Source organism: Martinezella dioscoreae, assembly GCF_009176305.1.
Lineage (GTDB): Bacteria > Pseudomonadota > Alphaproteobacteria > Rhizobiales > Rhizobiaceae > Rhizobium > Rhizobium dioscoreae.
In genome coordinates, this window is record NZ_BLAJ01000002.1 from 795,048 (window position 1) to 852,718 (window position 57,671).

Sequence of the window (57,671 nt, forward strand, 5' to 3'; positions counted from 1 at the left end):
TCAACGAGTAAATGTTCAATATAGGTCGATCAAATGTTATTACGTTATTGAACATTAAAAATGGTGCGAAAAATGAGCGAAGCTCGGGATGCGAATTGGCTTGCCTCGAAATTGAGCGATCGGACCATTCGCGGTATCGCGCTCGAGACGAGTGCGCTCATTCGAGCCGGCGCCTTGCCGGTTGGTACCAAGCTGCCGCCGATCCGTGACCTTGCCTTTGCTCTTGGGGTGAGCCCGGCGACCCTATCGGAAGCCTGGAGTGAGCTCAGGCGTCAGAAGATCATCAGCGGACGCGGCAGGAATGGCACATGGGTCAGCGGCGACCGCTTCGTCGCCCAGCCGGCTCGCCTTGCAAGCGTTGGCGATTATGGCTCCGGCGCTCTCAATCTGACTGCTGCCGTTCCCGATGTGCAACTGCTGCCGAAGCTCGAGGCGGCAATGGCCTATGGTGCCTCGGCCGAAAATCTCAACAGCTACGAGCGAAGCCGGATCCTGCCGGAGCTTGAACGCGAGGTCAGGAAGACCTGGCCCTATGAGCCGGAGGCGTTCCTGGCGACCAATGGTGGCTACAATGCCGTCTACACCTTGATCAATGCCTTGGTCATGCCGGGTGCCGCCGTTGCGATCGAGGACCCGACGGGAATGCGGCTTCTCGATATTCTTGAGGATCGGGGTGCGCGCATCATTCCGGTGAAATGCGACCAGGATGGTCCGTTGCCGGCCTCGCTGGAGGAGGCGCTGAAATATCGTCCCGTCGCGTTCATCTTTCAGCCGCGCATCCATTCCGTCACGGGCCAGAGCGTGAGCCCTGCACGCATGGCAACGATCGCGGAGATCCTTCGCGACAAGGATACGTTGATCGTCGAAGACGATGGTGTCGCCGACATCTCGATCTCGCCTCGCCATTCCATGGGGCATCTCTTTCCCGATCGGGTCATCCATATCCTGTCATTTTCGAAAACGCATGGGCCGGATCTGCGCCTCGCGGTCTTGTCGAGCTCGCGCGCGATTATCGACCAGATCCAATCCTATCGCAGCTTCAGCTCCGGCTGGACCAGCCGTATTCTGCAGGCGGCGGCTGCTTGGCTGCTGCGCGATCCAGCGACGGCATCGTGCCTGAATCATGCCCGCAGGACCTATCGGGAACGCCGCGCAGGCCTCATCGATGCGCTTCGCGAGCGCGGCGTCGATGCGTGGCATGGAGAAGGACTATGTGCCTGGGTGCCGGTCTCGTCGGAGCCCTTCGCAATGGTGACGCTTGCCGCCCGGGGCATTGCAGTGCATCCCGGTGCCAAGTTTTCGATCCTGCCCAGCAGCCATTTGCGTGTCGCGACGGCCAAACTCTTGGAACGGCGCGAATATGTTGCGGATGCCATCGCACTTGCCGCCGTTCACACGTGAAGGGTGGAGCTAATGGCTTGAAGTTGCGCCCAGGCTTTTAGGCGTCTCCCTCCAAGAGGAAGCGTACTTGACGAGGATAGTCGCAAGCCTGGCCGAGATGAGCGAAATGACGGAAATTGCGACGAGATAGATCGCGATGTAGACGGGCTGCGGCAAGTGGATATTGCGCATCAGATGCCCGTAGATCTCGGTAAAGCCGCGATGGCACATGTAGATCGGGTAGGAGAGATAGCCGAGAAAGATTCCGAGCCGCTGCAGCCTCTCCGGCAGTTCGAGCATGGTGCCGGCAAGGACGATGAGCGGCGAGATCAGGATGCAGAAGATAAGCGCATATTTCAGCGAATAGGTGGGGAGAAACAGCAAGATTAAGATCACGGCAATGGGCAGCAGGGCGGCATAGCTGTTCATGGTCCAGCCAATCGCGGTGCTGCTTCGAAGCCGGTAGATGATCATCCCGAGCGTGAAGGAAAAGAAGACGCGGGCAAGGCCGCCATCCACAGAGTGCCATTCCCAGCCGAGATCGAGCGATTTGTGGAAAAAAACCGAGACGATCAGCATCGCCAGAGATGCGGCGGCAATGAGGATGAGGCTCCGCGTTTTCAGCCTGAACAGCACCAGTGCGAATACCAGATTGGCCAACAGCTCCCAGAACAGCGACCAGGCGGGACCATTCAGCGGGTAGAGCGCCAAGATGTATCCGGCCGACCGCGTCAGAAAGCTTGGAGAAGGCAGCATGAAGACGGTGGTCAGGATGCTTGCGGCAAGATCGGCCCGCCCAACACCGGATGCCTGCCAGTGCAGCAGCAATTGCACGAGCCCGTAGACGCTGCCGATGAGGAAGAGCGGATAGAGACGCGCGTATCGTGCCTTCATGAAGGCCAGCACCGTCATGCCGCCGGCGAGCTTTTCACCATAGGCTCTGGCGATGACGAAGCCGCTGAGCACGAAGAAGAAATCGACGGCGATGTAGGCCGAAGGCGCATAGGGCCTGTCGAGGTGATAGACGACAACGGCGAAGGCAGCCAGGCCGCGCATCGCATCCAAGGCGGCATATCTGTGTCTCGTTGCATCAGCCGGCATTGATCGGAACCTCATTGGGGGAAAAGGTTACGCCTAAGCTATCCGGCGGCGCGCACGCCGAAGAATTCGTTTCTCAAATTTCGATCAAGGGGGCGCACCCGCGAAAGATTGCCCAGGAACTGGCGGGGGCTTGTCAGCACCGACCGGTTCAGGAAATGGGTCCTGATGAGATTGGAGGATTTGCTGTGGGCGCCGGCATGGCCGACCCGATAGATCGCGCCGCGGAAAGGCAGCGAGCCGAGCGGCGCGCCGGCGTCTGCAAGCAGCTTGCCGATGCGCACATGGCTGCCGAGCATGGATTTGATATAATCGACCTCGGCATCCTCGAAGGTCGCCGGCAGGCGATAGAGATCGGAGCGGATGATCAGTGATGTCCCGCAAAAATTGGCGAAATCGTTGTGATGCATAAGCAGCCGGCCGCCTTCGTTCCAGAGATAGCCGCGGTCGATCTTCCAGCCGTTGGCATCGGGATTTCTAGCGGCGAAATCGACGATATTGGCGCTGACGAAATCATCGTCGTCGACGATCATGAAGAAGCGGGTATCGCGCGCGGACAGCATGCCGCTCAAGACGCGGCGGCCCTTGTCCAGCCGGAACGCATCGTAGACCTTTTCGCGATCGGCACCATCGATGTCGTGGAGCTGGTTCGGCGGGAAGGTCACGCGTTCCGCCGTAAAATTCGGCGGCAGATCCGGCAGATCTGCGCCTTCATTGGCGACGACTACGCCGCGCCAGTTTTTGTTGGACTGCCCGGCGATCGATGCGATCGTTTGCGACAGGCGTCGTTTGAGCGCCGGCCAATCATTGGAATTGGCCTGATGGCGAACGGGAATGATGAACGTGACCAGTGTCATGAGGCGCCTTTCCGACTTGGTATTCTATCGCGGGATCGAATGAGCGTTGTTTCCGTCCTTATTCGGGATGGCGGCTACTATGCCTTCGCGCGACGGCCTTGCAGCGTCGTCCGCACGAGGAAGAGGACCCTTTCCTTGCATAAGAGAAGGATGAGGGCCGAATAGGCGAGGCCACCGACCAGGACTTCGCAGACGAGGCGTTCCGCAAGGGGCCGGTCGATCAGCGCCGACGAGATTGCCAAGACGGCGACAAGCATGCCGAGATAAGCAGCGATAGGTCTTAGGAACTGGCCGAAATATTCCAGAATGCTGAGGCCGATCAATCGCGACACCATCCACAGCGTCACCGGCCAGAGCATCACCACTCCGAGCATGAGTCCGAAGACGACGGTTGTCACCCCATATTGGTGAAGAACGAGCACGGTGAGGATCGAGACGATGTTGCGCACCAGCTGATAGTAGAACCACCAGTCGGATCTGCCCTGGCTGGTAATCAAGGAAGCCTGGATGATGCCGATGCCGGCCATCAGGCCGATGACGCAGAAGAAGCGAACCGGCCAAACGGCGGCAGCCCAGTGCGGCCCGAAGATCAGCGGAATGGCATCGTCGGCGACCGCTGCAAGCCCCATGAAGGCCGGAAAGGACACTAGCGAGCACCCGAAGGTCGCCATGAGGAAGGCTTCACGCACTTTGTCCTTATCATGCTGCAGTGAGGAGAGCAGCACGTGGCTGACCGAATTCAGCCCGCCCGCCACGACATTGTTGAGCATCTCGTAGAGCCGCCGGGCGAAATTATAGATACCGAGAGCAGCCGGGCTTACCAGCGTGCCGATGATCAGCTGGTCGAGATTCATGGTCTGGAGGAAGCGGTTGCCTGAGGCGAAGATGCCGTAATGCAGCAGTTCGCGCAGGCTCGAGAGCTTTACCCTGAAGCCAGGCAGCCATTTCGCCCCCCAGAAAGCGGCGATGCAGGCGGCCGCCGGTGCTGCGATTTGAGCAATCGCAAGCGCCCACAGGCCGAAACCGGCGAAAACCAGCGAAAGACAGATGATCGCCGAAACAGAGGTGGCGATCGCGGTGCGGGCCGCAGCAAGATGGAAGGACATCGTGCGGCCGATCAGGGCATTGGGCACGATGATCATCATGTCGAAGAAGATTTTCAGGCCGATGATCAGCAGCAGTTTGACGATATCGTCATGTCCTAGCCAATGGGCGAGAAACGGCGAAAGCAGAAACAGCGCGGCATAGAGGATGGCTGCGGAGACGAAGGATAGCCAGAAGACCGTATCGAGATGGCTGCGCCGAATGGATTTCTGCTGGATCAGTGCCTCGCCGAAGGCCGTCGGGCCGAAGCCGGAGGCGAAACTGACGATGGCGAAGGCGAGCGCGACCAGGCCGAAATCCTGCGGCAGAAGGAAACGGGAGGTGACGACGAAGACAAGGCTGTTGAGTGCCGTCGGGATAAGCGTATCCAGCGCCGACCAGAAAGCGCCCCTCAATGCGGCCCGCGACCGGTTTTCGCTTAAGTGTTCAAAGACGATTTCATCCGCTTCGGACGCTAGCAATCGCATACCTCGCCGTTTTAGATCTGCAGCGGATGCCGGAGATCCGGCGCCCGCCATTGCCGCTTCGCCATCATTCGATGGAGCAGGACGGCGTGTTGGATGCTTGATCTAGGCCAGCCCCTCGATTTGTCTAGAGAGAATTGTTGCATTGCAACATTGCGTTGCTGAAAGTGATCTCGCGATCAAGGCAAACGCGAATTTTATCACTTCAGAGCGGCGAAAAGCGCCGCCTTCACTGCGCGGCCGAGCGGACTCTTGGCTCGTCCCATTCGATTTCGGGAGCAGCATCGGCTTCATCCAGAGGCTCGTTCATCTCGTAAAGATAGCCTTCGAGCATGTCGCAGGCGCGTTCGTTGGCGCCGATCTTGGCTTCCGTTTCGCTGATGGCGGTGGCGATCGCCTTGATGCGGGCGCGCAGCATGTGTCCGACCACGTCCTTGCCGGGGCGCTTACCGAGCCGGTCGAGATGAAGGCCGATGCGATTGGAGTGTCGCTCGAGCTCGCTCTTGCTGAAATTCGCCTTGCGAATTTCTTCCAGAAGGCTCGCTCGCATCTTGGCGACCGGATCGAATGTGCCGGGTTCCCGCTCGTCCAGCACTATCTCGGTAATCAGCTTTTCGATGGCGACCAGCGCCTGCAAGTCGACGGCATCGGTCAGTTCGACGTCATAGCCGGTATCGTCGAACACCTTGCGGCGAACGGGGTCGAGAAGAAGCTCGTAGGCCTTCTGCAGCTGCGCGAAAGCGTCGGTATCGCCGCCGGAATCCGGATGGGCTGCCTTCGCGCGCTTGCGATAAGCCGCCTTGATCTGCTCTTCGCCCGCATCGCGCGCAACGCCGAGAATATCGTATGGATCAGTCACTCCAACTCCTGCCGCCGCTTGTTCCTGTTTTAAGGCCTGGCCGCTGATATCGCCCGCGCGGTTTAAATGTCCCGCCCGGCCGTTTCAATCGGCTCCGGCGCTATTTGTACCATCACAAAGGCAGAGTTTGGACAAAAAGAGTCCTATGTCAAAGGCGAGCAGCCTCTTCTGTGGAAATTCAGCATCTCAAATCGTTCGGTCGAGCGCGACTGCTTGAGCCGGCAGAGTTGACAATGGTCAGCCTTGTGGAACGTCGGCGTCTTTTGGTGACATAACGGCAATCGGCCCGCTTCGTCGACGGAAGCGGGCCGATCATTCACTGCCTCAGATGCTTAAGCCGCCGAGAACGGCACGGCGACGAAGGTCTTGTTGCCGTCGCGCTCGATCAGAAGCAGCACGGATTTGCGACCATCCTTGCCGGCCTTGGCGACGGCCGTCTGCACCTCATGGGCGTTATGCACCGGCTGGTCGTTGACCGAGACGATGATGTCGCCGGTCTGGATGCCGGCCGCAGCGGCGGGCTTGTCCGGATTGACACTGGCAACGACGGCGCCTTCGACACCATGCGGCAGATTCAGCTGCTCACGCACATCCGGTGTGAGGTTGGCGAGGCCGACACCGATGCTTGGCTGGTTGGACGGCTGCACCTTGCCGTCGCCAGCGTCGTTGGCAGCCTGCTTGCTGTCGTCATTGCCGCCGATGGTGACATTGACGTCCATGCTCTTGCCGTCGCGCCACAGTGTGACCGAACGCTTTTCGCCGGGGGAGAGATCGGCGACCAGCCGCGACAGATCCTTCGGCGTCTTGACGGCCTCGTTGCCGACGGCGGTAACGATGTCGCCGCTCTTGATGCCGGCGCGTGCGGCTGGCGTATCGTCATTGACGCTGGCAACGAGCGCACCCTGGGTCTGCGAGAGGCCCATGGCATTGGCGATATCCGAGGTCACCGGCTGGATGGCGACGCCTAGATAGCCGTGATCGATCGAGCCGTTCTTCTCGAGCTTGGCGACGATCGCCTTGGCCTCGTCGGAGGGAATGGCAAAGCCGACGCCGACGCTGCCGCCATTCGGCGAGTAAATAGCGGTGTTGATACCGACCACATTGCCTTCGCGGTCAACCAGCGGCCCGCCGGAGTTGCCGTGGTTGATGGGCGCATCGATCTGGATGAAATCGTCATAGGGGCCGCTGTGCAGGTCGCGACCGCGGGCCGAGACGATGCCGGCGGTAACGGTCGTGCCGATGCCGAAGGGGTTGCCAATCGCCAGAATCTGGTCGCCAAGCTTCAGCTTGTCGGAATCACCCCAGGCGATTGTGGCGAGCGGCTTCGGCGCGTTGATCTTCAGGACGGCAAGATCGGATTTAGCATCGGCACCCAAAAGCTTGGCGGGCAGCTCGGTGCCGTCATCGAGCGTCACCTTGATGTCGACGGCGTTCTGAATGACGTGGTTGTTGGTGACGATGACGCCGTCCGGGCTGATGATAAAGCCGGAACCGAGCGCCATGGCGCGCTGGTTCTGTTGCTGGTGCGGCATCTGCTTCGGGAACGGGATGCCCTGATTTTCGAAGAATTGCCGGAACTGCTCGTCCATCGGCGAATTGCTTTCGGCACTGGTGTCGGTCGCCTTCATGGTGGTGGTGACGGTGACGACGGCCGGTTTATCGGCGTCGACGATCGGAGCGAAGGAGCCGCCGGGCGCGATGATGCCGGCCGGCTCTGCCGCCGAGGCGAGGGTTGCGGATGTGCTGAAGGCAAAAGGCAATGCGCCGGCGCCGACGATGATAGCGGCACCGACGATGGCGGCTGTGCGATGTTTGCGGAGAAGAGAAGGCATGGCAAAAGTCCCTTGCGAGATCGTTGGCGGTTTGGCAGCCCGTCCATATCGGGGATGGGCTGCGATTGGTCCGCGTCAATTTTGCGAGCGACTTCGTTTCCCATTTTTTACTACGGGAAGCAAAGTATAGATTTGAATTGGCGCTTGGTGTTAATATGATCCGCAAATTAACTTTTACAAATTAAATATTGATCATGTTTTTATTGCAAAATTTTAAGATATTACATGAATTTAATGTTGGACGGCCGGAAATTTTCCATATTCAAAGCTGCGCTGCCGGCCAACGCTTGAGGGCCTCTGTTCCAAGCTCCGTCAGCGCGTAGATGCCGCGGTCGATGCGCTCGAACCAGCCATAGACATTATCCCTTAGAATTTGTGGGGCCTTCGGTGCCGCTTCGCGCATATCCTTAGGGCGCTGCACGCCGTTTTCGATAGCGGCGGCGCAGGCAAGGGCCTGTTGGCGGTAGGCGGTCATGATCGGCTTGCGGGTGCTGCCGCCGAGTGCCGGGTCACCCTTGCGCCGGCGATGTTCCTCGACAAGGCGCGATCTGCGCCGTGTGTTCTTGCGCGGCATTGGCGCGATGGGGCTGACGACGATATCCACGACGTCGTTGTCCGATACGGCGAGCATGCCAAAGCCCAGCCGGCGGCACAAGTCGCGGAACCGGCGATCGCCTTCCCGGCCCTTTCCCTTCTTCGAGACGCGGGCGGCGATCCAAACTTCATCGCTGGCAGCTGCGCGATCCACCGCCTGCAGGATGAGTTCGAGATTAAAGGTCATCTTCAGTTCGCAGATGACCACGACCGGCGGCTCGCCATCAGTCACTCCAACGAGGTCGCAGCCGCCGATTTCGCCTTTCACCGCATAGCCGGCGGCTTCGAGAAATGACTTGATGGGGAGATAGAGCGCCGTTTCCAAATCCGCCTCCGGGCTTTGCATGTCCGGACAAGGTTAGCCGATTCGGTTAACCAGACGGTCGATAAAGGTGCGAAGCGGGTCTTGCTGCAAAGGCGAATATTGCAGGCGTGTGAAAAAAAGGGCCGATGGCGAGGCCCCTCTCACGGGTAGCTTACGCCTTGAAATCCAGCTTGACGTCGCAGGCGCCGATCGAAGCCGGCAACAACGGCTTGCGGATGCGCTGCCCGAATTGCCGCTTGAAACCGAAGATATTGCCGATGAGGCTCTTGGTATAGAGGCCGGGGCCGCTCGAATAGATGCGCCAGCCGCCATCGACGGCGATATCGCCTGCCTTGACGCGCGCCCATTCCGCGGAAGCCTGATAGCGGTCGTCGAAGGCCGCATCGCTGCTGCTGAAATAGGTATTGCGCTGGCGCAGCGACGCATGTTCCACCCGGCCGCTGACTGCGATCGGGTTGGCAAGTGCCAGTGCTGCCCATACGGCCTCTGCATCGTCTTCAAGCGCCAGGGCTTCGCAGTATCGCAGATGCGCATGCACATACATGAGTCCGATCTCGCGGCCGAAGAACGACGAGGATTCGGCACGCCGGAAGAGCTTTTCTGGGCCGCCGGAATAGGTCGCCGGCTTTTCCATCAATCGGACGCCATCCGGGAACAGCAGGTTCTCGCGGATGATCTTCATATGGACATGGCGCTGATCGGGCGTGAACAGGCCGCCGATCATCGGCTGCGTCATCGCGATCAGCGAATAATGCAGGCCCGTGCGCGTATCCTCTGGATGCAGAAGCAATTCGACGCCGTCATGGCTCGGATCGAAGACGCCATAACCGGCAACGATGCCGTCACGCATCAGGAGCCGGTTGAAATCGGCGCGCATGGCGACCGCGGTCGCTTGCAGCGACTGCGCTTCCTCGTTGCGGCTGGCGAGCGTCAGGATATTGGCGTAGCGCACCAGCTGTTCGTACAGGAGTGAAACGGTCCAGCTGCTGACCATCCAATCGCGCAGATGCGGGTCGGCCGGCTGCAGGCTGTCGTTCCAGTCGCCCTCGCCGTAGCGGATGAGGCTCGTGCCCGGCACGAAGCGGCTGCGTACGGTGCCTAGCAGTTTTTCGATGTGATCGGAGATCGTCGCGCGTTCCAAAGTCAGCTGCATGGTGTCGTCGGCACGCCACGGCACGGTTTCTGCAAGGAAAGCGATGTCCCCGGTCGCCTCGATATAGTCGCAGAGCGCCTTCAGCGGCCAGACGACGATATCGCCGTGAGCCTCGCCGGCGCGGATGTTGGCATAGGGCTCCAACATGAACCATTGCGGCCAGTCGCCGCGATCGCGATACTGCTCGGAAAAGAGCGTTGAAAGGATCTGCCGGACTTCTTCGTCATGCTCGTAGGAAAGCAGGAACTCGATCGGCCCCTGGCAGACGTCCCGCGTGCCCCAGGCAGCACCCGTATATTGTTCGAGCCCGTGCGGCACGCTCAAATGCACGATGGCATCATGCGCGATCCAGGGCAGCATGACCGCCTGTGCCGCCACATCGCGGCCATCGCCCTCGATGCGCGCGCTTCGCGTTACATGGCTCCAGAAACGTTGCGCGGGTGCGAGCATCTCTTCGCTCTCGACACCAGCGCTGTAGCGCGCGGCAAGCGCTTCCGCCGCATCCGGATCGGTCATCGAGCCCGTGACGGCAAAGCGTAGTGCCTTCGTCGGGCGCGATTTCAGGGCGATGAACGGGCCGTTGCGGGTGGTGCCATCGGTATAAAGCAGCTCATCGCCGCCAACGGTTTCGAAGGCATCCGGGGTCGACGTGACGAGGTGATAGCCGGCCTTCGGGTAGCGATCCCAGAGCCAGGACGGTTGAGGCCGGAAGGAGATGCGCTTGCCTACCGTATCGATTGCGATGTTTGCCACGGCTTCATAGTCGCGCTCGCCAAGAACGATATGGCCGAAGACGAGGAAACGGCAGGGTTCGCCCTCCACCGAAACGCTCCATTGCATGGCCGGATCGTCGCCGGAGGCGATTGCCGATACGGTGATGGTGCGACCGGGGAGCTTGTAGATCCACTTGGTATCGCTGAGCCCCATTTCGAAGGCGGCGGGCACGCCGAGTAGGCGCCAGCCGTCGCCAAGGTCGACGAGAATGCGCAGGCCGCTCGATCGCGTCAGATTGTAAGGGTCGCGGGAAACGGAGAACAGCTTGTGGAAGGAGGTGTTGCCGATGGTCAGCTGCGCGGCGAAGATGCCCTGCATCCAGCAGGTGGCAGCCAACGTCTGGTCATCGAGCAGCATGTTCTGGCCGCTGCGAACGATGGCGCCGTGGCGGCGAGCCACTAGGCGCTCTTTTTCCTGGAGCACGATGTGCCTGTTGTGCGCCCCATCCGGTACGAAGAAGGAGATCAGCTTTCCATCGGCGTGCTCCTCCAACATCCGCTTCGGATAAAGCGCGTCGATGGCGGCCTGATCCAGGCTGCCGCTCTCAGCAAGGGGGGCATCCTGAACGAGACTGCGTGCCGATTGAGCGGCAGCAATCGTGTCGATCGCCAATTCGCCCTGAAGTTTCGGCAGGCCATCGAGGTGGGCAAGATCGGCATCGCTGGAAGCAGCCGGATGATCGGCGATGAAGAGGCCGAAGAAGGTCGTTGTGGCGGCGCCACCTACTGCGAGCGAAAGCGGCTTCGACTGGATTGTCGGGCAGGCGACCTCATGCTGGCGGCGGGCGCTCGGCAGGCTGGCGCCGAAATCCGGCACCATGACGCCATCATTGCTCTTGGAGGGCACGAGGAGCTGGATGGCATCGGTCGCGTAAGCCGCGGCACCCTCAAGGCAGCCTTGCGCGAGCCACGGATTTCGCCCGCCGCCCTGCTTGAGATTCTGCCTGACCATAATGACAGGGCCGAAGGCGGCATGGGTGGCGATGTGATGGTCGATATATTGTGAGGCATAGGCCTCGCTGTTCATCAGGAAGCCGCGATCGCCGAGGCCGACATCCTGAACGAGGATGAGATCAGCCGAAAGCATCGCGTTGGTGCTGTTTTCCAGCGAAATTTGCCAGAACCATGCGGTCTGGCTCGGATGCAGCCGGAGGCTGACGGTGTGTCGTACGCCTTCCGTTTCGCCGCTCCAGGAAAAGCCGCTCTTGCCATGGCCGAACTCTACCGTGGCTTTCGGGCCGACGATTTCGGCCGTCGCCGGCTTAGGCCCGCCGATGCGCAGATAGAGCCGGCCAATACCGCCATACACAGGCGATCCGAGCACCTGATTGATCATGACGCCGCCCTGCTGGTCGGCAAAGTCGATCGAAAACAGTGTGCCGTTCGGCAGCGCCGAAGCCGAAAGACCGGCGGTATTGGCGAGCGTGATAAGGCCAAGTTCTTCGCGGCGGGGCGTTTGAAAGCTGCGATTGGTGTCCGAGGACATAAGCGTGATCTCGCTGATTCATGGATCGGATGAGGGGCACTAGATCACAAGGCGGCGCCCGATCATAGGAGGCAATTCGCCATTCACCAGCGCAATCTTTTGTGACGGCTTACGGAAAATACAGGCGCCGATCCGGCGCAATGCGCCGGATCTTTTCTGTGGGAGAGCACCCGGTGTCAGTGGTGCGGGTGCTCCGCAACCTGGTTGGCCGTGCGTATAACAGCCGAAAGATCGGCATCGTCGAAGGCTTCCTTGGAAATGCCTTTGACCTTGAACGTTCTGCTTTCGCCAGGCGCGAGATTGACCAGCATGTCGTCGACTTCGGCATTCGGACTGATGCGATCGACGAACAGGCAGACATCACGCAGGAAGGACTGCGCCGTGATGGTGATAGCAATCTCGTCCGGCGTCTGGACGCTTTCGATATCGAAGCGGGGCTGCGGATATTGCAGCTGCATGTCCTTCTCGAAGAACCACCAGGCTTCCGCATCGCCGAGGCGAGCGCGCAGATATTCGCGGCGCGGATCGCCCGGGGTCGCGACCTCGGTCGGGATGTCGATATCGGTGTTCTCGAAGCGGTCGCACAGGATGCGCCAGACGTGGTGGCGGGCGAGCAGCTTGCCGGTGAAATCGAAGCGCTCGACCGTGAAGGGCACGCGCCAGAAAAGGGTCGCGTCGTTGACGGCAACGGCGGCCAGCCCATCGCCGCGCGGCTGGATGGTGAGGAGATGCGGCGCATAGCTATGCTTCAAGGCATACCAGAGCGGCTTCTTCCTGCCAGCGCCATCGACGGCCGCCCAGGAGGTGACCGGCCAGCAATCGTTGAGCTGCCAGACGATGGTGCCCATGCAGGTCGGCCGATGCGAGCGCATATGGTCGATGCCGTAGCTGATTGCGCGCGCCTGGTTCAGCTGCGTGACGAAGAGCCAGTCGTCGAAATTTTGCGGGTGGGGAAACCAGCCTTCCAGCCCCTGTAGAAGCTTGTCATTGCCGCCGGTTGCCTTCTGGTGATGCAGGACCGCGGGGGAGGCCGGGGCGCGATCCTTCTCGCGAACGGATTGGGCAAGTGTTGCGAAAGTCGGCGGTGCCTGCCAGCCGAATTCGGAGCAGAAGCGCGGGATATAGTTGCGGTAGGTCTCGTAGCCCACCTCGTTCCACACATCCCAGATATGCCTGCAGCCGTGCTCATCGGCATTCGGCGCTATATCCATCGAGCCGGAATAGGGGCTGCCCGGCCAGTAGGGCCGGGTCGGATCGATCTCGGCCACCAGCTTCGGCAGGAGGTCGAGGTAGTAGCCGGCGCCCCAGGGGCGATTGCCCAGCACGTCCTGCCAGCCCCAGTCGAAATAGCCCCAGATATTCTCGTTATTGCCGTTCCAGATGACCAGCGAAGCGTAAGGCATGAGCCGCGCGATCGCCTCGCGCGCTTCCGCCTCGATCTCGCTGTAGACCGGCTCTTCCTCGGGATAGGTGGCGCAGGCAAACATGAAATCCTGCCAGACCATGATGCCGGCGGCATCGCATTCCTCGTAGAACGTATCGGTTTCATAGATGCCGCCGCCCCAGACGCGCAGCATGTTCATATTGGCGTCGCGAGCCTGGGCGATCCGCTCGCGATAGCGGTCGCGCGTCACGCGCGGCAGGAAGCAATCGTCGGGAATCCAGTTGGCGCCGCGGGCAAAGACCGGCACATCGTTGACGACGAGGGTGAAGGCGGAGCCGACTTCGTCGGGCGTCGTATCCAACCGCACGGAGCGGAAGCCGACGCGCCGCTTCCAGCCGTCAAGCGCCGCACCATCCGAGCCGAGCAGCTGCAGGTCGAGATCGTAAAGCGGCTGACCGCCCATGCCGTGCGGCCACCAGACCTGCGGATTGTCGATGCGGCATTCGATCAGCGCGTGGGTCTCCCCCTGCGCGACGCGCACTTCCGCGCGCTTGCCGCCGACGGAGAGCACGAGCGCCACGCTATCCGTGCCCTTGTCAGCCCATTCGATTTCGACATGCAGGCGCGCGACGCCCTGGCTGCCTTGCAGGGTGATTTCCGGGCGGATGCTGCCGAGACGGGCCTTCGACCAGCTCTCGATGACGACAGGTTTCCAGATGCCAGAGGTGACGACGGTCGGGCCCCAGTCCCAGCCGAAGTTGCAGGCCATCTTGCGGATGAGATTGCTTGGGCCGGGATAGTTCTGAGGAATATCGGCGGCGCTGCCCAGCTGCTTGCGGACTTCCTCGCCATGTTCATAGGCGGATTGGAAATCGACGATCAGCTCGTTGCGGCCGCTTTTCAGATGATCGCTGATGCCAAAGCGGTAGCTGCGATGCATGTTGCGGGTTTCGCCAAGCAAACTGCCGTTCAGTTCCAGGCGCGCGGCAGTGTCGAGGCCGAGGCAGGAAAGATCGATGCGCTCGGCGTCCTCGCCGTCCCAGTCGAAGGCCAGACGATAGCGCCAGGCGGAACGCCCAATCCAGTCCTGCGAGATTTCGTTGACGTCGAGATAGGGATCGGTGATCAGCTGCGCGGCCATCAGGTCGAGATGAACGTTGCCCGGCACGGTCGCGGGGATCGAATTGGGCAGGGCCGGTGCGCTGGAGGGCGCGCGAAGGCGCGAGATGATCCAGCCGGTGTCGAGCGTCTGTCTTTTCATGTCATGTATCCGTGATGAAATGGATGTCTCAAACAGCCTTTGGCGCGATGAACTGCAGGCCCGCCTGCAGGTGGCGGTTCATGTGATAGGCGTAAGCGATTCGATCCCGTTGTTCCAACGCTTCGATGATGGCGCGATGATCATGGTAGGCACTGTCGACGGCCTCGCGGGAGCGCTTGCCCGCCTCCATCAGCCGCTGCAACAATGGCTGCATAATGCCATAGACTTGTGACAGGGTCTGATTGCCGGCGAAGCCGACAAGGGTGGCATGAAACCTGAAATCAAGTTCCGCAGCCTCGGCCAATGTCGATGCGGCCTTCATCGCGTCGTTGATGGAGCGCAGCCTGTCGATGGCGACTTCATCAAGCGTTTCGAACAGAAGATCGCTGAGATTGACCTCGATGAGGCGACGAAATCCCTGGATATCGAGAAAGCTCTCCGCCGAGATGTCGATAGCGAAGGAGAAGAGGTCCATCAGTGCCTGCTGGCGGCGGTCCGTAATCACCGCGCCGACCTTCTGGCGGCTTTCGACAATGCCATAGGCCTTCAGGATGCGGATCGCTTCGCGCACCGTATTGCGGCTGGTATTGAACATGGAAGCGAGCTCGGCTTCCGAGGGCAGGGCATCTCCGAGACCGAGATTGCGCTCGCGCATCAGTCGCCGCAGCGCGTCGACCACCTGATCGACCGCGGAACCTCTATCCTCGATATCAGCGGTATCCACCACCGTCTCTCCTCCGTTGTTGAAAGCATATTGTTGGTCAATAGTGGCGTCAAGCGACCAAAGATGATGGACATTTCGCTTTTCAGCGGTATTTTGACCGACAAATGGAGGGGGCATCATATGGAAAGCTGCTGGCGGTGGTTCGGCCCGAAGGATCTCGTTCCGCTCTTGCATGCGCGCCAGGCCGGCGCGACAGGCATCGTCACGGCATTGCATGAAGTCTCGCATTCGCGCGTCTGGACGCCGGCCGAAATCGAAGCGCGAAAGGCGCTGGTGGAAGCGGCGGGGTTGCGCTGGAGCGTCTGTGAATCGATCCCGGTGCCAAGCGCGATCAAGCTCGGCGGGGCAGGGGCAAAGGCTGCGATTGGTGTCTGGAAGGACAGTCTCGTCCATCTCGCCCGCGCTGGCATCAAAACCGTCTGCTATAATTTCATGCCGGTCGTCGACTGGACGCGTACGGATCTGCGCTTCGAAATGCCGACCACCGCGCTCGCATTGCGTTTCGACATGGCGCAGTTCGTTGCCTATGACGTCTTCGTCCTGCGCAGGAAGGGTGCGGAAGAAAATTATGCGCCGGACCTGCTGCGGCGTGCCGAGGAGCGGCTGAAAGGGCTCTCGCCGGAGGCCGTGCAACGGCTGGAGAATAACATCATCGCCGGTCTTCCTGGCGGCGAAGACAGCTATGGCCGCGATGCCATACGCTCGGCCATCGCACTCTTCGACGGTATGACGGCTGGGGATCTCCAGGCCAATCTCGAAGCCTTTCTGCACGAGATCGTGCCGGTTGCAGCAGAGCTTGGCGCGAGGCTTGCGATTCACCCCGACGATCCGCCCATCTCGCTTTTCGGCTTGCCCCGCGTCGTCTCGACGGCGTCGGATCTGCGGCGCATCCTCGGCAATGTCGACGATCCGGCCAACGGTTTGACGCTCTGTGTCGGATCTCTCGGTTCTCGCGCCGACAATGATGTGTTTGCTATCACAAGCGAATTCGCCTCGCGCATCAATTTCGCACATCTGCGCGACGTTGCGCTCGAAGCCGATGGTTCATTCGTGGAGGCCTCCCATTTGGAGGGGCGCAGCGATATGTATGCCATCCTGCGCACATTGCTCACGGAGGAGGCACGGCGTCGCGAGGAAGGCAGGGAAGACCATATGATCCCGATGCGGCCGGACCACGGACATCTGATCGGCGACGATATCGATAAGCCGACCAATCCCGGCTATTCCCTCATCGGCCGCTTGAAAGGTCTTGGCGAACTTCACGGCGTCATCCATGCGATCGGCAAAGCAGGGCTTTGAACCTCACGGCATTTGCCGTCCCATGTCGGTGAAAAGGGGCGGAGGAATAAAGCCTGCTGTTGCATATTCGATAGGCTTTTGCCTAAAGTTTAACCTTGTTACAATTTTGATTTTATTTAGTTTTCTCGTCTATCAATGTCCAATTCGCTGATCTTCAAACTCGAATTGGCAAGGTCGACCTTCCTATGAATTCCGTTTGGCCCGACGCCCCGAACGACGATTTTCGGTCACTTTTCAAGACGCATCCGTCTCCGATGTGGGTCTATGATCCCGAGACGCTGAAATTCCTGATCGTCAACGATGCTGCCCGCGATCTCTATGGCTATAGCCTCGCTGCTTTTGCGGTCATGACCGTCCTTGATATCCGGCCTCCGGAAGAGCGCGAACGCATGCTCGATGCGGTGTACCACCGCACCGACATCGAGACGGCGCAACGCTGGACGCATCTGAAGGCGGATGGCGAGACATTCGAGGTTCTGACCTATGGGCGGGAAATCCGCTTCGACGGCAAGATGGCGATTCTGGCGATCGTGCAGGACCGCACCGAGGTCAATGCGGCACGGCGGCAGGTCGATGCCACCCAGTCGCTGCTGGACAGCATCGTCGACAATCTCCCCGTCGGCGTTTTCGTCAAGGACATGGAGCGGGATGGTCGTTATATCCTGTTCAATGAGGCGTGCGGCGCCATCGTCGGGCAGGCAGCACCAGATGTGATCGGCAAGTCGGATCGTGCGATATTTTCCGATGAGCAGACGGCGCTTTTCCGGGAGCAGGACAAGCTTGCCTTCGAAACCGCCGAAACCGTCTACTTCGAGGAAACCATTCACACGGTGGATGGCGTATTGCGTATCCTGAAGACAGCGAAACGGGCGCTTCCCGCCCCGTCAGGGCAAGCGCCGCGCTATGTTCTCGGCATTTCCCAGGATGTGACCGAGGAGCGCAGCGTCGAGGCAAGACTTGCGCATCTTGCCATGCATGATTCCTTGACCGGGCTTCCGAACAGAGCTTTCTTTTCCGAGAACATCGTGCGGCAGGTGGCTGCTGCGAGGCCGGAAAAGCCAATCGCGCTGCTCTATATCGATGTCGATCATTTCAAGCATATCAATGACAGCAAGGGCCATGCCGCCGGCGACATGCTCCTGCGCCAGGTTGCCGAGCGCCTCCAGCAGCTTGCCGAGAGGAACGATCTGGTCGCGCGCCTGGGCGGCGACGAGTTCGCGCTGGTTTTACGGATGACGGATGCCGGGCGAGCCCGGCGCTTCGCCGACCTGTTGTTGCAATCGCTGTCGGCACCCTTCGATCTCGATGGCGTCCGGGAACATGTGACCTGCAGCATCGGCATTGCCATTGCGCCCGAGCACGGCAACGATGCTGACGTGCTGATGCGGGACGCGGATCTGGCGCTCTATGCCGCCAAGACGAGCGGCCGTTCGACCTATCGGTTCTACCAGACGGAGATGCGGCTCGAAGCTGAACGGCGCCATCAGCTCACGCTGGAGCTTCGTGAGGCGTTGCAGAACGACGAATTCGAACTTCATTACCAGCCGATCATTCGTCTGGACGAAGATACTCTCTCCGGCTTCGAAGCTCTGATCCGCTGGCGCCATCCGAAGCGCGGACTCATCTCGCCGGCAGAATTCATCCCCATCGCCGAAGAAACGGGGATGATCGTTCCGATCGGCGACTGGGTGCTGAGGGAAGCTTGCCGGACCGCCATGGAGTGGCCCGGCAACCTGAAAGTGGCAATCAATCTCTCCGTCTATCAATTCCGTCATTCGAGCCTGCTGGCCACCGTCGTTTCAGCACTGAGCGAGACAGGTCTTTGTCCCGGACGCCTGGAGATCGAGGTCACGGAATCCATCCTGCTTTCCGAGGTCGAGCAAAGCTTATCGCTGCTGCGTGCCCTCAAGGAGCTCGGTATTCGCATCGCGATCGATGATTTCGGCACGGGCTATTCCTCGCTCAGCTATCTGCGCTCCTTCTCTTTCGACAAGATCAAGCTCGACCGCAGTTTCGTCGCCGGCATGGATGCCGATCCCGGTAATCTTGCCATCGTGCGGGCCGTAGTTGGCATCGCCTCCGGCTTCAATGCGGTCACATTGGCTGAAGGCATCGAGACGGAGGCTCAATTGGCAAAATTGCGAGCCGAGGGCTATCACGAGGTGCAGGGTTTCCTGCTCGGCCGGCCAATGTCACGCGAGGATGCCCTGGCGCGAATTCTCCGTGAGGCCTATCCCGCCCCGACGTTACGTGCCCGAAAACCAGCGCATGCATGACCGCCGAAACCTTCGGGCGGCCGTCGCAATTAATAACCAAAAAAAATTTGGTAACTTGTTGTCGGGAAGGGTGGTTGACCAACGTCCTTGGATCAGCCCCGACAAGGGCGCGACACAAAGAACCGTTCCAAGGAGACCAACATGAGTGATGCAACAGAACAGTCCCAGCAGCCGCGCGTGCCGGTTCGCGGCGGCGTCGTAGCCTATCTGACGGTAGATGGCGCTGTGAAGGCAGCCGAATTCTACAAGCGCGCCTTCGGCGCCGAGCAGGCCTTCATGTATCCGGTCGATGAAAAAGGCCGGACCATGCATATTCATCTCTACATCAACGGCAACTCGGTCATGCTCGGCGACGCTTTTCCGGAATACGGCCATGCGCTGGAAAAGCCGCAGTCCTTCACGATGCAGCTTGTCGTCGATGACCTCGATTTCTGGTGGAAGCGTGCCGTCGATGCGGGAGCGGAAGTGGTCGTCGAGCCGCAGGTTATGTTCTGGGGCGATCGCTGGGGCCAGCTGCGCGATCCATTCGGCGTCGCCTGGGCGATGAATGCGCCGGTCAACGGCTGACGATATAATGCCCTCAGTGTTTGTGGCGCCGAGGGCATTTCTTTTGGTCCGGCTGCGAAGACGCTATTCTGCAAGCAGGGTCCGCGAGAGAGGATGCTCAGCGTCCGTAAGGCCGTCCAGAACCGAATAGTGATGCTTGTCGGGCTCCACCACGACCTCGGTCGCCGCGCCGAGCCCGGTCCAGATATTGGCGAGCAGCGCATTCTGGCGGACGAATTCGGCGCGCTCGGCACCGCCAGCCCAACAGGTTAGGCGAATGTTGTCGACCGGCTCGAGGAGAGCCGGGCTTTCGGTCCTTGCTTCGGCGTCGTCGATCTGAAGCTGCGCGTTCATGCTGCGCTTCATGATCGGGCGCAGATCATGAAGGCCGGAAATGGCAAGCACATGGCGAATGCGTTTGCGGATTGTCTCGTTCAGCGGCGATGTCGTTGTCATCATGCGGGCGACAAGCTGACCGCCCGCCGAATGGCCGGTCAATACGATGGGTCCGCTGACGAGTTCAGCCGCTTTCGTGATCGCGGAGGCGATTTCCTTGCCGATCCCGGCGATGCGATTTTCCGGGCAAAGCGTATAGGACGGGATCGCGACCGCGTATCCTCTGATAATTGAGCCTGCTGCAAAGTGCGACCAGTAGCTTTTGTCCAGTTGCAGCCAGTAACCGCCATGGACGAAAACCACCAATCCCTGCGGCTGGCTTTCGGGCAGAAAGAGATCGAAGCGATTGCGCTCCGCAGGACCATAGGCCAGATCGAGTTTCGCGCGTCCCGCGGTCGTCAGCCTGTCACGGAAGGATTTTGCCGGCTCGACCCAGGCGGCTGGCCAGTGATCGCCGTCGACGATATAGGCGCCATTGGTATAGGCTGCGTCCCAATCGGTGACCCTGAAATAGCTCATGTTCAGCTTCCTCTCTCCAGCTGCCGACGCCTGTAGATCAGGTCACGGCCGCGCGCACCGCAAAGCGTGCGTCCTTCCATGATCCGCTGCTCAGGATTTCCTCAAGCACCGTCACGGCGCGCCATACGTCATGATAACCGACATAGAGCGGCGTAAAGCCGAAGCGCAATGTCGACGGGGCGCGGAAATCGCCGATGACGCCGCGTTCGATCAGCGCCTGCATGACCTCATAAGCATTGCTGTGGATGAAGGACACCTGGCTGCCGCGCTTTTCGCTGTCGCGCGTCGTCTCGAGTTCCACACCATATTGGCCGCATTTGGCTTCGACCAAACGGATGAAGAGATCGGTCAGCGCTATGCTTTTCCGGCGCAGCGCGTTCATGTCCACCTCATCCCAGATGGAGAGCGCTCCTTTCAGAGCCCGCAAGGAGAGGATCGGCTGCGTGCCGCAGAGAAAACGCTTGATGCCGGCATCGCCGTCGAAGCTTTGTTCGAAGGCGAAGGGACGGGCGTGGCTCCACCAGCCACTGAGCGGCTGGACGATCGATGCGTGATGACGCTTCGCCGCGTAGATGAAGGCCGGTGCGCCCGGGCCGCCATTCAGATATTTGTAGGTGCAGCCGACGGCGAAATCGGCGTCCGCACCGTCGAGATCGACAGGCAGGGCGCCGGCGCTGTGACACAGATCCCAGATGACGAGTGCGCCCGCTGCCTGGATGCGCTTCGTCAGTGCCGCCATGTCGCGCAGTTCGCCGCTCTTGTAGTTGACATGATTGACGAGAACGACGGCGACGGTCTCATCGATCAATTCCTCGATGGTGTCGGCATCGCGGCCTTCGAGGCGCAGCGTGACACCTGGGCGCGTCGAAACGACGCCTTCGGCCATGTAGAGATCGGTCGGGAAACTGTCGCCCTCCGCCACGATCACGTTGCGATCCGGTCGCATCGCGAGCGCCGCATGAAGTGTCTTGTAGATGTTGATCGAGGTGGAGTCGGTCACGACAGACTGCCCTTCGGCAGCGCCGATCAGTCTGCCGATACGATCACCGAGTTCCAGTGACAGATGAAACCACCCGGCGCTGTTCCAGCTGCGGATCAGGCCATTGCCCCATTCTTCCATGGCGGCCTGGCGCACTTCGGCAAAAACCTCGTGCGAGGCCGCGCCGAGCGAATTGCCGTCGAGATAGATAACGCCAGCGGGCAGGGCGAAGCGGCTGCGGAAGACGCGCAGCGGGTCGGCCTCGTCCATGGCCTCGACGGCCGCGAGATCGGGAAGGCTATCCATGATGTCGTTGCCTCGTAAACTTATTCGCGAATGGTTTCTCGGGTGACGGCTCCGCCGCGGCTGCGGCGGATGCTCGGCAGCGCCAGCATGATCAGCACGAACAGGCCGGTAGCGAGTTTGAGGTTCGGCGGCGGCATGCCGGCGGCAAGGCAGAGCGACACGAGCTGATAATAGATGATGGAGCCGACGAAGGGCGCCAGCAACTGACGCAGGACGGTCTGCTTGCCGGTGAAAGCTTCGCCGATCATCAGCGCTGCAAGGCCGTTGATGAGGATGCCGATACCCATGTTGACGTCGGCAAAGCCCTGCGACTGCACCATCAAGGCGCCGCTGGCGGCTGAAAAGGCGCTGGCGATACCGACGCCGCCGATGGTGGCAGCCCAGACATTGATGCCCTGTGCCTCGGCCATGTCGGGATTGGAGCCGACCGCGCGCATGGCCGTGCCTTTCTCCGTCTTGAAGTAAAGGTTAAGGGCGATCAACACGATGATGGCAAGCAGGCCGGCGATGACGATCTTGCTCGCGGGAAAGCCGGGCTCGGTGAATGGCACGACATCGAACACGGTCGGAGAGCCGAAAACGGAGAGGTTCGATTTGCCCATGATGCCGAGGTTGACACTATAGAGCATGGTCGACATCAGGATGCCAGCAAGCAGCGTATGGATGCGGAAGCGCAGGTGAATGAAGGCCGTGCAGCAGCCGGCGGCAAGGCCGACGGCGAAGGCTACCGCAATGGCAAGCGGCGGCGCGACGCCGGCGGCAAGCAGGATGCCGCAGACGCAGCCGCCGAGCGGAAACGCACCTTCACTGGTCAGATCCGGAAAGCTCAGCATACGGAAGGGGATCATGATGCCGAGGACGACGAAGCTCAGGATGAAGCTCTGCGCCAGCGTGACCGGGATGAGCGAGACGAAGCTCGAAACGGTTGATTGAATGAAATCCATCATGATGTCAGCTCACCAGCAGCATGCGGTCGGTCTTGACGGCGAAGTGGCCGATCAGTTCGGGCACGGTGATGCGCCGCTTGCCATCTCCGGTAATTTCGAGATGGACGCGGCCGGCATCGAGCATGATGATGCTGTCGCCGAAATCGACGGCGTGCTGCATGTTGTGCGTCACCATCAATGTCGTCAGCTTCAGCGCCTCGACCGTGCGCACTGTTGCCTGCATGACGATATCGGCCGTGCGCGGGTCGAGCGCTGCGGTATGTTCATCGAGCAGCAGCACGTCTGGCGAGCCACCGACGGCCATGATGAGCGACAGCGACTGGCGCTGGCCGCCTGAAAGAAGCTCTACTTTTGTGTCCAGCCGATTTTCGAGGCCGAGGCCGAGAACGGCGAGCCGTTCCTTGTAGGCGGCGAGCCGCGCCGCGTTCAGGCCGGGCCGAAATCCTCTGGCTTTGCCGCGCAGTTCCGCCAGAAGCATGTTCTCGCCGACAGTCATGCTGGCGGCGGTGCCCTTCATCGGGTCCTGGAACACGCGAGCCAGACGCGCGGCGCGCTTGTGGACCGGCATGTTCGTCACGTCATCACCGTTAATGAGGATCTGACCGGAATCGAGGCTGAGAGCGCCGGAAATCGCATTCAGCATGCTGCTCTTGCCGGCGCCGTTGGAACCGATGACGACGCCGAATTCGCCTGTCTTGAGGGAGAGCGTCAGGCCATTAAGCGCGACCTTTTCGTCGGGCTGGCCCCTGTAGAAAACCTTGCGCGCGGATTTGATCTCAAGCATCCGTGCCTCCCCTGCAGTGTAGGGTTATGAAATGGCGGCGTTCCTGACGCCGCCATGGATCGGATTGATCCTACAGCGCCGCGCGTCACATATGACGCGCAAAGGTCGCTGTAGGACTTTAAAGCTGCTGCATAATTTTATCCTTAGATCGACATCGATTTAAGGAATTATGCAGTAGAAAATGCCGCCTATTACTTCGTGAAGCAATTGCAATCGGCAAGCGAAGCCGGAACTTCGGCGCTGAATGCCTTCAACACGGTCTTGTTGATCAGCGGCGCATGGTCCTTGTAAGCCGGAACGGAGGGCTTGATCGTCTTCGGATCGGCACCCTTGAGGATCTCAGCGGCGATCTTGCCGGCATTTTCGCCAACCTGTTCATAGTTGACAGCAAAGCTTGCGGGCACGACGCCATTGCGGACGGCCGCGTCATCGGAATTGACGATCGGGATCTGAGCCTGGCGGGCGGCGGCGGCAACGGCGGGGATTGCCGGCTGCAATAGGTTGGAAGCGGGCGTGTAGATCACGTCTGCCTTGCCGGCGAGCGATGCGATGCGCTGCTGAATGTCGTTGACATTGTCGACGCCAACCGGAACCACTTCGAAGCCGGCTGCCGGAGCGGCGGCCTTGACCTTGTCGATCAGCGCAACGTCGTTAGCTTCGCCGGGATTGTAGGGCACGCCGATGCGCTTGGCATTCGGAAGCAGCTTCTTGGTGAAGGTGAGGATGGCCGAGATGTCCTGCAGGTCGCTCGAGCCGGTGATGCCTGTGTCACCGGCGTCCCAGGACGGGACGAGCTTGGCGGCGACGGGATCGGTGACGGCAGTAAAGACGATCGGAATGCCGGAGCCGGCCAGCGCCTTCTTGGCAATCTGCGATACGGGGGTGGTCACCGTATACATCAGCTTCGGATGTTCGGATTGCAGCTTGGCGATCATCTGCGGAACGAGCGAGGCGTCGAAGCTCGTGTTGCTTTCGGAATAGACGACATCCTTGCCTTCGACGAAGCCGTTGTCAGCAAGAGCCTTCTTAAAGCCGGCAATCGATGCGTTGAGCTGCGGATGCTCGCCGAAGTTGGCGATGGCGATCTTGATGGGCTCGGCCGATGCGGTTGCAACGCTTGCTGCGAAGGCGCCGACGACAGCGAGGCCGGCCAGCCACTTGGACGTAGATCTCAGCATATTTTCCTCCCGGTGTAATAAGGAGCCGTTTTCCTTCGGCTCTCTCGGGCAGGGATCATAGCGAGTGCTGCAGGCCTGTCAATTTGTGATATATGATATTCACGATGGGCATATATAATATATAATTTCCGGATAAGGAGCTTTTATATATAATCTGCGCCTGGGGAGGATCGGGACGAGGGCCATGCAGGACAAGGATGCGCTGAGCAAGACGGAAGCGGCTTACTGGCTGTTGCGACGCGACATCCTCAATACCAAGCTAAGGCCTGGTGCCTCTCTTCGGTTGAGCGCCCTTCGGGATATCTACGGCCTCGGCTGGACGCCGCTTCGCGAGGCGCTATCGCGGCTGGAGGCCGAAAAGCTTGTGACTGCGATCAGCAATCGCGGCTTCGCTGTCGCTCCAGTATCGCGGGCCGAACTGGAGGATCTGACGCGGGCGCGCATGGTCGTAGAGCTGCCGCTTCTCATGGAGTCGATCGAGAAGGGTGGCCCGGATTGGGAATCGGCCGTCGTTACTGCACATTATCGCCTCTCACGCTGCAAGATCGTGCCCGACTCCGCCTCGGAGGAGATGGCGGACGAATGGGATGAGAAGCACAGCGCCTTTCACGCTGCGCTTGTCAGCGCGGCAACGTCGAACTGGCTTCAGCGTTTCCAGTCCACCATCTCGGATCAGCTCCGCCGCCACCATCGTTTTCTCGGCCTTGCGCCGACGCAGCGCGCGGCTGCTGGCCTTTCGATCGGTTATGAAAAAGCCGTTGCCGCTTTGCAGGACGCCATGGCGATCGAGCATCATACGGCATTGATGGAAGCGGCCCTCGACCGGGATCTGGAACGTGCCAGAGCGCTGATGACCGAGCATATCGGGTACACGCTGCAGGTTTATATTCGTTCCGAGAATCATGTGAGTTAGGTCGAAACCGGATCATCGGCGAGCTGGACGCTTGGCGCGCGAGATGTCTCCCCCTGCAGGTTTTCATCGATAAACCGCTCGTCAGCGCCGCCAAGAAAAATATCCTTGCCGGCGTTGCCGATATCCGAACGCGAACTGGTGCCCATCGCAGGGTCTTTCCAGCCCGATCCAGTGATTGCAACTCCATCGGTTCAGTTCCCCACTAGGAGCGTTCATTTGGGGTCCGCTGGGGTGGGCGATCGGTCATTGCCCAAAGCGGCTGGGTAGGAAAGGGCATGCGTTGTCGCTGATGCGACGTTCCAATGCGTCGAGTACCAGATCCGCCGTTTTGGGAGCTGCCGCGATGCCGACATGCCCGTGGCCGAATGCAGCGATCAGGCTGGGATGGCGTGACAGTGGGCCGATCACAGGAAGCCCGTCGGGCGTGGATGGCCGATGTCCCATCCAGAGGCGAAGGTGGGGTGTCTTGTCGGCAGCCAGATAGGGGTAGCTCGCCAGGGCATGGCGTTGCAGCACCTGCGCGCGCTCCCAATTAGGGGGTTTGTTCACGGTTGCAAGCTCGACCTGGCCGGAAAGGCGCAGGCCCATATTGGTCGGCGTATTGGCCATCCGGCCGGTACTCGGCATGACGGGAATTTCGAAGGGTGCCTGCCCTGATGTCACAGTCACATGATAGCCCCGTTCGCTCTGCATCGGAATGCGCACGCCAAGCGGGCGAAGCAGGCGGCCGGAATGTATGCCCGCGGCCACGACGATGCGGTCGGCAGATAGCGTCTCGCCACCCTCCAGCACCGCCTGCGGCGTTACGCCGTCGAGGATAGCTGTCACGGCGGACTGGTGGAATTGTACACCCTTGCGTCGAGCGGCTTCCACAATGCCGGCTACATAGCTTCCGGTGTCGCGGCAATGGGCGCCGTTCACCACATGGATGGCGAAGCGATAGGGGGAGCCGAGAGCCGGAAGCCTTTTCCGGATTTCGGTCTCGTCCCACTCCACATATGCCACGCCGTTTTCTCGGCGCAGTTCCCAGCTCAGCGCTTCCGCCTCGAAGGAGGCCCGGTCGGGATAGGCGTAGAGCAGCCCTTTCTGAAGAACGAGCTGTTCCTGTCCGGTCTTTCGCGCGAGTTCCAGATGTCGCTCGGGGCCATCATGCAGCAGGAAGTTCAGCAATTTCGCCGTCCGGCGTACGCGGGTCTTACTGGCGCCAGCCCACAAGAACCGCAGGAGCCAAGGCGTCAGCTGCGGCAGCGACCTCCAGTCGATCGTCAGCGGCCCGTTTCGATCGAGAAGGAAACCGGGAACCTTACGCCACAGGCCGGGCATGCTCATCGGAATGATCGATGCCGGGCTGATCCAGCCGCCATTGCCGTAGCTTGCCCCGGCTTCGCTACCCGGGGCGTTGCCGTCGCAAAGCGCGACATCCCAGCCTGCTTCTGCCAATCTCAATGCCGCGGTGGCACCGATAATGCCAGCGCCAACAACGATTACCTTGCCTGTCATTGCCGTTTCGTCCTGCTCTCAGGAAAGTCCGCCATGGAAATGGCTGAGGAATTCTCGCGTTCTCGTCTCGCGAGGCTCGTTGATGACTTGGCGCGCGTCACCCGACTCGACGACGAAGCCGTCCTGCATGAAGATGACCGTATCGGCGACATCGCGGGCAAAGGCCATCTCATGAGTGACGAGGATCATCGTCATGCCCTGCTCGGCGAGCTGACGAATGACCGCCAGAACTTCGCCGACCAGTGCAGGGTCGAGTGCCGAGGTGGCCTCATCAAACAGCATGACTTCCGGTTTCATGGCGAGCGCGCGCGCGATCGCCACGCGCTGCTTCTGCCCGCCCGAAAGCTGCTCCGGGCGCGCGTCGGCTTTCGCGACCAGGCCGACCTTGGCGAGAAGCTCCATCGCGACGGTTCGCGCGGAATTCCTGTCCTGCTTCAGCACGCTCACAGGCCCAACCATCACGTTGTCGATGACGCTCATATGCGGGAACAGATTGAAGTTCTGAAACACCATACCGGTATTGGCACGGAAGGCCGCAAGGTCCCGGTCGCGCATGGCAACCCGGCCCGCGGAAAAATCCATCCGTCTCCCGCCGATGGTAATGCAGCCCGCATCCGGCAATGACAGCAGATTGAGGCTGCGCAACAGGGTCGACTTTCCCGAGCCGCTTGGCCCGATCATCGCCACCACATGACCGCGCGGCACCGAAAGGTTGATGTCCTTCAAGACGTCGAGAGGACCGAAGGATTTCTTCAAGCCCACGACCTCGATCATCGGCTCTTCTGCGCCCATTCTCTCTATCTTGCCATTCATGCCTTACGACCCTCCAGCCAGTGCGCCAGGCGTGTCATAGGGAACAGGACCGCCAGATAGACGAATGCAATCAAAGTGTAGGTTTCAAGCGGCCGGTAGGTGGCCGAGGTCACGAGCTGACCTTGATAGAGCAGGTCGGGCACGGCGAGCACGGAGAGAAGCGAGGTGTTTTTGAGCTGCAGGACAGACTGGTTGACCAGCGGCGGCACCATGCGGCGCAACGCCTGCGGCAGAATGATCTTGGCCATCAACTGGCCTCGACGCATGCCGATCGCGCGGCCGGCATCCCATTGCCCGGCATCGATCGAGACGATGCCGCCCCGAATAATCTCCGCATAGAACGCGGCGCCGTACATGGTCAGCGTGATGAAGGCTGCCATCGCAGGGGAGATCTGAATTCCGACCAGCATGGGCAGGGCATAGTAGCACCAGACCAATTGTACGAGCACGGGCGTACAGCGAAAGAGTTCCACGATCGTCATGATCGGAACGGTGACGATTTTCAGACCCGAAAGCCGGGCAAGAGCGAAGAGCGTGCCGACAAGGATTCCGGAAACGATGGTCAGAATGGTAAAGCCGACCGTGTAGCCTAAGCCCTGAAGAAACAGGCCGCGATACTGCCAAAGGCTGGAAAAGTCCCATTGATATTGCATCACAGCGCGCTTTGTTCGGCCCGGCTGAAAGTCCGGGGAGAGGTTGATGTAAAAAGCCACTCGCCCAACGTCAGGATGTCGAAGACGGGAAGGCCGAGAGCCGTCGCGATCGCCTGCGCAAAGGGTGGCATGTTGGTGCATTCCAGCACGATGGCGCCGACCGACGGATGCTCGGCGACGAGCTTGCGTGCAGCATCGACCACTTCGGCCTCCAGCGCCGCGTGAGCGTATGTGGCAGAGCCTTCGATGAGCGCGTGAAATGCCCCGTTGGCGGGCACGCCGCGCACGGGCACGGATGGATCTGCTCCGCAGGCTTCGAACACTTCGGGAACGAGGCTTCCTGCATCATACGTTATCACGCCGGGGCGCAGGCCTGCACCGAGCGCCATCTCGACCATGGGCAGCTGCATGAGACTGGAGGCAGCCACCGGCACGCCCAACGCCTCGGCCAGTTTCCGTTGGTGTCGCGCCATGAAGCCGCAGGACGTGACAATCGCGCTGCAGCCCTCCGAGATCAGCTCCCGTCCGGCGGCGACGAAATCGTCGACGAGACCCTCGCCGCCCCCACGGACGACGAGGGAAACGGATGCACCGCGCACCTGACGGAACCGGACCGGAAAGCGCCATGATCCAGCATGGCCGACATCGCCGGGCGGGCGTTCGAACGTTGTATCCAGCATGATGATGCCCAAGGCACCCGAAGAGACCGACATGATCGTGCCTGTCAGAAGGTCAGGCTTGCAGGCAGTGCAGCCTTGTCGACACCCACGAGCGCGAGGCTATCGACAATCCAGCCCGAGACCTTGCCTTGTCCGCGGCGTTCCGCAAGCCAGGCATCGACATAGTCGCGGAACTCGCCATTCGGATCGCGGCGCACGCCGATGGTGGTCGGCTGGCTTCCGTGAGGGTCGGGAATGATGAGTTTGACGTTTGGAGCGAGGTGTTTCGTCGTCACGACAGCGAGGAGCGCGACCTGGATGATGGCATCGGCGCGACCCGACTGAAGCGCCAGAATGGTCTCATCGGCAGATTTGAGCGCAACCAGCGTGCAGTTCGGCAGGTTCTTGCGCGCGAAGTTGTCCTGCGTCGAGCCGAGGTCGACGGCCACCCGCATCTCCGGTCTGTTCATTTCCTCCCACTTCGTCACTTCCAGATCCTTGCGGGCAACGAGCGTGAAGGTATTGTCCATCAGTGCCTTGGTGAAATCGACAACCTTGGCGCGCTCCGGGTTGTTGCTGAGCCCGAACATGATATCGATCTTGTTGCTTTGGAGATCGATCACGGAGTTGCCCCAGGTCGTCTCGACCAGTTCCAGCTTGACGCCGATATATTGCGCGAGGTCTTGTCCCATCGCGACGCAGAAACCTTCCCATTCTCCGGTTGCGAGATTCTTGTGATAATAAGGCTCGGTGCCTGCAAACACGCCGATCCGTAGCGCCCCCCGCGCCCGGATCGCTTCGAGCGTCGGACCTTCGGTCGCTGCAAGAAGTGCGGAGGATGGAAGTAGCGCAGCAGCGCCTGCGAGCAGCACTGCCCTTCCGAAATCACGTCTGTTCATGGTCATATCCCAGTTGATTGCTCGTTCCCTATTGCGCCTTGCGGGCGATCAATGCGTTTTCGCGATTGATTTTGTTGGAAAGGACGACCGAATAGGTCACGCTTTCGATTTCTTCGATCCGCGCAAGCTCGTCGATGAGCGCTTCCAGATCTTCTAAAAAATTGACGTTCACGCGGCAGAGAATGTTGGCCGGGCCGCTGATCGCGTCGGCGGTCAGGATCTCGGGATAGCCGCGCAATACCGCAAACAGCCTTTGCGTCGCGCGCAGGGCGGTGGTGATGAAGATATAGGCTGAAACGCTTTGATCAATCTCGCGACGGCCCACGATCGCACGATAGCCAAGGATGACGCCGCGACGTTCCAGCCGCTCGATACGCTCCTGGACACTTGAGCGCGCGAGGCCGACGCGTCGCGCCAGTTCACTGGCCGTTACGCGTGCATTTTCCTCCAGGATGCTGAGCAGATTGCGGTCAATGCTGTCGCCGTAGTCCATGTCGTTCCCACTTTCTTTTGCGGGAAGACTGGGGCCAAATTTTCCCAAAGAAAAGCATTGAAAAATGGGTTCTTCATGACTTTTATTCATGCTGGTCAACAGGAGCTTCGTCATGCGCCGTTTTCTGCCGTCCTTGAGTGCCCTGCATGCCTTCGATGCATCCGTGCGTCACTTGAGCTTTACCAAGGCTGCCGAGGACATGGGGATCACGCAGAGCGGCATCAGCCGGCAGATAAAAAACCTTGAGGATTTTCTTGGGCTTACCCTGTTCGAGCGCGCCGGCCCGAAGCTGGTGCTGACGGAGGAGGGCGCGCGCTATTACGATGAGATTTCGCGCCTGCTCGACAAGTTGGAAGATGTCTCCATCGATGCCGTCCGCGGTCGAAAGGCGCAGAGCATGCTGAAGATCGGCTTTCCGCCGACATTGATGCGGCGCTGGGGAGCTGCGATGCTGACTGCTTTTGCGGCCGCGCATCCTCAAACATGGTTCGAGGTCTATCCCTGCCGTCACGATCTCGATTTCGCGGCATCCGAGCTGGATCTTGCGTTCGTGCGCGGTACGGGCAATTGGAGCGGGGCGCGCAGTCAGTTGCTCTTCGATGAGGAGTTGATCGTTGTGGGAGCGCCGAATCTGGTGCCATTGCAAGGCCTGCCAAACGACGAGGCGCTGCTGGAATACCCGCTGATCCAGAATTCCAGCCGGCCGAGCCTGTGGCTGCATTGGCTGCGGGGAGCAGGCGTGCACTACAAGAGCCGCATCTACGGTCCGCGCTTGCCGAACTTCGATATGATCCTCGAATGTGCCATCAGCGGCATGGGGCTGGCGGTCGTTCCCGAGCTCCATGTGCGCACCGAACTTGCCGCAGGAATTCTGAAGCCCGCCTTAAGCAGGCTCCAGACGTCGGGGGAAGGCTTTTATCTCTGTTTCCCGCAGGCGCGGATGAACTCGGCCAACGTGCGGATCTTCCGCGATTGGTTCGCCACCGAATTCACGCGCCGGCGGCAATTCCTGCCTCTGGCGTATCCCTTGGATCAAAAATAGGCCTTCTCCACCGGCTTTAGCTCGAGCGGATCCTCTCCCCGCTTCAATAGCCATGAATAGACCGGCGGTACCCGGTCTGCGATGGATTCGACATGAACGTCGATGAAGCACGGCCCATCGTCGTGAGCAAAGGCGGACGCCAACGCAGTATCGAGTTCCGAAGCCGTTTTGGCCGTCCATGCCTTGAGACCATAAGCCTCCGCGATTGCCTGACCGCGCGGCGCCAGAAAATCCACGCCGAAGCAATGATTATGGCCTTTGAGCCGGTGGAGGCCCTTGATCCAGCCGAATGTCCCGTTGTTGAAGAGGATAAGGATCGCCGGCACCTGCAGGCGCACCAGCGTTTCCAGTTCGCCGACCGTCATGCCGAACGATCCGTCGCCGAAGAGACCGATCGGCCTCTTGGATGGATCGGCCCGCCAGGCTCCGACTGTGGCGGGAAGCGCTGAACCCAGGCCACCAAAGGCACGTGGTATGGCAAAGCGGGTTTCGCGGTCATTGATTTTGAGGAAACGCGTCATGTATGGGGTCGGCGTTCCTGCATCGGAGTAGATGAGCGCGGGCTTGCCGGAAGATTGCAAAGCTTGATTGAAAGCACGCACGGCGCGCTCGGGCCGTAAAGGAACCCGCTCGTCGGAAAGCGCCTCCTCCGCATGCTCCCAAAAGACTTGCCGACGCCGGTTGAGCTCGCCGACCCAGGCTTCGTGCAATGCGGGCTCGATACTTGCTTTCAGCTCCAGCAACTCCGTGAGGACAAGCAAGGCATCTCCCGGGATGGACAGCAGATTCTCGTAGTTGTTCGCCATGATCTCGGGCGAGATATCGATCTGCGCCAGGCGTTTACTGAGCGTGATCCGCGGAAAGGTCCAGCCGATGGTGACGACCGAACCGATGCGCGAGCCTACGAACAGCGTGAAATCGGAATGTTCAAGTGCCCAGTTCGCATGCGGATGATATCCGTTGTCGCCGATGACGCCGATTGCGAGGCGATGGTCGTCATCGATTGCACCCTGGCCAGTCATCGTCGTGCACATCGGCACGTTGAATTTTTCGGCAAGCCGGGTGATCTCGTTGCCTGCACGGGCGCGGTTCACCCCACCTCCCGCAACGATCAGCGGTCGCTCGGCCCTGGAAAGAAGCTCCAGCAGCTCTTCGAGCTTCGAGCGCGGCGGCAGCGTGGGATAAGCAGGGAAGGTACGGCATTCCTCCTCGACATGCAGAGATATTCGCGTCAGGTCTATTTCGGCCAGCAGCATATCCTCGGGGATCTGCAGATGCACGGCGCCAGGTTTGCCTGAGCAGGCGACGCGAAAGGCGCGGCGGATGATTTCGGGCAGCTTTTCCGGCGTCTTTACCTGCACGGACAGCTTTGTGACCGGTTCGAACAGTTTCGCGCAATCCAATTCCGTCAGGACGCCGCGCCCCTCGCCGGGTAGTGGAATGTCGATGGTCAGCAGGATTACCGGCACTGACGATCCGTTCGATTCAGCGACCGGCGGCAAGGAATACATCGCGCCGGCGCCCGATGGGCATTCAAACACGCCGGGCTTGTTGGTGAACCGCCCGTAAGCATCCGCCATGAAGCCGGCAGAGCGCTCGTCGCGGGCCATCACATGCCGTATTTCGCCTTCGCGGTGCTGGAGTGCTTCATAGAGCGGCACATTGGTATCTCCGGGGACACCAAAGATCGTATCAACCCCGTATCCGATGAGCATGTCTACCAGAATGTCAGCACCGCGCATTCGTCTCTCCTGTATCTCGCTGTGCTGATCAGGATAATGAAGCAAAGGTTTGCCGGGGACCGGCAAACCGGCGGCTTGAAGCGGCAGTCGCCGGCAATCTGCCGGCTCTGTCCTTGAGATTGCATGGGGCTGGCGTGCGCCAAGCGCATCGCGATCATATCCGCGCTGTGACTTACCAAGCGAGGCGTTATCGATTGCTGTCGTGAGATGGTGAGGCGACCGATCCGCGCTCGATCAGGCCTGTTTTGATGGCGGTTCGCCCGACGGGCAGATCCTTGCCGTTCAGCCGCGAGATAAGACGCTCGGCCGCCTTCTTTCCCATTTCGTAGACGGGCTGGTCGACGACGGTGATCGGCGGTGTCGTGACGGTCGTCCAGTCCGCATCAAGGAAAGAGATCATCGATATATCGCGCGGCATGGACAATCCCAGTTTTTGCAAGGTCTTGAAGACCCTGAGCCCGACGAGACTGTCCGACGCTATGATGGCGGTCGGAGGCGCCGCATCGTGCAGCAGGCTCTTGACGACATCATCCGTCCTTGACTGGTCGGTCGCGCCGAGCCGCACGTAATATAGCGCGTTCTCGATGCCCGCATCGGCCTGCTCCTTCAACATGCCATCCACCCGTTCGCGCACGGCAGAATTGGAAATGCTGCTGATATCGCCAAGGGGTTCGCTCCCGGCATCCATCGCCGATATATAGGCGATCCGTCTATGCCCCATGTCGAGAAGATGGCGGGTGGCGACCATGGCGGCATCGAAATCGGCGCCCGTCACGGCGTCGACGCCGAGCTCCGGAATGTTTCGGTCAAAGAGGACGAGAGGCACGCCGACGCGGCGTATGTCCTGAAGATGCTCCATTCGGTCGCAGCGTGCCGGCGTTACGATCAATCCATCGACGCGCTTGCCGATGAGCAGGTCGACCGCCGACTTTTCCGCATCGAGTTCTTCACCGGAATTGGCAATGATCACATTGAAGCCGGCCATGCGCGCGGCATCGCTGATGCCCCGGACGGCAAGGCTGAAGAAGGCATTTTCGATATCGCCGACCACGACCCCGATGATGCCGGATTTGCCTGTCGTCATGCTCCGGGCAAGTTCGTTCGGCCGGTATTCGAGCGCTGCCGCAGCGGCAAGCACCTGCTCGCGAACCTTGTCGCTGACGACGCCATAGCCGCCGAGCACACGGGCAGCGGTCGCCTTCGAGACTTTAGCGACCCTGGCAACATCGGCGACTGTTACGGAGCGTTTCGAGGTGAGGGGCTCTTCCATGGGATGACGATTACAAGAGTTGTTGACGGGCGGTCAATCTGAAGTTAACAAATAGCATTGAGACCGGTCTCTTTTTATATGATACCGGTCTCTCGTCCAGAAAGTCTCTTGCTGCCGCAAGGAGTGGAGATGCGGACGCGCATGCATGAATGCCGATAAGAGCATCCTTCAGAGCGGAGAACGAACATGAACCTATCCAGCATTTTCTCGGCCATCGCCGCGCCTCTGCGCGCTGGCGTGCTCGCCTATATCGTCGCGGCAAGCGTCGGCCCGGCGATCGCCGCCGACAATCCCTATAACCTGATCGATCCGAACGTCATCAGCGTCGGCACGATGGGAGATTCCAAGCCCTACACCTTCACGACGGCCGATGGGCAATTCACCGGCTTCGATATAGAGCTCTTTCTGAACGTCGTTTCCCGCATGGGCTTTCCCAAGGACAAGGTGACGTTTACCGGCCAGGAGTTCTCGGCCTTGCTGCCCTCCGTTGCCAACCAGCGTTTCGACGTCGCCGTCGCGGCGATCGGAACGACCGAAGCACGCAAGAAGACGGTCGACTTCTCCGATGGCTATCTCGCCGGCTATCTCTCGGTTCTGACATCGGATGCCTCGATGAAGGATGCAGCCGGCCTCAAGGGCAAGCGCCTCGGCGTCGTGCAGGGCACGCTGCAGGAGGTCTATGCCACGAAGAATTTCACCGGCACCGATCTCGTCAAATTTCCGGACAACAATTCTGCCGTGGCGGCGCTGAACAACGGCACCATCGACGCACATTTCCTCGATTATGAAGCAGCCAAACAATATAGCGAGCGCTATCCGGCACTGAAGATTGCCGTGAATATCCCATCCTTCGACGCACCGGCGGGCTTCGTCGTCCACAAGGGCAACGACGCCTTCCGGCTGGCGCTCAACAAGGCGCTGCACGAAGCGATGCAGGATGGCACCTGGAAGACGCTCTATGAGAAGTGGTTCCCCGGCTCGCCGATGCCCGATCAATACCTTCCCAAGAAGTAAGGCCGCGCTGCTGCCCGGCTTCCCGGGCAGCAGCATCAACCTGCCTCACGAATTTCATGAGGAATTGAATGGATTGGCTTGAAAATCTCCGTCGCAGCTTCCTCGATTGGGGTGCGATGGCGGAAGTCCTGCCGAGCATGATCACGGTCGGACTGAAGAACACACTGATTTTGGCGGCAGCCTCCACCGTGCTCGGCGTCATCATCGGCATGGTGCTCGCCGTTATGGGCATTTCGCAGTCACGTTGGCTGCGCCTGCCGGCGCGCATCTATACCGATATTTTTCGCGGCCTGCCGGCGATCGTGACGATCCTCATCATTGGCCAGGGCTTTGCCCGCATCGGTCGCGAGATCTTCGGGCCGTCGCCTTTTCCGCTTGGCATCATCGCGCTGAGCCTGATCGCCGGTGCCTATATCGGCGAAATCTTTCGATCCGGCATTCAGAGCGTCGAGCGGGGGCAGATGGAAGCCTGTCGCGCGCTGAGCATGAGTTACGGACAGGGCATGCGGCTGATCGTCATTCCGCAAGGGGTCCGGCGTGTCCTGCCCGCCCTCGTCAACCAGTTCATAGGCAACGTCAAGGATTCGAGCCTCGTCTACTTCCTGGGGCTGCTGGCCTCTGAGCGCGAAATCTTTCGCGTCGGCCAGGATCAGGCTGTTGTGACGGGCAATCTCTCGCCTCTGCTGCTGGCCGGCATCTTTTATCTGGTCATCACCGTGCCGCTGACGCATCTCGTCAACTACATCGACGCGCGTTTGCGCCTTGGACGGCAGGGGCGCGGATCCGGTGGCACGAGCGGCCTTGTCGAGGTCGGCGAGCTGGAGGCCGCTTCGGGTACCGGGGCGCCTTCCGACGCCGCTGCTTCGCGCTTCAAAGGTGGGGCCGTTCAAATCCGCGATCTCAGCATGTCCTATGGCGATCTCGAAGTGCTGAAAGGCATCGATCTCGACATAGCCAGAGGCACGGTGACCTGCATCATCGGGCCGTCGGGATCGGGCAAGTCGACGCTGCTCCGGTGCTTGAACAGGCTCGTTGAGCCGAAGCGCGGCGACATCGAGCTCGATGGCGAAAGCATCCTGTCCATGAAGCCGGAAAGCCTGCGCCGCCGCGTCGGCATGGTGTTTCAGCACTTCAATCTCTTTCCGGATCACACCGCGCTTGAAAACGTCATGCTGTCGCTGACGAAGATCAAGAGGATGCCGAAAGCTGAGGCGCGCCGGATTGCCGAGACCCGCCTGGCGGAAGTGGGGCTTGGTGGCCGCAAGGACCATCGCCCAGCCGGTCTTTCCGGCGGCCAGCAGCAGCGTGTCGCCATTGCCCGGGCGCTCGCCATGGATCCGGAAGTCGTCCTCTTCGACGAGGTCACGAGCGCGCTCGATCCGGAATTGGTGAAGGGGGTGCTCGACCTGATGGCCAATCTCGGGCGCCAGGGCATGACCATGGCAGTTGTTACTCACGAAATGGGATTTGCCCGCAGGGTCGCCGATCAGGTCGTCTTCATGGATGAAGGCCGCATCGTTGAAGCCGGCCCGCCGCAACAGATCTTCGACAATCCGCAAAGCGAACGGCTGAAACGCTTCCTCGCCGAGGTCCTCTGACAAACGGGCCGGCGAGAAATCAGACGGCCATTCCATCGTAACATTCCCTACTGACAAGGTTTTCCAACATGCATGCTCCCATTCGTTCTTCAAAAGTCGTCGTTGTCGGCGGCGGTATCTTCGGGGTTTCCACGGCCGTTCATCTGGCGCGACTAGGCATTCAGACAACGCTGATCAACGACGGCCCACTGGCGAATGGTGCATCGGGCCGCTCGCTTGCCTGGCTCAATTCCGCAAGGCGCCGCTCCGATGCCTATCATCGGCTGCGTCTCGCCGGCATCGACCGCTATCGCACGCTTTCCGCACGATATCCGGACGCGGCATGGCTACGTTTCGACGGCGGCCTGACCTGGGATGCCGACGAAGCCGATAACGACATTGCCGCCGTCTTCGATTACGAGCGTGACCTTGGCTACCATGCCCAATTGCTGACGCCGGGCCAGATTGCGAAAGTGACGCCAGGCGTCGATGCAAGCGCCGTCACGCAGCAGGGCGCAATCTTCAATCCGGGCGAGGGGTGGGTCGATCTGCCGTCCCTGATCGGCGTTCTTGCCGAAGAGTTCCGGGCATTGGGCGGCGAAATCGTCACCGATGCCGGCCGGGCGGCTATCAAGGTGGAGGATGGCCGCGCCCGGGGCGTCACGACTGCCAATGGCGCCCGTTGGGCCGCCGATGCCGTATTGTTGGCGGCTGGCGGCGAGGTGCCGGCGATCGTCGCGGAAGCCGGTCAGCATATTGGCGACGATACGCCGATCGCTCTTCTCGTTCGGACGAAGCCGGTCAAGCATCCTCTGAAGGCCGTGCTGAATACGCCAAGGGTTGCCATCAGGCCCACTCCTGACGGCGCTTTTGCGCTCGATTCAGCCTGGTCGGAAGAAGAGGTTGTCGTAAAGGACGATGGCAGCTATGCAATCAAGCCTTCGACCCTTGAAGGGCTCCTGCAGGAAGCCTCAAAGGTGTTGGAGGGGAATCCGAAGCTCGAAATCGGCGACTACGGCGTTGGTCCCAAACCCATTCCGGGGGATGGCGAGCCGGTTTTCGGCGAATTGCAGGCCATACCGGGCTATTTCGTTGCCTTCAGCCATAGCGGTGCCACTCTCGGCCTGATCGCCGGCGAACTGCTTGCCGACGAGATCGCCACCGGCAAGCGTCATCCGCTTCTAGCCCCTTTCCGGCCGGAACGCTTCGTCAGATAGTTTGATCGGAACAGCAGCAGACAGGTTCAAGAGTGTCCGTGAGCGCACACAAGCGATCTTCACGGTCAAACCTGTCGCGCCTGCCGGCATTTCGGCCTTCTCCTGATCGAGGATGTTGGCGGCGATCAGGCATGCGGCGGCAAAGGAACGTCCGCCAGTTTGGTCTTGATCCAATCCGAAATACGATAATAGCGCAGCGTCAGCTTCGGACCATAATTCATATAGAAGGGAGCCGCTGAAAGCGGCTCCAGCTTCAGCGACAGGTCTTTTTCCGGCACGCCTCTGGCCCATTCCGAGAGGATACCGCCGAGCATGCTTCCTGTTGGCACGCCGCGGCCAGACAGGCCCGTCAGCGCCACGACGCCTGGTGCCAGATCGTAGAGGCGGGGGATGGTGCGGTATTGCATGTCCAGCTCGCCAAACCAGAAATATTCCCAGCGGATCTCCTGTTTGATCTGCGGATGCAGCCATTTCAGCCGGTCGCTCATGACCTGCCGCGTATAGTCCATGTCGCGGCCGCGCCGTCCCATCGGGAACATGGAGGCGACGATCCGGCCTTCGGCATTGTATTTGTAGACATAGATATCGCCACGTCCATCATGGATGGTGGTGTTGCGCGGCAGCACCGACAGCCGCTCGTCGTCGGAAAGCGGCTGGGTAGCGGCGACGAAGACCCTCTGGATCTTGAAGGTCCGATCGAGTTTCGGCCAGCCGCCGACGGTATAGGCGCCCGTCGCGAAGATCACCTTGTCGGCAATGACTTTCCCTTTCAGCGTGCTGACCGCCCAGCCGCCCGCCACGCGCTCGCATCCGGTCACTGGCGAATCGGTGTGAATGACGCCGCCTTCCTGGATGACGGCACGTGCGAGACCACGAGAATAGCCGAGGGGATTAAGATGGCCGGCCTCTTCATGCAGCCAACCGCCGTGAAAGCGCGGGCTGCCGGTGATCGCTGCAACCTCGTCCCTGCCGATGGCCCGCGTTTTCGCGCCGACAGCATTGTAGGTGCGAACCTTCTCCTCGATTGTCTTCATCAAGCCGGGGTAAAGCGCGCCCATGACATAGCCGTTCTGCTGCCATTCGCATTGGATCTGGTACTGCCGGATCATGCTGGAGACACGGTCGTTGGCGCGCGTCTGCCGGGCGATCAATCGCTCGGCCCAGGGCTCGCCCAGCATGGAGCGCAGTTCCGGCAGGCTGTAATGGGTGAAAGTCGGCGTGCAGTGCCCGGCGTTACGGCCAGAGCCGCCGAAGCCGATTTCCTCCTTTTCGAGAAGTACGACGCTTGTGCCGCTCTTCGCAAGCTCAAGAGCGGTGGTCAGGCCCGTATAGCCGCCACCGACAATGCAGACATCGACCTTGATCGTGCCTTCCAGCTCCGTTGTATCGGGTGCGGGGGCAGCGGTGGCATACCACAGGGTTGTTTTGAACGGCGAAAATTTTGTCATCCCGCATCCTCAGTGCAGATCGCTGCGGGCATCGAGCGCATCGCGCAGGCCGTCGCCGATGAAGTTGAAGCTGGTGACGGCGAGCGTGATGGCGACGCCCGGGACGATGGCCAGCCATGGTGCGCTGGCGAGATATTGCTGGGCGCCGTTCAGCATATTGCCCCAACTCGGGAGCGGCGGCTGGATACCGTAGCCGAGGAAGCTGACATAGGCTTCGAGCAGGATGGCGCGGGCGACCGTCAGCGTAGCGGCGACGATGATCGGGCCGATGGCGTTCGGCAGCAGTTCGCGAAACATGATCCATCTGTTGGAGAGGCCGAGCATGCGCGCGGCGAGCACGAAATCGCGTTCGCGCAGCGATCGTACTTCCGCCTCGACGATGCGCGCGGTCTCCATCCAGCTCGTCACCGCGATGATGACGGTGATCATGAAGGGGCTCGGCTTGATGAAGGCGGCCAGCGCCAGCAGCAGGAAGATGCTGGGAAAGGACAGAAAGGCATCGACGAAGCGCATCAGCAATATCCCGATGCGCCCACCGTAATAGCCCGCCACCACGCCGATCACCGTGCCGGTCAGTGTGCTGAGCACCATCGCGAAGAAGCCGACGAGGAGCGAAATCCGGCCTGCCATGAACAGGCGTACAGCAACGTCGCGCCCAAGCGGGTCAGTGCCGAAAATATGGTAGCCGGCCGTAAAGGGCGGTGCGAAACGAGCCCGCAGGTCGATATAGAGCTCGTCATAGGGAAGCAGTGACGGCCCGAGCAGGCAGGCAAGGACTATGAGCGTGATCATGGCCACGCCGAGGAGCGCGAGCCTATGGCGGACGAAACGGCGCAAAGTCCGATTTTGCCACCAGCGCGAATGGGCGAATAATGATTGCGAAAGGGTTGCGGGGGAGGAGGAAGACATGGCGTTTCTCCTAACCAAGCCGGACGCGCGGATCGACGAAGGCGACGAGCAGATCCGCAAGCAGATTGCCGATCAGCACGAAGATTGCCGAGAACATCAGGAGGCCCATGACGACCGGATAGTCGCTGTAGCCAAGGCTATCAAGGAAAAGCCGGCCCATTCCCGGCCAGGTGAAGACGGTCTCCGCCACCAGAGCACCACCGAGAATGGTCGGCAATTGCAGGCCGGCAAGCGTGATCATCGGCAATAGCGCGTTGCCGACGACATGGCGCATCAGGACGCGCCGGGGCGAGAGGCCCTTGGCCCTGGCGGTGCGTACGAAGTCCTGGTTGATGACCTCGAGCGTGGCTGTGCGCATGTAGCGGCTCCAGACCGCGATGTTGACAAGCGCAAGCACGAGGCTCGGCATGATCAGATGGATCGCATAATCACCGAGCGAGCCGTTGCCGACCGTGTACATGTTGCCCGCCGGCAGCCATTTCAGCTTCAGCGAGAAGATATAGATGGCGACGAGACCGAACCAGAAGGTCGGTATCGACAGCGCCACCATGGCGCCGACGGTGGCGCTGTAATCGAAGATCGAATAGCGGCGGGTTGCCCCCTTGATGCCGATCCAGGTGCCGATCGCGATCGAGATCACCATCGATGTGCCCATCAGTAGCAGCGTGGCGAAGAGATGGCCGAAAATGATCGACAGTACCGGCTGGTTGTCGCGGTAAGAGCGGCCCCAGTCGCCCATCAGCAGATGTCTCAACCAGTCGAGATATTGGATCGGCAGCGGCCGGTCGAGGCCCATCTGTGCGGCGATCCTGTCGAGCGCTTCCTTGGTCATGCCTGGCGTCAGAGTATATTGCGACAGCGGACCGCCGGGAGCGAGGGTAAGTACGGCAAAGCCGATCATCGATACGAGGAGCAGCAGCACCAGGCTCTGCCACAGGCGGCTCAGGAGATAGCGCAACATGGCATTCGTCTCCGATGGTTGCGGAATGTGAAGCGATCAGCCCTTCGATGCTTCGGCCGAAGGGCTGGAACGAGCAGCCTATGCCTTGGCCCAATACCAGGTGCCCACATTCCAGCTGTCGATGCGCACATTGATGTTGGGAGTGACGTTTTCGACCCCCACCTTATGGCCGCGTACGGTCGCATACTGGAATAGCGGCAGGAAAGGCAGGTCGTGGCGCATGATCTCCTGGATCTTCTGGTAGACCTTCTTGCGTTCCTCCGGCACGAAGATCTGGCCGCCTTCCGCAAGGAGCTTGTCGACCTCCGGATTGGCATATTGCCAGGAGTTCTGGCCGGCTCCGCCCTTGGCGGTGATCGCCGAGGAACGGAAATAATCGGAGGTGTCGGGATCGGAGCCGGTCTGGAAGTTGATGCCGACGATGACGGAATCGAACTTCGACATTGTCCAATAATCGCCCCACATGACCGCCGGCGGCAGGTTGGAGATGGTAAGCTCCACGCCGATGTCCTTGAAGGTCTGCTGCATGAACTGCTGCACCTGTTCGCGGATATGATTGCCGGCGGTGGTGGAGTTGGTGAAGGAAAGCTTGACGCCGTCCTTCACGCGAATGCCGTCGGGACCGGGCTTCCAGCCGGCGTCGTCAAGGATCTTCTTGGCCTTGTCGGTACTGAATTCCTGCTTCGGCAGGTCCGGATTATAATAGAAGGACTGCTGCGGGATGTAGCTCTCGGTCGGTGTCGGCAGGCCGTAGTAGAGCGCATCGATGATCGTCTGCTTGTCGATCGCGTAGTAGAGCGCCTCGCGCACCGCCGGGTCCTTGAATTGCGGCTTCTCCATGTTGAAGCCGACGGATTCGACGGTTGCGGCCGGAACGACGGCAACGGCCTTCCCATCCAGCCCCTTGGCCTCGTCATAGTGATCCGGGGTGATCCATTGCAGGCCGACGACGTCGATATCGCCGGTCTTGAACTGCGTATACAGAACCGTCAGGTCGGGAACATACTTGTAGACCAGGGTTTCGAGATAAGGGCCGGTGCCGAAATAGTCGGTATTGGCAGCGAGCGTAATGTGATCGCCGGGGACGCGCTCGACCCATTTGAACGGGCCGGTGCCGATGGGTGCATTGTTGAAGGGGGCGGTGTTCTTGTCCTTCTCCGCACCAAGGATATGCTTTGGCACGATGAAGGTCATGGCGAGGATCGAGGGGTAGGGCGCAAACGGCTTTTCCATCCGCCAGGTGATTTCCGTCGGCGAGACGACAGTCAGGTCGCGTACCAGCTCATGGCCAGTCTTGCGCCAGCTGCGGAAGTTCGGATCGACCATAAGTTCGAGGGTGAACTTGACGTCTTCTGCGGTGAACGGTGTGCCGTCATGCCACTTCACGCCATCGCGCAGCTTGATCTTCCAATGAAGACCGTCGGCCGAGATGCCGCCGTTTTCGACCGTCGGAACTTCGGTTGCAAGCGAAGGGGAAAACTTGCCCTCCGGGGTGACGGTAAAGAGCGGATCGAAGACACTGAAATGGATGCCCTCATCGACTTCGATGTGGATCAGATGCGGATTGAAGACGGTCGGCTCCTGCGAGAAGCCGATAACTAGCTGGCCGGTCGGCTTGGCGGGAGGTGCCGCGAAAGCCTCGCCGCGACCGAGGATATTGGGCATGATCAACCCGGAGGCACCGAGTGCCATCATAGTCAATGCCTGGCGGCGGGTTGGTTTCAGGAGGATGGTGTCATTTGCATCGGTCATGATCGTTCCCCTTTTTGTTGGTAGGATTCGGCTGTTTTTCTCTTTCGTCTTTGTATTGTCTGCTTGGTTCGGAGAGGTCAGAAACCACTGATCAGTTCGATCTTCGAACCGTCATGGAAGCGGGAAAAGCGGAAGTTCTTGCGATCCACCACTGGCGGCTTGCCGGTGACGATGTCGGCCATCAATCGTCCGGCCGCAGGCCCGATGCCGAAGCCGTGGCCGGAAAAGCCGGTGGCGATATGAAAGCCCGGAATGCTGTCGATCGCATCGATCACCGGCACGGCATCCGGTGTCACGTCGATATAACCTGCCCAGCGCTGAGCGATCTCGGCCTTCTCGAAAACCGGAAAGGCTTTCTTGAGGTTGGTGAGCGCCGCATTCGAAAGCTTGGTGGAGGGTTTGGGGTCGAGAACGCGGCAATATTCGAAGGGGCTTGCCTCCTCCATCGCCCACCGATTGGGAATGCGCGCTTCGTCGAAGAACCGGCCGGAAACGCGGAAGTTCAGCGAGCGCCACTCCTTTTTCAGCGCCGGCAGGAACTTGCCGGCGTAGCGGAAGGAGCTCGGTACGATGTCCACGATGTTCTCATGGCCCGAAGCGATGGTGTAGCCGCCATCCTGACGCTTGCGCAGGGCAAAGCCGCTCGCCCAGATGGCTTGCTCGGGGCCGCCATCCAGCGGCTTGGTGCGCAAGACGGAATTCATCACCTTCAACTGCGGCAGATCGAGCCCGAACATGCCGGCAAACAGGCTTGACCAGGCGCCGCCGGCAAGCACGACGGCCTTGCAGGCGATGGGGCCACGTTCGGTGATGACGCCGGAGATGCGGCCGCCGGCGGTCTCGATGCCACGCACGGCGCATTCGGTCAGAATGGAAGCTCCCTTGTCGCGGGCGGCCTCGGCAATGGCGGGGGCGGCACGCTGCGGCTCGGCACGGCCGTCGGCGGCGGTAAAGAGCGCACCCTTGAGCTCCATCTGCGTGCCGGGAAAGAGGTTCTTGAATTCGGCGCCGCTGATCATGCGGCTTTCCAGCTGGTAGCCTTCCAGATTGCTGTTCCAGCGCTCATGATCGGCATATTGCTTGTCATCCGCGCAGGTGAAGATGATGCCGGCGCGCTTGTAGCCGGTGTCGCGGCCGGTACGTCTGTCGAGCGTGCTCCAGATGCGCAGGGCCTCCGCCATGAGGGGCACTTCGCGCGGATCACGCCTGGAAATGCGCACCCAACCCCAGTTGCGGCTCGATTGCTCCTGGCCGATGCCGCCCTTCTCGCAAAGCGCGACCCGCAGACCCCGTTCGGCAAGTTCCAGCGTCGTCGAGGTGCCGATGATGCCACCGCCGATGACGACGACGTCGACTTCCTTGGGCAGTTCCGCATCCCCGTGAACGGGCACAACATAGGGGCCGGGCATGGTCAGAAGGACTCCTCTAACTGGCAATTGATGGTAAATTCGGCAACGCTTGCCTCGTTCGGCAGCTCCATCAGCATGGAGATGATGCGGGCGAGGTCGCGCGGATCGGTCATCTCGCTATCGGGCTTGCTCGTAAGTCCGCGCGCCATGTCGGTCGCGACGAAGCCGGGGCAGATGGCGGTGGCGCGGATGCCAAGGTCAAAGCCGGTGTGGCGTATGGCGTGGGCCAGCGCGACCGCCGCGAATTTCGAGACGGCATAAAGACCGGAATTCGCGGACTTCACCCGCTTTCCCGAGAGCGAAGCGACGATGATGACGCGGCCGCGACCGCTTGAAGCAAGGGCGCTCCATGCGGATTTTGCAAGTCTTCGCGGTGCCTTGACGTTCACCTCGAGCAGATCGTCGAGGTCGGCATCATCGGCTTCGATCACCGTCTTCGCGATGCCAATGCCGGCATTGGCGACGATCGCGTCGATGCGCCCGAAGGTGCGAAGCGTCCCTTCCACCCAGCGATCGGATGCGTCCGTATCGATGGCATCATAGGCAAAGGCGCTAACGTGCGCAGGGTCTGCCCAAGTGGGCATTTCAGGACGGCGCATGCCGAGCGAGAGCCGCCATCCCTTGGCGGCAAGTTCCTCGGCGAGTGCGGCGCCGATCCCCCGGCTGGCACCGGATATCATTGCGACCCGCTCGTCACTCATGCCCATGTTTGCTCTCCCACGGTTTGCCGGCTCACGATTGCGCCACGATGCGCCGGTAAGTCCGGCGCAGTATGTCGATCAAGAGCCTGTGTTCTTCGTCGGTGATGTCGGAAAAGAATTCGCGTGATTGCTTGGTGACGATGGCACGCACACGTTTTGCCAGTTCGTGACCTTTTTCCGTGATGTAGAGTTCCTGGGCGCGGCTGTCGTCCGCCGACGTCTCGCGCGTAAGGAGATCATGTGCTTCCATCTGTTCGATCAGCCTGCCGGTCGCCGAGCGGTCTTTCAGGATGATTTGCGCGATGGTGGAAGGCCGGATTCCCGGATTGTCGTCGACCAGGAACAGGGTAGTGATCTTTCCCGTTCCGCGGGCGACGTCCAAACCTTCCAGCTTCTCGTCCAGATCGCGCGAGACGGCGAGATTGATGCTGCGGATGTAAAAGCTCAGCGTATCCTCCAGGACGTCGATATCGATGTCCTTGACGGAAATTGGCAGGGCCTTGGTCGGCGGCATGGCTCGGAACCTTTGAAAGGCAACGAAACGCCGTTCCCGCCACCCCTAATGCGTGGCATGCGTGGCAGGTCCATGATCGTCTGCGGCGGATCGTCGCTGGAAATTTCATGCTCATGAAAGGACGGATAGTGGATAAATGCAACTATTTTTTCGCCCAATCAGATAAAAAATAATCAGTGCGGAAGACTGCCCGTTTCTCAGGCATCAATCGCTGCTGGCGCGTGCACGAATGGTGGTAATTAAGCAGAAGCGGGCCGCATTCGGCGCCGCTATGCCTCGTTGGTGGACGTTTAGCCGACCGCTTCCCAGTCGCCGCCGGGGATGGCAGCCAACAGGTTTTGGGTATAGGCATGAGCCGGCGCACGGAAGATCTGCGAAGGCGGGCCACATTCGACGATCTCGCCCTTGTACATGACGGCGACTTCGTCACAGATCTGGCTGGCGACGCGCAGATCGTGGGTAATGAAGATCATCGCGACCTTGGTATCCTGCTGGATTTCGGCAAGAAGCTTGAGGATTTGCGCCTGGATCGAGACGTCGAGAGCGGAGACTGCCTCGTCAGCCACCAGCAGCACGGGGTCGAACATCAAGGCGCGGGCGATGCCGATGCGCTGGCGCTGGCCACCGGAGAACTCATGGGGAAAGCGGTCAAAGGCACCTTCGTCGAGGCCGACGCGCTTGAGAAGACGCAGCGCCTTCGCCTTGGCCTCATGCATCGACAGGCCGTGCGCCATCGGTCCAACGGTGAGAATGCGGCCGATCGTATGGCGCGGGTTTAGCGAGGCGAATGGGTCTTGAAAGATCATCTGTATATAAAGACGCAATGGCCGGAACTCGTCGTCTGACAACGGAGCGATATCGCGGCCATCGAAGAGAATCCGACCACTGTCCGAGCTCAAAAGCTTCAACAGGACGCGGCCTAGCGAGGATTTTCCGGAGCCGGATTCACCGACCACTCCCAATGTGCATCCCTTGCGGATCGAGAAGCTGACGTCGTTGACCGCCTGCACCGTCCGCGATTTTGACAGGAAGCCGCTTCCCGCTCGATAGGTCTTGTTGAGCTTATCGACTTCCAGCACCACGGGCGCTTCGGCAATGGTTTCGCGACCGGCGGTCGTCATGCGGGGAACGGCCGCGATAAGACGCTGCGTATAGGGATGAACAGGCGCATTCAGCACCTGCGCCGCCGGTCCCTGTTCGACAAGATGCCCCTTCTCCATGACGATCACCCTGTCGGCAATCTCGGCGACCACCCCGAAATCATGGGTGATGAACATGACGCTCATCTTCTTGCGCGCCTGTATCTTGCGGATCAATTCGAGGATTTGGGCCTGCGTCGTCACGTCCAATGCAGTGGTCGGTTCGTCGGCGATCAGCACATCCGGATCGAGCGCCAGCGCCATGGCGATCATCACGCGCTGACGCTGCCCGCCGGACAGCCGGAAGGGATATTGATGCTGGAGAAGATCCGGATCTGGCAGGCCGACTTCGCCGAGGAGTTCCTTCACCTTCTGTCGCCGGCTTTCCGGCGTGCCGATCTTATGAGCATCGAGAACCTCGATGATCTGGTCGCCGATCGTCATCAGTGGATTGAGTGCCGAGAGCGGGTCCTGGAAAATGATCGAAACGGCTCGTCCCCTCAGGCTTTGAAGGGTGGCAGCGTCGGCGCTTACGAGGTCCACGCCCTTGAAGCGGATCGTACCCGCCGTTACTCTTATGATGGATGGCAACAGGCCCATGATCGCATTCGCGGTCACCGATTTCCCCGAACCGGATTCACCGATGATGCAAAGGATCTCGCCTTGCATCAGGTCGAAGGTGATATCCTGCACGGCATGCACGCGTTCCATGTTCTTCGGGAGGCTGACCGTCAGACCGCGCACGGAAAGTACCGGCTCGTTCGGCAGGACTCTATCTTGAGTATCGGATGGGATCATGGAAGGCCTCCTTGCTCTGAACCAGCGAACACGCCCTCTCAGGGAGTGCTGACGAAATGCCAGAAGCAAGAAGAATGCCGGTATTGCTGCCCTCAAGGCAAGCGAAGGAAATTAATCGGCAGATTTTTGCCGTCCACCCGCGCTTCAGGCGATCAGTCGCAGCAACCTGTGGATATGGAAATCTCCGCCTATGCACATTTGCTATCGTTCAAACTGCTATCGTTCAAACGGTTCGCCGAGTGAGGCGACACCATTCAGCTTCAGGAGCCGGCGATCGACGGAGATGATGCCAAGGACGATGATCGTCACGAGATAGGGCAGGCATGCGAGCAATTGCGAGGAAATTGCGAGCCCGCTCGCCTGCGCCGCAAGACCCATCAGCGACACCGCACCGAACAGGCAGGCGCCCAGGAAAATCCTGGATGTCAGCCAGGTTCCAAAGACAACGAGGGCAATGGCAATCCAGCCCCGCCCGGCGATCATGCCGTCCGCCCAGAGCGGCGTATAGATCGTTGAGGCGTAAGCGCCGGCAAAGCCTGCCATCATGCCGCCAAACGTAACTGCCGCGAAGCGGATCGAGACAATGGGATAGCCGATAGCATGCGCAGCTTTCGGATTTTCACCGACGGCGCGAAGGATAAGACCGACCTTGCTATAGGCAAACATCGCCCATATGCCGACCGTCACGACAAGCGAGATCCAGACGACGATATCCTGGCTGAAGAGGCCCCCGACGACTGGAATTTGTGAAAGCCCGGGAATTGCGATCTTTGGCAAGGTGGTGACGGTCAGGCTCTCATAACTCTTGCCGAATAGTGCCGAGAGGCCCTGGCCGAGAATGCCGAGGGCAAGACCGGCAGCAACCTGGTTTGCGTTGAAGCCCAGTGTGATAGCGGCAAAAATCATGGAGAGGAGTGCACTTCCGAGACCGGCCGCAAGGAAGGCAAGAAGATGACCGCCGCCATGATAAACGACAATGAACGCGATGACGGCGCCAACGGCCATCAAGCCCTCTACGCCGAGGTTCAATACGCCCGCGCGCTCAGCAACAAGCTCGCCCAGGGCTGCCAGCAGAAACGGAGTTGCGGCTGCCAGCATGCCGGCTAGAATGAACTCGACGGCGCTCATGATGCGCTCCGGATGGGCACGGGGCGCCAGACGATGCGATAGCGCACGAAAGCCACCGCGATGAGATAGATGAGGAGCAGACTGCCCTGGAACACGCGGACGGCTGCAATGGGCAGATTGGCGGAGACCATGGCGTTATCGCCACCGATATAGAGCGCTGCCATGATGATCGCGGAGATGACGATGCCGATTGGATTGAGGCCGCCAAGATAGGCAACGATGATTGCCGCGTATCCATATCCGGTCGAGATCGAACGCTGCAGCTGGCCAAGCGGTCCGGCAACTTCAGCGGCGCCCGCAAGTCCGGCGGCCGCTCCGCCAATGATCAGCGAAAGCCAGATTGCCCAGCTCTCCTTGAAACCGGCATAGCTCGCCGCCCGGGGAGCCAGTCCGCCGACCTGCAATTTATACCCGGCGAAGCTCTTCTGCATGAAGATCCACGCCGCGATCGACAGGCCGACGGCAAGGATAAGCGAGACATTGACGCGGGTTCCCTCGAACAGGATCGGCACCATTGCGTCGTACTGGAACATGACCGATTGCGGGAAATTGAAGCCGCCGGGATCTTTCCATGGGCCGAGAAGAAGATAGTTGAGCAATTGCGCGGCAACGAAGCTCAGCATCAATGAGACGAGGATTTCATTGGCATTGAGCCTGACGCGCCAGAAGGCGGTGAGAGACGCCCATAGAGCACCGCCGAGAGTGCCGAGCAGCAGCATTGCCGGCCATATCCATTGGCCCGTTGCCTGCGGCATCCAGATGGGTATGGCGGAGGCGAAGATTGCGCCAAGAATGAATTGGCCCTCAGCGCCGATATTGAAGACCTTCGCGCGAAAGCCGATTGCGAGACCCTGTGCAATCAGAAGCAGGGGGCCAGTCTTGAGCAATACTTCCGAGAATGAGGCCCAGGAGACGAATGGTTCGATCAGCATGGCATAGATCACCGCCATCGGATCACGGCCCATCGCGACATAGAGGCCGAGATTGAGTGCGATGGTGACGATGAGGGCGATCGGCGGCGCGAGCAGCTTTGCGGCGAACGAGGCTCGATCGCGGCGGACAAAGCTGGGAAGGATTGCAGAAAAGGAACGGCTCATGCGAATGCCTTTTCGCCTTGGGGCTGTGCGCCGATCATGTATCGACCGATATCTTCAGCTTTTGTATCGCGGGTCACGAGTGGCAGGCTCAGCGTGCCGTGGTAAAGGACCTGAATGACGTCGCTAAGCTCGAACAATTCCTCGAGCTCTTCCGATATGACGAGAATTGCCATGCCTTGATTGCGCAGCTCGATCAGTCGCTTGCGAATGGCGGAAGCCGCGCCGACATCGACGCCCCAGGTTGGTTGCGCAAGAAACAGCAGTTTCGGGGCGAGCATGATTTCGCGCCCGACGATGAACTTCTGCAGGTTCCCCCCGGAAAGCGACCCGGCTTCAGCCTCCGGACCGCGCGTGCGCACGTCATAATCCCGGATGCACTCGTTTGCGAAATCCGTTGCCTTCGCTTTGTCGATGAGACCATGCTTGACGAGCTTCAAGGGATGGGCCGTCAGTAAGCTGTTGAGCGTTAAGGACATTTCGGGAACGGCGCCATGCCCGAGCCGATCCTCCGGAACAAAGGCAAAGCCAAGCTTCCGGCGGCTGGCGGCGTCGAGGCTGCCGACATCCTGTCCCATCATGAAGATCTGATCGCGTTTGTCTCGGGGCAGGGGCATTTCCCCTGAAATCAGGGCGGCAAGCTCCTTTTGCCCATTCCCGGAAATGCCGGCGATGCCCAGAATCTCGCCGCTGCGCACCGTCAGGCTGATCATGGAGAGCGGCATGCCAAAGGGATCGTCCGGCCGGTAGTCGAGGCCGATGATTTCCAGGCGCTTTTCACCCTCGGCCAAAGTCAAGGCCGGTATCGCTTCCGGCATATCGCGGCCGATCATCATGCGGGCGAGATCATGGGCGTCGTGTTCGCGCGGATCCACATGCCCGGTCACGTGTCCGCCGCGCAGGATCGTAGCCCGGTCGCACAGGGATTGGATTTCTTCCAGCTTATGCGAGATGAAGAGGATCGACACGCCGCGATCGCGCAGCCGGCGCAGCGTGTCGAACAGCTTCTCGACGGCTTGCGGCGGCAGGACCGATGTCGGCTCGTCGAGGATCAGCAGCTTCGGATCGGTCATCAGGCACCGGATGATTTCCACTCGCTGCCGCTCGCCGACCGACAGTTCATGCACATGCGCCAACGGATCGACTTCGAGACCGAATTCGTCGCCCAATGTGCGGATGCGTTGCGCAAGTTCCGCCCTGCTGCCGGAGACGATCAGGCGAATATTCTCGACGACCGTCAGGCTCTCGAACAGCGAGAAATGCTGAAAGACCATCCCGATGCCGGTACGCCTCGCCTCCGCAGGGGAGGCAAGGCTCAAGGGCTTTCCATGCCAGGCAATGGTGCCTTCGTCCGGTTGTTCGACGCCGTAGATCAGCTTCATCAGCGTCGATTTGCCGGCGCCGTTTTCTCCGAGGATGGCATGGATCGAGCCCGGGGCTACGTCCAGATCGATATGCTTGTTGGCATGGACCTGGCCGTAGCTTTTGGAGATGCCGCGCAGCGACAGCAGCGGAATGGTCATGAGCGACTTACTTCGGCAAAGGCGTCTTCACACCTTTGACATGCCAGTCCATCGCGACGATCTGGGCATCCGTCAGTGTCGCGCCCGAAGCCGCTCCTTCGCTGCCATCGGCCTTGGTGATCGGGCCGGTGAACGGCGAAAAGCCGCCGCTTGCGATCTTACCTTCGATTTCCTTGATCTTGGCCATGGTGTCGGCCGGGATTGCCGGGCTCCAGTCGACGACTTCGACGACCTTGTCCGCGACGCCGAGGAAAGCGTTGGCACCCTTGAAGGTGCCGGCGAGATGGGCATCGACCGATGCCTTGAAGAAGGGCGACCAGTCCGTCGACACGCAGCCGAGATAGGTTTTCGGCGCATATTTCTTCATCGAGGAGTTCAGGTTGAAGGCATAGACGCCGGCTTCCTCGCAGGCTGAGATGACCGAGGGCGTATCCTGGGCGTTCGAGAAGATCACGTCGCAGCCCTGCGAGATCAAGGCCTTGGCGGCCTCCTGTTCCTTGGCCGGATCGAACCAGGAATTGACCCAGACGACCGATACCTCGATGTCAGGCTTCACGGCCTGCGCGCCGAGCGTGAAGGCGTTGATGGATGTGATCAGTTCGGGAATGGCGAATGCGGAAACCGAACCGAGCTTGCCGGTCTTGGAAACGGCGGCCGCTGCCATGCCGAGCAGGTAGGTTCCTTGGAAATACTTGGCGGCGAAGGGCGAGAAATTCGGCGCGACCTGGAAGCCGGAGGCATGCAGGACGGTCACCTTCGGGTTGCGGCGGGCAATCTGAAGCGCGCCGTTCTGATAGCCGAAGGAGCCGGCGATCAGGAAGTGGTTTCCGTCGGCGACCGTCTTGTTCATGATACGGTCGGCATCCGGGCCTTCGGCGATGTTCTCGATCACGGTTACCTTGACCTTGTCGCCATAGGCGGCCTTGATCGGATCAAGCCCTGCGGCCAGCGCATGACCCCAGCCGACATCGCCGATCGGCGAGGGCACGACGAGCGTAATGCCGAGCGGTTCGGCGGCGGCAAAGGCGGAGCGACCGGTAAAGGCCGTTGCGAGGCCTGCGACGGCCGCGCTCTTCATCAATGTTCTGCGGGTCAGATTCTTCTGCATCCCAGTTCCCCTTTTTGGCTTTCAGAATTCTACTGTTGCAAGAGCAGCTTCGGCCGCCGCAAACAGCGCGGCCTCATCCAGTCCGGTGAATTCACCGCCTTGCCAGACGATGCGTCCGTTGATCATGGTCAGATCGGTGGGCATGCCGATCCCGACCTTGGCAATCAGGCTCAGCGGATCGTGTCGTGTGCCGACATAGTCCATTCGCCGCGTATCGATGGCGAAGAGATCGGCGGCCATACCCGGGGCAAGTCGCCCGATATCTGTGCGTCCGAGCAGGCTTGCGCCTCCGCTTGTCGCATATCGCAGGAAGTCAAGCGGGGCAGGAACGGCGTGCGCGCGCGTCGAGGCTGTCAGGCATTGCAGCATGTAGGCGGAATGGATGCAGTGCATGAGGTTGGAGTTGTCATTCGATGCCGCTCCATCGCAGCCGAGGCCGATGCGCAGGCCGAAAGCCTGCATCGCCGGAATATCGGTCACTTCGGCGCCGACTAGGTAAACCGGCTCGGGGCAATGGGAAACGCCGGTGCCGCTTGCCGCCATCTTGCGCAACTCGTCATGCGTCAGTTCCCAGCAATGGGCATAGAAGGTGTCGGGACCGGCAAAGCCCAATTCCGCGCAGTAGTCGACCGTGCGCATGCCATGCCGCGCCTCGATGACAGGGCTTTCGCCTTCGCCGACATGGGTATGCAGCTGAACGCGGCGATCACGCGCCAGCGCGACCGACTCGACGAAGGTTTCGCGATAGCAATTGACCGGCTGGCAGGGTGCGACCACTACCTGGCGCATGCTGAAGGGGCTGGCATCGTGATAGCTATCGATCAGCCGCGCGCAGTCGGCGATGAATTCGTCGGTGGTTTCGAGCATGGCATCCGGGATCGTCGACCCCTCGGACTTCGGCAGGGTGTTGCCGCCACGGCCTGCGTGAAAGCGCATACCGAGCAATTCTGCCGCCTCGAACTGGCGATCGATCAGGCGCTTTCCGGCATGGCGGGGAAAGCAATATTGATGGTCGAAGGCGGTCGTGCATCCGTGCTTGATCATCTCGGCCATGGCGGTGACCGAAGAATGATAGAAGCAGTCTTCCGTCAGCCGAGAGAAGATCGGATAGATCCGGTCGAGCCATTCGATGACCGAAAGCTTCGTCCAGTCGAGGTCGGCCCGGTTGCGCACGAAGCACTGAAAGAAGTGGTGATGGGTGTTGACGAGCCCCGGATAGACGAACCAGCCGGATGCGTCCTGGACGATGGTGCCTTCGGGCAAGGCGTTCTGCGACAGGTTCTCCCTGATCGCCTGAATGGCCGGCCCCTTGGTGAGCAGGTCGACGTTCCGGCGCACGCTCGGCCCATTGCCCTCATCGACGATAACTGCAGCGCAATTCTTCAGGAGATAACCGGTCATTCCATCATGCCTCTGCTGCCGGATGCGGATCGGGTTTCAACTCATGCAGGCGATGAATGCCGGGCATTTCGATGAAACCGGGTAGGCTGCGGATGGCGCGCATCCAGAGGCGGATCAAGGGATAGGGATCAAGCGGGATGCCGCCGTCAGGCGCAAGCGCGACATAGGGAAAGCAGGCGATATCGGCGATCGTCGGCTCACTTGCCGCAAGAAACCGCATGCCGCGCTCGCGTTGTTCGAAGAGGCCCGCTTCGAGCTCGCGCAGGGCAGCAATCCCTTGAGCCTGTAGAAGTTTGATATTGCCCGGGCGCAGAAGCATTTCGTGGAGCCGCGCGCCGCCAAGATTGGCGGTCAGACGATGCGAGAAGGAAAGCCATTGCTGCACGCGTGCCGCCTCCTGCGGCGAACTCTGCCCCAGCCATTCCGGTGCGCCGCTGGCAGCGAGATAGGCAAGCATTGCCGAGGATTCGGTGAGCACAAGATCGCCATCCTCGAGGATCGGGATGGAACCCGCCGGATTGAGCGCCAGAAGCTCCGGCCCGCGATGCTCCGCGCCGGGATGGAAGTCGACCGGCCGGATTTCGAGCTTGATGCCGAGGATCGCGGCCATCAGCCGGATCTTGTAGCAACTCGGCGATAGAACATAATCGTAGAGTTTCATTGTGCGACCAACTGTGCGCCGTAGGTATAGTTGTGGCGCTTGAGCCATCGCCGGTAGGCGACCGAGGTGAGATCTGCCCTTGTTGGAATTTCCATGCCGGGATCGAGCGGAAGAAGCGCGGGTATCTGGTTTTCGAGGATCGAACGATCCTGCAGGAAGATCGTCTGTTGAAAGTGGATGAGGTCCGTCATGGGCGTTTCATCATCGAAGAGCGCCATCCAGGGCCATACGTCGCAAAGGTCTTCGGCAAGAGGCTGGACGAATAAGGTGATGACGTCCCATTCGCTGGGGCGCGGAGGGCATGTCTTGTAGAGGACCGAACAGGTCGGGGCCGGCACGCGGTACATATATTCGGTCGTAATGCCGCCGGTCGCAGATTTTGCAGCCTGCGGCTGGTAGAACTTCACCTGCGTTGCCCAGACTTCATCCACACCCTCACGGATCTCGACCTTGTAATTTTCGACCTCCGTATGTGGTTCCGCACCGAGGATGTCAGTATGGACGAAGGGAAAATGCGCGATGTCGAGAAAGTTCTCCACGGCGCGAAGCGGCGAACAGCGCACGCGGACCACGCCGACATCGACGAAGCGCCGACCCGGCTGATCGGCCTCAGGAATGGCAAAAAGTTCTTTCTCCGGGTTGCCGAGGGAGGACCAGACATGGCCATACCGGACACGGATCGGGAGGGCTCTTCCCTCGGCGGTCGTCACACGCGCATTGCCATCCTGATCGCGCGCGACCTCGATCGCCTCGCCCATCAGCCAGGTCTTGCTTCCCTTCTCGCTGAGCTGGCTGAAAAGGCCGACCGGATACCATTCATCGATCATCGCGCCGCCATTCATCATGCGTTCTCCCTTTGGCGCTCTTCCGCGGCACGGCGGATGGATTCGACAATGCGGGACGCCGCAATGCGGTCTGCCGGGCTCCGATCCCTATCGATCAAGAGAAGAAGGAGCGTATGTTTTCCCTGGGGTGCCAGCAGCAGCCCGATCCAAGGAAATTGAGGTAGGCGAACCAGCCTCCTTGTATCATTCTTTGCCCCTGCCGCAGCTTCGATCTCCGCGACACCCGTTTCAACGATCAGGGAGCGCAGCGGGATGAATTCGTCGAGGTGAGGAGGCGGTGTTGCCGGTTGTCCGGCTGCCACCCATAGAACACCATCTGCTTCTTCCACCTGCTGGACGGCGACACGGATGGTTTCCGGCGGAACAAGATCGGGATGGGCCGGAATGCGAATGCATCCGCCTGACGGCGAATAGCTCCACCCGTGATAGATGCAGGAGAGTGCCTCGCCGCGGACGAAGCCATGTGACAAGCTCATTCCGCGATGTGGACAGCGATCGGATGATGCGGTTGCGCGACCCGACTGACTGCGCCAAAGGGCAATCGGGCCAACCGATGTCCAGGCCGGCATGACGGTTCCTGGTGGCAGATCGGAGGAAAGGGCGACTGGCGCCCAGGATCCGGCCCCATCAAATGGCATGGTCTCAACTCTCTAATTTCACCAATGGCTTAGCGCCGCTGGTCATAGGCAGGCACTGATGCCTGCATCCCCTTAGCGTTCAAAGATTTTGCATAAATAATTCGCATTGGCAACAATGATTAAATAAAAGGCAATAGATCAGAAATTCCTAAGATGCGATGTTTCCGGCCCATTCATGACCCTGCGTTGAATCTCCTCAACCCAGACGTCGATCGGACCGAGTGAGCAGCCCATTTCCAGCATGTCGATCAGTTCCACAGGTCCGGTGACCTCAAGTTCGATCCGGGCCGCATCGGAATGGAAGAATGTCTGCGCAAGTCCGAGCTTGTTGGCGTGACGCCGGATCCACGGGACGAATGAGGCTGCGTTAAGGTCGCCCAGTATCGTCATGCGCTCCCGAAATTCACCTTGCGGCACGTGCATTCGCCAATGATCCCTGCCTTGCATCAAGATGACAGAATAACCGCTTCATGGGTTTGCGAAAGGGGGCATCTCCCAAAACAATGCTCCGCCGTCCCTGTGGGCAGCGGAGCTTGAGGCTGTGTCAATTCTTGACGGTGTCTTCCAGGAAGAATCGGCCAAGCGGGTTTTGATGGAAATTATCGATATTCTTGCGCGCGACGTTGATATACGGGCTGTAATATAGGTCGATCCAGTTGACGTCGTCCTTCGCCATCTTCTGCAGATCAATATACATCTGCTCGCGCTTCTTCGGATCCAGCTCCAGCCGCGCCTTGGCGACGAGGTCCTTTACCGCATCATTCTTGTAGTTGGTCATATAGTTGTTGTTGGAATCGTGGCCGAGAACGAAGGTCGTCTTCTGGTCCGGATCGAGAATATCGTTGGTCCAGTAGTTGACGGAAATGTCGTAGTCGCCAGCGATGGTCATGTCCCATTCCTGGCTGGGGTCCACCTTTTGCAGGTCGGCAGTAATGCCGGCCTTGGCGAGTTGCTGCTGGACCAGCACGGCCGTCTGTTCATCCACTTCATCGCCGGCGCGAATGAGGTATTTTAACGTGAGATTGGAGACGCCGGCCGCCAAAAGCATCTGCTTGGCCTTTTCCGGATCGTAGGGGCGTTGCGGATTATCCGCATAGTAATACAAGGCGCCCTTGGGAATGTAGGAATTGGCGACGGTGCCCTGATGGAAGGTAACGGCGTCGACGATCGCCTTCTTGTCGATCGCCATGTCGAGAGCCTGGCGGACTTCCTTCTTGCCGAGATCGCCATGGGCGTGGTTGATCAGCAGGTGATCCTCACGCGTGGAAGGATCGATCAGCACGTTGAGGTTTGGGTCCTTTTTCAGCTCGTCGACACGCGAGAACG

50 protein-coding genes (1 of these 50 only partly in view) are annotated in these 57,671 nt (G+C 60.3%); 9 read left to right on the plus strand and 41 right to left on the minus strand.

All coding sequences use genetic code 11. From position 1 onward, the window contains the following. The first annotated feature begins 72 nt into the window (after positions 1 to 72). On the plus strand, positions 73 to 1,401 hold the full coding sequence (locus GDN47_RS10270) for an aminotransferase-like domain-containing protein (RefSeq protein ID WP_152093228.1): 1,329 nt from the start codon (positions 73 to 75) through the stop codon (positions 1,399 to 1,401). 9 nt (positions 1,402 to 1,410) lie between these two features. Here GDN47_RS10270 and GDN47_RS10275 read toward each other — a convergent pair whose 3' ends face one another. The 9 genes from GDN47_RS10275 to GDN47_RS10315 form a co-directional block, all read right to left on the minus strand. Next, complete coding sequence (locus GDN47_RS10275; RefSeq protein WP_152093229.1) at positions 1,411 to 2,481, minus strand: acyltransferase family protein; 1,071 nt, start codon at positions 2,479 to 2,481, stop codon at positions 1,411 to 1,413. A gap of 38 nt (positions 2,482 to 2,519) precedes the next feature. Beyond that, complete coding sequence (locus GDN47_RS10280; RefSeq protein ID WP_152093230.1) at positions 2,520 to 3,335, minus strand: galactosyl transferase; 816 nt, start codon at positions 3,333 to 3,335, stop codon at positions 2,520 to 2,522. A gap of 77 nt (positions 3,336 to 3,412) precedes the next feature. Then, the gene (locus tag GDN47_RS10285; protein ID WP_152093231.1) at positions 3,413 to 4,906 is read right to left on the minus strand and encodes a lipopolysaccharide biosynthesis protein; all 1,494 of its coding nucleotides are present in this window, start codon (positions 4,904 to 4,906) and stop codon (positions 3,413 to 3,415) included. A gap of 226 nt (positions 4,907 to 5,132) precedes the next feature. Next, positions 5,133 to 5,762, minus strand: a complete 630-nt coding sequence (locus tag GDN47_RS10290) for a DnaJ domain-containing protein (protein WP_113329703.1) — start codon at positions 5,760 to 5,762, stop codon at positions 5,133 to 5,135. 332 nt (positions 5,763 to 6,094) lie between these two features. Continuing rightward, a complete protein-coding gene (locus GDN47_RS10295; RefSeq protein WP_152093232.1) occupies positions 6,095 to 7,594 on the minus strand; it encodes a DegQ family serine endoprotease in 1,500 nt (499 codons plus the stop codon). Positions 7,595 to 7,856: 262 nt separating this feature from the next. Further along, positions 7,857 to 8,513, minus strand: coding sequence for a DUF2161 domain-containing phosphodiesterase (locus GDN47_RS10300; RefSeq protein ID WP_113350550.1), 657 nt, complete (start codon positions 8,511 to 8,513; stop codon positions 7,857 to 7,859). A gap of 151 nt (positions 8,514 to 8,664) precedes the next feature. Further along, the gene (locus GDN47_RS10305; protein WP_152093233.1) at positions 8,665 to 11,925 is read right to left on the minus strand and encodes a GH36-type glycosyl hydrolase domain-containing protein; all 3,261 of its coding nucleotides are present in this window, start codon (positions 11,923 to 11,925) and stop codon (positions 8,665 to 8,667) included. Positions 11,926 to 12,101: 176 nt separating this feature from the next. Beyond that, positions 12,102 to 14,570, minus strand: a complete 2,469-nt coding sequence (locus GDN47_RS10310; protein ID WP_113329706.1) for a glycoside hydrolase family 2 protein — start codon at positions 14,568 to 14,570, stop codon at positions 12,102 to 12,104. A gap of 28 nt (positions 14,571 to 14,598) precedes the next feature. Beyond that, entirely contained in the window at positions 14,599 to 15,294 is a 696-nt protein-coding gene (locus tag GDN47_RS10315) for a FadR/GntR family transcriptional regulator (protein WP_233789847.1), read from the minus strand. A 120-nt stretch (positions 15,295 to 15,414) separates the two neighbouring features. Between GDN47_RS10315 and uxuA the strand changes: the two genes are divergently transcribed. From uxuA to GDN47_RS10330, 3 genes are all read left to right on the plus strand, one after another. After that, on the plus strand, positions 15,415 to 16,593 hold the full coding sequence (gene uxuA, locus GDN47_RS10320) for a mannonate dehydratase (protein WP_113329825.1): 1,179 nt from the start codon (positions 15,415 to 15,417) through the stop codon (positions 16,591 to 16,593). 185 nt (positions 16,594 to 16,778) lie between these two features. Next, positions 16,779 to 18,869 carry a putative bifunctional diguanylate cyclase/phosphodiesterase gene (locus GDN47_RS10325; protein WP_152093234.1) on the plus strand — a complete coding sequence of 697 codons (2,091 nt, stop codon included), beginning with the start codon at positions 16,779 to 16,781 and terminating at the stop codon, positions 18,867 to 18,869. A 141-nt stretch (positions 18,870 to 19,010) separates the two neighbouring features. Further along, entirely contained in the window at positions 19,011 to 19,436 is a 426-nt protein-coding gene (locus tag GDN47_RS10330) for a VOC family protein (protein WP_152093235.1), read from the plus strand. Between the two features lie 63 nt (positions 19,437 to 19,499). Here GDN47_RS10330 and GDN47_RS10335 read toward each other — a convergent pair whose 3' ends face one another. The 5 genes from GDN47_RS10335 to GDN47_RS10355 all read right to left on the minus strand — a co-directional run bounded on the left by GDN47_RS10335 (position 19,500) and on the right by GDN47_RS10355 (position 24,524). Continuing rightward, positions 19,500 to 20,330, minus strand: a complete 831-nt coding sequence (locus GDN47_RS10335) for a hormone-sensitive lipase (protein ID WP_113350545.1) — start codon at positions 20,328 to 20,330, stop codon at positions 19,500 to 19,502. Positions 20,331 to 20,367: 37 nt separating this feature from the next. Then, positions 20,368 to 21,615 (minus strand): kynureninase, encoded by a 1,248-nt coding sequence (gene kynU, locus GDN47_RS10340; RefSeq protein ID WP_152093236.1) that lies wholly within the window; start codon positions 21,613 to 21,615, stop codon positions 20,368 to 20,370. 20 nt (positions 21,616 to 21,635) lie between these two features. Beyond that, positions 21,636 to 22,559: an ABC transporter permease gene (locus GDN47_RS10345; RefSeq protein ID WP_069610480.1), complete on the minus strand. Its 924-nt coding sequence runs from the start codon at positions 22,557 to 22,559 to the stop codon at positions 21,636 to 21,638. Positions 22,560 to 22,566: 7 nt separating this feature from the next. Further along, positions 22,567 to 23,346, minus strand: coding sequence for an ABC transporter ATP-binding protein (locus tag GDN47_RS10350; RefSeq protein WP_069610409.1), 780 nt, complete (start codon positions 23,344 to 23,346; stop codon positions 22,567 to 22,569). 191 nt (positions 23,347 to 23,537) lie between these two features. Next, positions 23,538 to 24,524, minus strand: coding sequence for an ABC transporter substrate-binding protein (locus tag GDN47_RS10355; RefSeq protein WP_152093237.1), 987 nt, complete (start codon positions 24,522 to 24,524; stop codon positions 23,538 to 23,540). 184 nt (positions 24,525 to 24,708) lie between these two features. Here GDN47_RS10355 and GDN47_RS10360 point away from each other — a divergent pair, with 184 nt between their 5' ends. After that, positions 24,709 to 25,437, plus strand: a complete 729-nt coding sequence (locus GDN47_RS10360) for a GntR family transcriptional regulator (protein WP_152093238.1) — start codon at positions 24,709 to 24,711, stop codon at positions 25,435 to 25,437. Here the strand turns inward: GDN47_RS10360 and GDN47_RS31960 are convergent. The 7 genes from GDN47_RS31960 to GDN47_RS10390 all read right to left on the minus strand — a co-directional run bounded on the left by GDN47_RS31960 (position 25,434) and on the right by GDN47_RS10390 (position 30,568). Next, positions 25,434 to 25,583, minus strand: coding sequence for a hypothetical protein (locus GDN47_RS31960; protein ID WP_173002476.1), 150 nt, complete (start codon positions 25,581 to 25,583; stop codon positions 25,434 to 25,436). The two genes, GDN47_RS10360 and GDN47_RS31960, sit on opposite strands and share 4 nt — an antisense overlap. A 97-nt stretch (positions 25,584 to 25,680) precedes the next feature. After that, complete coding sequence (locus tag GDN47_RS10365; RefSeq protein WP_152093239.1) at positions 25,681 to 26,937, minus strand: NAD(P)/FAD-dependent oxidoreductase; 1,257 nt, start codon at positions 26,935 to 26,937, stop codon at positions 25,681 to 25,683. Positions 26,938 to 26,955: 18 nt separating this feature from the next. After that, a complete protein-coding gene (locus GDN47_RS10370) occupies positions 26,956 to 27,750 on the minus strand; it encodes an amino acid ABC transporter ATP-binding protein (RefSeq protein ID WP_285772583.1) in 795 nt (264 codons plus the stop codon). Further along, a complete protein-coding gene (locus GDN47_RS10375; RefSeq protein WP_152093240.1) occupies positions 27,747 to 28,403 on the minus strand; it encodes an amino acid ABC transporter permease in 657 nt (218 codons plus the stop codon). The genes GDN47_RS10370 and GDN47_RS10375 overlap by 4 nt, the downstream gene beginning before the upstream one ends. Then, a complete protein-coding gene (locus tag GDN47_RS10380) occupies positions 28,403 to 29,116 on the minus strand; it encodes an aspartate/glutamate racemase family protein (RefSeq protein ID WP_152093241.1) in 714 nt (237 codons plus the stop codon). The genes GDN47_RS10375 and GDN47_RS10380 overlap by 1 nt, the downstream gene beginning before the upstream one ends. 11 nt (positions 29,117 to 29,127) lie before the next feature. Then, the gene (locus GDN47_RS10385) at positions 29,128 to 29,961 is read right to left on the minus strand and encodes a transporter substrate-binding domain-containing protein (RefSeq protein ID WP_152093242.1); all 834 of its coding nucleotides are present in this window, start codon (positions 29,959 to 29,961) and stop codon (positions 29,128 to 29,130) included. 28 nt (positions 29,962 to 29,989) lie between these two features. Beyond that, entirely contained in the window at positions 29,990 to 30,568 is a 579-nt protein-coding gene (locus GDN47_RS10390) for an Lrp/AsnC family transcriptional regulator (protein WP_233788580.1), read from the minus strand. Here GDN47_RS10390 and GDN47_RS10395 point away from each other — a divergent pair. Further along, the gene (locus GDN47_RS10395) at positions 30,567 to 31,496 is read left to right on the plus strand and encodes a LysR substrate-binding domain-containing protein (RefSeq protein ID WP_069614756.1); all 930 of its coding nucleotides are present in this window, start codon (positions 30,567 to 30,569) and stop codon (positions 31,494 to 31,496) included. The two genes, GDN47_RS10390 and GDN47_RS10395, sit on opposite strands and share 2 nt — an antisense overlap. Here the strand turns inward: GDN47_RS10395 and GDN47_RS10400 are convergent. Together GDN47_RS10400 and GDN47_RS10405 are read right to left on the minus strand one after the other, a co-directional pair. After that, a complete protein-coding gene (locus GDN47_RS10400) occupies positions 31,487 to 33,238 on the minus strand; it encodes a thiamine pyrophosphate-binding protein (RefSeq protein WP_152093243.1) in 1,752 nt (583 codons plus the stop codon). The two genes, GDN47_RS10395 and GDN47_RS10400, sit on opposite strands and share 10 nt — an antisense overlap. Positions 33,239 to 33,425: 187 nt before the next feature. After that, positions 33,426 to 34,508 (minus strand): LacI family DNA-binding transcriptional regulator, encoded by a 1,083-nt coding sequence (locus GDN47_RS10405; protein ID WP_152093244.1) that lies wholly within the window; start codon positions 34,506 to 34,508, stop codon positions 33,426 to 33,428. A 186-nt stretch (positions 34,509 to 34,694) separates the two neighbouring features. On the opposite strand from GDN47_RS10405, the gene GDN47_RS10410 reads away from it, so the two are divergent. From GDN47_RS10410 to GDN47_RS10420, 3 genes are all read left to right on the plus strand, one after another. Continuing rightward, complete coding sequence (locus tag GDN47_RS10410; RefSeq protein ID WP_152093245.1) at positions 34,695 to 35,522, plus strand: ABC transporter substrate-binding protein; 828 nt, start codon at positions 34,695 to 34,697, stop codon at positions 35,520 to 35,522. Positions 35,523 to 35,590: 68 nt separating this feature from the next. Further along, positions 35,591 to 37,120: an amino acid ABC transporter permease/ATP-binding protein gene (locus GDN47_RS32670; protein ID WP_152093246.1), complete on the plus strand. Its 1,530-nt coding sequence runs from the start codon at positions 35,591 to 35,593 to the stop codon at positions 37,118 to 37,120. 68 nt (positions 37,121 to 37,188) lie between these two features. After that, positions 37,189 to 38,316 carry an NAD(P)/FAD-dependent oxidoreductase gene (locus GDN47_RS10420; protein WP_152093247.1) on the plus strand — a complete coding sequence of 376 codons (1,128 nt, stop codon included), beginning with the start codon at positions 37,189 to 37,191 and terminating at the stop codon, positions 38,314 to 38,316. A 125-nt stretch (positions 38,317 to 38,441) separates the two neighbouring features. Here the strand turns inward: GDN47_RS10420 and GDN47_RS10425 are convergent, their stop codons facing one another. The 18 genes from GDN47_RS10425 to GDN47_RS10510 form a co-directional block, all read right to left on the minus strand. After that, the gene (locus GDN47_RS10425; protein ID WP_152093248.1) at positions 38,442 to 39,764 is read right to left on the minus strand and encodes an NAD(P)/FAD-dependent oxidoreductase; all 1,323 of its coding nucleotides are present in this window, start codon (positions 39,762 to 39,764) and stop codon (positions 38,442 to 38,444) included. Between the two features lie 9 nt (positions 39,765 to 39,773). Next, the gene (locus GDN47_RS10430) at positions 39,774 to 40,673 is read right to left on the minus strand and encodes an ABC transporter permease (protein ID WP_152093249.1); all 900 of its coding nucleotides are present in this window, start codon (positions 40,671 to 40,673) and stop codon (positions 39,774 to 39,776) included. A 10-nt stretch (positions 40,674 to 40,683) separates the two neighbouring features. Beyond that, on the minus strand, positions 40,684 to 41,634 hold the full coding sequence (locus GDN47_RS10435; RefSeq protein ID WP_069614686.1) for an ABC transporter permease: 951 nt from the start codon (positions 41,632 to 41,634) through the stop codon (positions 40,684 to 40,686). A 78-nt stretch (positions 41,635 to 41,712) separates the two neighbouring features. Then, positions 41,713 to 43,386, minus strand: coding sequence for a peptide ABC transporter substrate-binding protein (locus GDN47_RS10440; protein ID WP_152093250.1), 1,674 nt, complete (start codon positions 43,384 to 43,386; stop codon positions 41,713 to 41,715). Positions 43,387 to 43,463: 77 nt separating this feature from the next. Beyond that, positions 43,464 to 44,795 (minus strand): NAD(P)/FAD-dependent oxidoreductase, encoded by a 1,332-nt coding sequence (locus tag GDN47_RS10445; RefSeq protein ID WP_152093251.1) that lies wholly within the window; start codon positions 44,793 to 44,795, stop codon positions 43,464 to 43,466. Positions 44,796 to 44,797: 2 nt separating this feature from the next. Beyond that, positions 44,798 to 45,496, minus strand: coding sequence for an SDR family NAD(P)-dependent oxidoreductase (locus GDN47_RS10450; RefSeq protein ID WP_152093440.1), 699 nt, complete (start codon positions 45,494 to 45,496; stop codon positions 44,798 to 44,800). 31 nt (positions 45,497 to 45,527) lie between these two features. Further along, the gene (locus GDN47_RS10455) at positions 45,528 to 46,010 is read right to left on the minus strand and encodes a MarR family winged helix-turn-helix transcriptional regulator (protein ID WP_113350529.1); all 483 of its coding nucleotides are present in this window, start codon (positions 46,008 to 46,010) and stop codon (positions 45,528 to 45,530) included. A 290-nt stretch (positions 46,011 to 46,300) separates the two neighbouring features. After that, complete coding sequence (locus GDN47_RS10460) at positions 46,301 to 47,947, minus strand: ABC transporter ATP-binding protein (protein ID WP_152093252.1); 1,647 nt, start codon at positions 47,945 to 47,947, stop codon at positions 46,301 to 46,303. Positions 47,948 to 48,163: 216 nt separating this feature from the next. Further along, complete coding sequence (locus GDN47_RS10465) at positions 48,164 to 49,075, minus strand: ABC transporter permease (protein ID WP_152093253.1); 912 nt, start codon at positions 49,073 to 49,075, stop codon at positions 48,164 to 48,166. Next, positions 49,072 to 50,172, minus strand: a complete 1,101-nt coding sequence (locus GDN47_RS10470; RefSeq protein WP_152093254.1) for an ABC transporter permease — start codon at positions 50,170 to 50,172, stop codon at positions 49,072 to 49,074. The genes GDN47_RS10465 and GDN47_RS10470 overlap by 4 nt, the downstream gene beginning before the upstream one ends. Continuing rightward, positions 50,169 to 51,692: an ABC transporter ATP-binding protein gene (locus tag GDN47_RS10475; protein ID WP_152093255.1), complete on the minus strand. Its 1,524-nt coding sequence runs from the start codon at positions 51,690 to 51,692 to the stop codon at positions 50,169 to 50,171. The genes GDN47_RS10470 and GDN47_RS10475 overlap by 4 nt, the downstream gene beginning before the upstream one ends. A 7-nt stretch (positions 51,693 to 51,699) precedes the next feature. After that, positions 51,700 to 52,800 (minus strand): BMP family ABC transporter substrate-binding protein, encoded by a 1,101-nt coding sequence (locus GDN47_RS10480; RefSeq protein WP_152093256.1) that lies wholly within the window; start codon positions 52,798 to 52,800, stop codon positions 51,700 to 51,702. A 21-nt stretch (positions 52,801 to 52,821) separates the two neighbouring features. After that, on the minus strand, positions 52,822 to 54,201 hold the full coding sequence (locus tag GDN47_RS10485; RefSeq protein ID WP_152093257.1) for an amidohydrolase: 1,380 nt from the start codon (positions 54,199 to 54,201) through the stop codon (positions 52,822 to 52,824). Between the two features lie 4 nt (positions 54,202 to 54,205). After that, entirely contained in the window at positions 54,206 to 54,862 is a 657-nt protein-coding gene (locus GDN47_RS10490; protein ID WP_152093258.1) for a glutathione S-transferase family protein, read from the minus strand. Then, complete coding sequence (locus GDN47_RS10495; protein ID WP_145319998.1) at positions 54,859 to 55,704, minus strand: aromatic ring-hydroxylating oxygenase subunit alpha; 846 nt, start codon at positions 55,702 to 55,704, stop codon at positions 54,859 to 54,861. The genes GDN47_RS10490 and GDN47_RS10495 overlap by 4 nt, the downstream gene beginning before the upstream one ends. Then, entirely contained in the window at positions 55,704 to 56,345 is a 642-nt protein-coding gene (locus tag GDN47_RS10500) for a Rieske 2Fe-2S domain-containing protein (RefSeq protein ID WP_113389383.1), read from the minus strand. Before GDN47_RS10500 ends, GDN47_RS10495 begins: the two co-directional genes overlap by 1 nt. A 138-nt stretch (positions 56,346 to 56,483) precedes the next feature. Next, positions 56,484 to 56,768 (minus strand): acylphosphatase, encoded by a 285-nt coding sequence (locus GDN47_RS10505; RefSeq protein WP_113389384.1) that lies wholly within the window; start codon positions 56,766 to 56,768, stop codon positions 56,484 to 56,486. Between the two features lie 121 nt (positions 56,769 to 56,889). Beyond that, positions 56,890 to 57,671: the 3' portion of an ABC transporter substrate-binding protein gene (locus tag GDN47_RS10510; protein ID WP_152093259.1), read on the minus strand. It continues 733 nt past the right edge of the window; only the last 782 of its 1,515 coding nucleotides appear in the window; the start codon falls outside the window, past its right edge; it ends in the stop codon at positions 56,890 to 56,892.

Bases quoted from the DNA above. Each gene is read 5' to 3' on its own strand.
- GDN47_RS10270 (WP_152093228.1), top strand. From the start codon at position 73: ATGAGCGAAGCTCGGGATGCGAATTGGCTTGCCTCGAAATTGAGCGAT.
- GDN47_RS10275 (WP_152093229.1), bottom strand. From the start codon at position 2,481: ATGCCGGCTGATGCAACGAGACACAGATATGCCGCCTTGGATGCGATG.
- GDN47_RS10280 (WP_152093230.1), bottom strand. From the start codon at position 3,335: ATGACACTGGTCACGTTCATCATTCCCGTTCGCCATCAGGCCAATTCC.
- GDN47_RS10285 (WP_152093231.1), bottom strand. From the start codon at position 4,906: ATGCGATTGCTAGCGTCCGAAGCGGATGAAATCGTCTTTGAACACTTA.
- GDN47_RS10295 (WP_152093232.1), bottom strand. From the start codon at position 7,594: ATGCCTTCTCTTCTCCGCAAACATCGCACAGCCGCCATCGTCGGTGCC.
- GDN47_RS10305 (WP_152093233.1), bottom strand. From the start codon at position 11,925: ATGTCCTCGGACACCAATCGCAGCTTTCAAACGCCCCGCCGCGAAGAA.
- GDN47_RS10310 (WP_113329706.1), bottom strand. From the start codon at position 14,570: ATGAAAAGACAGACGCTCGACACCGGCTGGATCATCTCGCGCCTTCGC.
- uxuA (WP_113329825.1), top strand. From the start codon at position 15,415: ATGGAAAGCTGCTGGCGGTGGTTCGGCCCGAAGGATCTCGTTCCGCTC.
- GDN47_RS10325 (WP_152093234.1), top strand. From the start codon at position 16,779: ATGAATTCCGTTTGGCCCGACGCCCCGAACGACGATTTTCGGTCACTT.
- GDN47_RS10330 (WP_152093235.1), top strand. From the start codon at position 19,011: ATGAGTGATGCAACAGAACAGTCCCAGCAGCCGCGCGTGCCGGTTCGC.
- GDN47_RS10335 (WP_113350545.1), bottom strand. From the start codon at position 20,330: ATGAGCTATTTCAGGGTCACCGATTGGGACGCAGCCTATACCAATGGC.
- kynU (WP_152093236.1), bottom strand. From the start codon at position 21,615: ATGGATAGCCTTCCCGATCTCGCGGCCGTCGAGGCCATGGACGAGGCC.
- GDN47_RS10345 (WP_069610480.1), bottom strand. From the start codon at position 22,559: ATGGATTTCATTCAATCAACCGTTTCGAGCTTCGTCTCGCTCATCCCG.
- GDN47_RS10350 (WP_069610409.1), bottom strand. From the start codon at position 23,346: ATGCTTGAGATCAAATCCGCGCGCAAGGTTTTCTACAGGGGCCAGCCC.
- GDN47_RS10355 (WP_152093237.1), bottom strand. From the start codon at position 24,524: ATGCTGAGATCTACGTCCAAGTGGCTGGCCGGCCTCGCTGTCGTCGGC.
- GDN47_RS10360 (WP_152093238.1), top strand. From the start codon at position 24,709: ATGCAGGACAAGGATGCGCTGAGCAAGACGGAAGCGGCTTACTGGCTG.
- GDN47_RS31960 (WP_173002476.1), bottom strand. From the start codon at position 25,583: ATGGGCACCAGTTCGCGTTCGGATATCGGCAACGCCGGCAAGGATATT.
- GDN47_RS10365 (WP_152093239.1), bottom strand. From the start codon at position 26,937: ATGACAGGCAAGGTAATCGTTGTTGGCGCTGGCATTATCGGTGCCACC.
- GDN47_RS10370 (WP_285772583.1), bottom strand. From the start codon at position 27,750: ATGAATGGCAAGATAGAGAGAATGGGCGCAGAAGAGCCGATGATCGAG.
- GDN47_RS10375 (WP_152093240.1), bottom strand. From the start codon at position 28,403: ATGCAATATCAATGGGACTTTTCCAGCCTTTGGCAGTATCGCGGCCTG.
- GDN47_RS10380 (WP_152093241.1), bottom strand. From the start codon at position 29,116: ATGTCGGTCTCTTCGGGTGCCTTGGGCATCATCATGCTGGATACAACG.
- GDN47_RS10385 (WP_152093242.1), bottom strand. From the start codon at position 29,961: ATGAACAGACGTGATTTCGGAAGGGCAGTGCTGCTCGCAGGCGCTGCT.
- GDN47_RS10395 (WP_069614756.1), top strand. From the start codon at position 30,567: ATGCGCCGTTTTCTGCCGTCCTTGAGTGCCCTGCATGCCTTCGATGCA.
- GDN47_RS10390 (WP_233788580.1), bottom strand. From the start codon at position 30,568: ATGACGAAGCTCCTGTTGACCAGCATGAATAAAAGTCATGAAGAACCC.
- GDN47_RS10400 (WP_152093243.1), bottom strand. From the start codon at position 33,238: ATGCGCGGTGCTGACATTCTGGTAGACATGCTCATCGGATACGGGGTT.
- GDN47_RS10405 (WP_152093244.1), bottom strand. From the start codon at position 34,508: ATGGAAGAGCCCCTCACCTCGAAACGCTCCGTAACAGTCGCCGATGTT.
- GDN47_RS10410 (WP_152093245.1), top strand. From the start codon at position 34,695: ATGAACCTATCCAGCATTTTCTCGGCCATCGCCGCGCCTCTGCGCGCT.
- GDN47_RS32670 (WP_152093246.1), top strand. From the start codon at position 35,591: ATGGATTGGCTTGAAAATCTCCGTCGCAGCTTCCTCGATTGGGGTGCG.
- GDN47_RS10420 (WP_152093247.1), top strand. From the start codon at position 37,189: ATGCATGCTCCCATTCGTTCTTCAAAAGTCGTCGTTGTCGGCGGCGGT.
- GDN47_RS10425 (WP_152093248.1), bottom strand. From the start codon at position 39,764: ATGACAAAATTTTCGCCGTTCAAAACAACCCTGTGGTATGCCACCGCT.
- GDN47_RS10430 (WP_152093249.1), bottom strand. From the start codon at position 40,673: ATGTCTTCCTCCTCCCCCGCAACCCTTTCGCAATCATTATTCGCCCAT.
- GDN47_RS10435 (WP_069614686.1), bottom strand. From the start codon at position 41,634: ATGTTGCGCTATCTCCTGAGCCGCCTGTGGCAGAGCCTGGTGCTGCTG.
- GDN47_RS10440 (WP_152093250.1), bottom strand. From the start codon at position 43,386: ATGACCGATGCAAATGACACCATCCTCCTGAAACCAACCCGCCGCCAG.
- GDN47_RS10445 (WP_152093251.1), bottom strand. From the start codon at position 44,795: ATGCCCGGCCCCTATGTTGTGCCCGTTCACGGGGATGCGGAACTGCCC.
- GDN47_RS10450 (WP_152093440.1), bottom strand. From the start codon at position 45,496: ATGAGTGACGAGCGGGTCGCAATGATATCCGGTGCCAGCCGGGGGATC.
- GDN47_RS10455 (WP_113350529.1), bottom strand. From the start codon at position 46,010: ATGCCGCCGACCAAGGCCCTGCCAATTTCCGTCAAGGACATCGATATC.
- GDN47_RS10460 (WP_152093252.1), bottom strand. From the start codon at position 47,947: ATGATCCCATCCGATACTCAAGATAGAGTCCTGCCGAACGAGCCGGTA.
- GDN47_RS10465 (WP_152093253.1), bottom strand. From the start codon at position 49,075: ATGAGCGCCGTCGAGTTCATTCTAGCCGGCATGCTGGCAGCCGCAACT.
- GDN47_RS10470 (WP_152093254.1), bottom strand. From the start codon at position 50,172: ATGAGCCGTTCCTTTTCTGCAATCCTTCCCAGCTTTGTCCGCCGCGAT.
- GDN47_RS10475 (WP_152093255.1), bottom strand. From the start codon at position 51,692: ATGACCATTCCGCTGCTGTCGCTGCGCGGCATCTCCAAAAGCTACGGC.
- GDN47_RS10480 (WP_152093256.1), bottom strand. From the start codon at position 52,800: ATGCAGAAGAATCTGACCCGCAGAACATTGATGAAGAGCGCGGCCGTC.
- GDN47_RS10485 (WP_152093257.1), bottom strand. From the start codon at position 54,201: ATGACCGGTTATCTCCTGAAGAATTGCGCTGCAGTTATCGTCGATGAG.
- GDN47_RS10490 (WP_152093258.1), bottom strand. From the start codon at position 54,862: ATGAAACTCTACGATTATGTTCTATCGCCGAGTTGCTACAAGATCCGG.
- GDN47_RS10495 (WP_145319998.1), bottom strand. From the start codon at position 55,704: ATGAATGGCGGCGCGATGATCGATGAATGGTATCCGGTCGGCCTTTTC.
- GDN47_RS10500 (WP_113389383.1), bottom strand. From the start codon at position 56,345: ATGCCATTTGATGGGGCCGGATCCTGGGCGCCAGTCGCCCTTTCCTCC.
- GDN47_RS10505 (WP_113389384.1), bottom strand. From the start codon at position 56,768: ATGCACGTGCCGCAAGGTGAATTTCGGGAGCGCATGACGATACTGGGC.